The organism is Kitasatospora sp. NPDC048715, from assembly GCF_043198905.1.
GTDB classification, from domain to species: domain Bacteria; phylum Actinomycetota; class Actinomycetes; order Streptomycetales; family Streptomycetaceae; genus Kitasatospora; species Kitasatospora lactacystinica.
In genome coordinates, this window is the sequence record NZ_JBICVH010000021.1 from 165026 (window position 1) to 220012 (window position 54987).

The 54987-nt window shown below is 74.3% G+C and carries 53 protein-coding genes, 4 tRNA genes, 1 pseudogene and 1 riboswitch (2 of these 59 only partly in view); of the genes and pseudogenes, 32 read left to right on the plus strand and 26 right to left on the minus strand.

What is annotated here, in order from left to right; all coding sequences use genetic code 11:
* Both ACGFSC_RS34385 and ACGFSC_RS34390 read left to right on the plus strand, forming a co-directional pair.
* Positions 1–328, plus strand: partial view of a type II toxin-antitoxin system VapC family toxin gene (locus ACGFSC_RS34385; RefSeq protein ID WP_359897960.1) — the 3' portion only. It extends 77 nt beyond the left edge of the window; the window shows 328 of its 405 coding nt (coding positions 78–405); its start codon lies beyond the left edge, outside the window; the stop codon is at positions 326–328.
* A gap of 307 nt (positions 329–635) precedes the next feature.
* Positions 636–1604 (plus strand): HNH endonuclease signature motif containing protein, encoded by a 969-nt coding sequence (locus ACGFSC_RS34390; RefSeq protein ID WP_359897959.1) that lies wholly within the window; start codon positions 636–638, stop codon positions 1602–1604.
* 160 nt (positions 1605–1764) lie between these two features.
* Here the strand turns inward: ACGFSC_RS34390 and ACGFSC_RS34395 are convergent.
* The 4 genes from ACGFSC_RS34395 to ACGFSC_RS34410 form a co-directional block, all read right to left on the minus strand.
* A tRNA-Phe gene (locus ACGFSC_RS34395) sits at positions 1765–1838 on the minus strand.
* A gap of 27 nt (positions 1839–1865) precedes the next feature.
* Positions 1866–1939: transfer RNA gene (locus ACGFSC_RS34400), tRNA-Asp, on the minus strand.
* A gap of 63 nt (positions 1940–2002) precedes the next feature.
* Positions 2003–2075: transfer RNA gene (locus ACGFSC_RS34405), tRNA-Glu, on the minus strand.
* Positions 2076–2200: 125 nt separating this feature from the next.
* Positions 2201–2542 carry a metallopeptidase family protein gene (locus ACGFSC_RS34410; RefSeq protein ID WP_359897958.1) on the minus strand — a complete coding sequence of 114 codons (342 nt, stop codon included), beginning with the start codon at positions 2540–2542 and terminating at the stop codon, positions 2201–2203.
* 70 nt (positions 2543–2612) lie between these two features.
* Here ACGFSC_RS34410 and crcB (ACGFSC_RS34415) point away from each other — a divergent pair, with 70 nt between their 5' ends.
* The 5 genes from crcB (ACGFSC_RS34415) (at position 2613) to ACGFSC_RS34435 (ending at position 8371) form a co-directional block, all read left to right on the plus strand.
* The gene (gene crcB / locus ACGFSC_RS34415; protein WP_359897957.1) at positions 2613–3164 is read left to right on the plus strand and encodes a fluoride efflux transporter CrcB; all 552 of its coding nucleotides are present in this window, start codon (positions 2613–2615) and stop codon (positions 3162–3164) included.
* Positions 3161–3559: a DUF190 domain-containing protein gene (locus ACGFSC_RS34420; RefSeq protein ID WP_359897955.1), complete on the plus strand. Its 399-nt coding sequence runs from the start codon at positions 3161–3163 to the stop codon at positions 3557–3559. Before crcB (ACGFSC_RS34415) ends, ACGFSC_RS34420 begins: the two co-directional genes overlap by 4 nt.
* Positions 3556–3930 carry a fluoride efflux transporter CrcB gene (gene crcB / locus ACGFSC_RS34425; RefSeq protein ID WP_359897953.1) on the plus strand — a complete coding sequence of 125 codons (375 nt, stop codon included), beginning with the start codon at positions 3556–3558 and terminating at the stop codon, positions 3928–3930. Before ACGFSC_RS34420 ends, crcB (ACGFSC_RS34425) begins: the two co-directional genes overlap by 4 nt.
* 1159 nt (positions 3931–5089) lie before the next feature.
* Complete coding sequence (locus ACGFSC_RS34430; protein WP_359897951.1) at positions 5090–7354, plus strand: DEAD/DEAH box helicase; 2265 nt, start codon at positions 5090–5092, stop codon at positions 7352–7354.
* Positions 7355–7543: 189 nt separating this feature from the next.
* Positions 7544–8371: a TIGR02452 family protein gene (locus tag ACGFSC_RS34435; RefSeq protein WP_359897949.1), complete on the plus strand. Its 828-nt coding sequence runs from the start codon at positions 7544–7546 to the stop codon at positions 8369–8371.
* A 15-nt stretch (positions 8372–8386) separates the two neighbouring features.
* Here the strand turns inward: ACGFSC_RS34435 and ACGFSC_RS34440 are convergent, their stop codons facing one another.
* Both ACGFSC_RS34440 and ACGFSC_RS34445 read right to left on the minus strand, forming a co-directional pair.
* The gene (locus ACGFSC_RS34440; protein WP_359897948.1) at positions 8387–8722 is read right to left on the minus strand and encodes a hypothetical protein; all 336 of its coding nucleotides are present in this window, start codon (positions 8720–8722) and stop codon (positions 8387–8389) included.
* Between the two features lie 130 nt (positions 8723–8852).
* The gene (locus tag ACGFSC_RS34445) at positions 8853–9947 is read right to left on the minus strand and encodes a hypothetical protein (protein WP_359897946.1); all 1095 of its coding nucleotides are present in this window, start codon (positions 9945–9947) and stop codon (positions 8853–8855) included.
* Positions 9948–10048: 101 nt separating this feature from the next.
* On the opposite strand from ACGFSC_RS34445, the pseudogene ACGFSC_RS34450 reads away from it, so the two are divergent.
* Positions 10049–10507: pseudogene (locus tag ACGFSC_RS34450) on the plus strand (RICIN domain-containing protein); the annotation flags it as partial.
* A 7-nt stretch (positions 10508–10514) separates the two neighbouring features.
* On the opposite strand, the gene ACGFSC_RS34455 reads toward ACGFSC_RS34450, so the two are convergent.
* Together ACGFSC_RS34455 and ACGFSC_RS34460 are read right to left on the minus strand one after the other, a co-directional pair.
* On the minus strand, positions 10515–11210 hold the full coding sequence (locus tag ACGFSC_RS34455) for a tyrosine-protein phosphatase (protein WP_359897945.1): 696 nt from the start codon (positions 11208–11210) through the stop codon (positions 10515–10517).
* A 111-nt stretch (positions 11211–11321) separates the two neighbouring features.
* A complete protein-coding gene (locus tag ACGFSC_RS34460) occupies positions 11322–12083 on the minus strand; it encodes an SDR family oxidoreductase (RefSeq protein ID WP_359897944.1) in 762 nt (253 codons plus the stop codon).
* A 125-nt stretch (positions 12084–12208) separates the two neighbouring features.
* On the opposite strand from ACGFSC_RS34460, the gene ACGFSC_RS34465 reads away from it, so the two are divergent.
* The 7 genes from ACGFSC_RS34465 to ACGFSC_RS34495 all read left to right on the plus strand — a co-directional run bounded on the left by ACGFSC_RS34465 (position 12209) and on the right by ACGFSC_RS34495 (position 19655).
* The gene (locus tag ACGFSC_RS34465) at positions 12209–13006 is read left to right on the plus strand and encodes a DNA polymerase beta superfamily protein (RefSeq protein ID WP_359897943.1); all 798 of its coding nucleotides are present in this window, start codon (positions 12209–12211) and stop codon (positions 13004–13006) included.
* 47 nt (positions 13007–13053) lie between these two features.
* A tRNA-Lys gene (locus tag ACGFSC_RS34470) sits at positions 13054–13126 on the plus strand.
* A gap of 836 nt (positions 13127–13962) precedes the next feature.
* Positions 13963–15321 carry a DUF6002 family protein gene (locus ACGFSC_RS34475; RefSeq protein ID WP_359897942.1) on the plus strand — a complete coding sequence of 453 codons (1359 nt, stop codon included), beginning with the start codon at positions 13963–13965 and terminating at the stop codon, positions 15319–15321.
* Positions 15322–15429: 108 nt separating this feature from the next.
* Positions 15430–16611, plus strand: a complete 1182-nt coding sequence (locus ACGFSC_RS34480) for a hypothetical protein (protein ID WP_359897941.1) — start codon at positions 15430–15432, stop codon at positions 16609–16611.
* Positions 16608–17942 (plus strand): hypothetical protein, encoded by a 1335-nt coding sequence (locus ACGFSC_RS34485; RefSeq protein WP_359897939.1) that lies wholly within the window; start codon positions 16608–16610, stop codon positions 17940–17942. The genes ACGFSC_RS34480 and ACGFSC_RS34485 overlap by 4 nt, the downstream gene beginning before the upstream one ends.
* Before the next feature lie 28 nt (positions 17943–17970).
* Positions 17971–18618, plus strand: coding sequence for a methyltransferase (locus ACGFSC_RS34490; protein WP_359897937.1), 648 nt, complete (start codon positions 17971–17973; stop codon positions 18616–18618).
* A gap of 65 nt (positions 18619–18683) precedes the next feature.
* On the plus strand, positions 18684–19655 hold the full coding sequence (locus tag ACGFSC_RS34495) for a hypothetical protein (protein WP_359897936.1): 972 nt from the start codon (positions 18684–18686) through the stop codon (positions 19653–19655).
* Positions 19656–19739: 84 nt separating this feature from the next.
* Here ACGFSC_RS34495 and ACGFSC_RS34500 read toward each other — a convergent pair whose 3' ends face one another.
* Positions 19740–20984: an MFS transporter gene (locus ACGFSC_RS34500; RefSeq protein WP_359897935.1), complete on the minus strand. Its 1245-nt coding sequence runs from the start codon at positions 20982–20984 to the stop codon at positions 19740–19742.
* An 810-nt stretch (positions 20985–21794) separates the two neighbouring features.
* Here ACGFSC_RS34500 and ACGFSC_RS34505 point away from each other — a divergent pair.
* The 8 genes from ACGFSC_RS34505 (at position 21795) to ACGFSC_RS34540 (ending at position 31417) form a co-directional block, all read left to right on the plus strand.
* A complete protein-coding gene (locus ACGFSC_RS34505) occupies positions 21795–23522 on the plus strand; it encodes an LCP family protein (protein WP_359897934.1) in 1728 nt (575 codons plus the stop codon).
* Between the two features lie 154 nt (positions 23523–23676).
* Positions 23677–24228 carry an SRPBCC domain-containing protein gene (locus ACGFSC_RS34510; protein ID WP_359897933.1) on the plus strand — a complete coding sequence of 184 codons (552 nt, stop codon included), beginning with the start codon at positions 23677–23679 and terminating at the stop codon, positions 24226–24228.
* 216 nt (positions 24229–24444) lie between these two features.
* Positions 24445–25245, plus strand: a complete 801-nt coding sequence (locus tag ACGFSC_RS34515) for a VOC family protein (protein WP_359897932.1) — start codon at positions 24445–24447, stop codon at positions 25243–25245.
* Positions 25246–25349: 104 nt separating this feature from the next.
* Positions 25350–26099 (plus strand): beta-phosphoglucomutase family hydrolase, encoded by a 750-nt coding sequence (locus tag ACGFSC_RS34520; protein ID WP_359897931.1) that lies wholly within the window; start codon positions 25350–25352, stop codon positions 26097–26099.
* 141 nt (positions 26100–26240) lie between these two features.
* A complete protein-coding gene (locus tag ACGFSC_RS34525) occupies positions 26241–28646 on the plus strand; it encodes a glycosyl hydrolase family 65 protein (protein ID WP_359897930.1) in 2406 nt (801 codons plus the stop codon).
* Positions 28647–28764: 118 nt separating this feature from the next.
* Positions 28765–30477, plus strand: coding sequence for a pyruvate dehydrogenase (locus ACGFSC_RS34530; RefSeq protein WP_380635197.1), 1713 nt, complete (start codon positions 28765–28767; stop codon positions 30475–30477).
* Between the two features lie 83 nt (positions 30478–30560).
* A complete protein-coding gene (locus ACGFSC_RS34535) occupies positions 30561–31196 on the plus strand; it encodes an XRE family transcriptional regulator (protein ID WP_359897928.1) in 636 nt (211 codons plus the stop codon).
* A gap of 32 nt (positions 31197–31228) precedes the next feature.
* On the plus strand, positions 31229–31417 hold the full coding sequence (locus ACGFSC_RS34540; protein ID WP_359897927.1) for a DUF6126 family protein: 189 nt from the start codon (positions 31229–31231) through the stop codon (positions 31415–31417).
* A 137-nt stretch (positions 31418–31554) separates the two neighbouring features.
* Here the strand turns inward: ACGFSC_RS34540 and ACGFSC_RS34545 are convergent, their stop codons facing one another.
* Positions 31555–32997 (minus strand): PLP-dependent aminotransferase family protein, encoded by a 1443-nt coding sequence (locus ACGFSC_RS34545; RefSeq protein WP_359897926.1) that lies wholly within the window; start codon positions 32995–32997, stop codon positions 31555–31557.
* Positions 32998–33221: 224 nt separating this feature from the next.
* On the opposite strand from ACGFSC_RS34545, the gene ACGFSC_RS34550 reads away from it, so the two are divergent.
* Positions 33222–34097, plus strand: coding sequence for a sigma-70 family RNA polymerase sigma factor (locus tag ACGFSC_RS34550; RefSeq protein ID WP_359898091.1), 876 nt, complete (start codon positions 33222–33224; stop codon positions 34095–34097).
* A 45-nt stretch (positions 34098–34142) separates the two neighbouring features.
* Here ACGFSC_RS34550 and ACGFSC_RS34555 read toward each other — a convergent pair whose 3' ends face one another.
* Positions 34143–34907, minus strand: coding sequence for a glucose 1-dehydrogenase (locus ACGFSC_RS34555; protein ID WP_359897925.1), 765 nt, complete (start codon positions 34905–34907; stop codon positions 34143–34145).
* A gap of 69 nt (positions 34908–34976) precedes the next feature.
* On the opposite strand from ACGFSC_RS34555, the gene ACGFSC_RS34560 reads away from it, so the two are divergent.
* On the plus strand, positions 34977–35687 hold the full coding sequence (locus ACGFSC_RS34560) for an alpha/beta hydrolase (protein ID WP_359897923.1): 711 nt from the start codon (positions 34977–34979) through the stop codon (positions 35685–35687).
* Here the strand turns inward: ACGFSC_RS34560 and ACGFSC_RS34565 are convergent.
* From ACGFSC_RS34565 to ACGFSC_RS34575, 3 genes are all read right to left on the minus strand, one after another.
* Positions 35672–36595 (minus strand): undecaprenyl-diphosphate phosphatase, encoded by a 924-nt coding sequence (locus ACGFSC_RS34565; RefSeq protein ID WP_359897922.1) that lies wholly within the window; start codon positions 36593–36595, stop codon positions 35672–35674. The genes ACGFSC_RS34560 and ACGFSC_RS34565 overlap by 16 nt on opposite strands.
* A gap of 98 nt (positions 36596–36693) precedes the next feature.
* Positions 36694–36912, minus strand: coding sequence for a hypothetical protein (locus ACGFSC_RS34570; protein WP_359897921.1), 219 nt, complete (start codon positions 36910–36912; stop codon positions 36694–36696).
* A 120-nt stretch (positions 36913–37032) separates the two neighbouring features.
* Positions 37033–37815, minus strand: coding sequence for an NRDE family protein (locus ACGFSC_RS34575; protein ID WP_359897920.1), 783 nt, complete (start codon positions 37813–37815; stop codon positions 37033–37035).
* Positions 37816–38004: 189 nt separating this feature from the next.
* On the opposite strand from ACGFSC_RS34575, the gene ACGFSC_RS34580 reads away from it, so the two are divergent.
* Together ACGFSC_RS34580 and ACGFSC_RS34585 are read left to right on the plus strand one after the other, a co-directional pair.
* Entirely contained in the window at positions 38005–38505 is a 501-nt protein-coding gene (locus tag ACGFSC_RS34580; protein WP_359897919.1) for a carboxymuconolactone decarboxylase family protein, read from the plus strand.
* Positions 38502–39326, plus strand: a complete 825-nt coding sequence (locus ACGFSC_RS34585) for an isocitrate lyase/phosphoenolpyruvate mutase family protein (RefSeq protein ID WP_359897918.1) — start codon at positions 38502–38504, stop codon at positions 39324–39326. Before ACGFSC_RS34580 ends, ACGFSC_RS34585 begins: the two co-directional genes overlap by 4 nt.
* A 153-nt stretch (positions 39327–39479) precedes the next feature.
* Here ACGFSC_RS34585 and ACGFSC_RS34590 read toward each other — a convergent pair whose 3' ends face one another.
* From ACGFSC_RS34590 to ACGFSC_RS34635, 10 genes are all read right to left on the minus strand, one after another.
* Positions 39480–39740 (minus strand): hypothetical protein, encoded by a 261-nt coding sequence (locus ACGFSC_RS34590; protein ID WP_359897917.1) that lies wholly within the window; start codon positions 39738–39740, stop codon positions 39480–39482.
* Positions 39741–39783: 43 nt separating this feature from the next.
* Positions 39784–41019 (minus strand): cytochrome P450, encoded by a 1236-nt coding sequence (locus ACGFSC_RS34595; RefSeq protein ID WP_359897916.1) that lies wholly within the window; start codon positions 41017–41019, stop codon positions 39784–39786.
* Positions 41020–42328: 1309 nt separating this feature from the next.
* Positions 42329–42982, minus strand: coding sequence for an ATP/GTP-binding protein (locus tag ACGFSC_RS34600; RefSeq protein ID WP_380354874.1), 654 nt, complete (start codon positions 42980–42982; stop codon positions 42329–42331).
* On the minus strand, positions 42960–43307 hold the full coding sequence (locus ACGFSC_RS34605; protein WP_359897915.1) for a DUF742 domain-containing protein: 348 nt from the start codon (positions 43305–43307) through the stop codon (positions 42960–42962). Before ACGFSC_RS34605 ends, ACGFSC_RS34600 begins: the two co-directional genes overlap by 23 nt.
* On the minus strand, positions 43304–43717 hold the full coding sequence (locus ACGFSC_RS34610) for a roadblock/LC7 domain-containing protein (protein WP_359897914.1): 414 nt from the start codon (positions 43715–43717) through the stop codon (positions 43304–43306). Before ACGFSC_RS34610 ends, ACGFSC_RS34605 begins: the two co-directional genes overlap by 4 nt.
* Entirely contained in the window at positions 43701–44966 is a 1266-nt protein-coding gene (locus tag ACGFSC_RS34615; RefSeq protein ID WP_359898088.1) for an ATP-binding protein, read from the minus strand. Before ACGFSC_RS34615 ends, ACGFSC_RS34610 begins: the two co-directional genes overlap by 17 nt.
* A gap of 232 nt (positions 44967–45198) precedes the next feature.
* A complete protein-coding gene (locus ACGFSC_RS34620; RefSeq protein WP_359897912.1) occupies positions 45199–47418 on the minus strand; it encodes a SpoIIE family protein phosphatase in 2220 nt (739 codons plus the stop codon).
* A 119-nt stretch (positions 47419–47537) separates the two neighbouring features.
* On the minus strand, positions 47538–48104 hold the full coding sequence (locus ACGFSC_RS34625) for a WHG domain-containing protein (protein WP_359897910.1): 567 nt from the start codon (positions 48102–48104) through the stop codon (positions 47538–47540).
* 80 nt (positions 48105–48184) lie between these two features.
* Positions 48185–49012: an alpha/beta hydrolase gene (locus tag ACGFSC_RS34630; RefSeq protein WP_359897909.1), complete on the minus strand. Its 828-nt coding sequence runs from the start codon at positions 49010–49012 to the stop codon at positions 48185–48187.
* A gap of 141 nt (positions 49013–49153) precedes the next feature.
* Positions 49154–49444: a YiaA/YiaB family inner membrane protein gene (locus ACGFSC_RS34635; protein ID WP_359897908.1), complete on the minus strand. Its 291-nt coding sequence runs from the start codon at positions 49442–49444 to the stop codon at positions 49154–49156.
* 209 nt (positions 49445–49653) lie between these two features.
* A riboswitch (cyclic di-AMP (ydaO/yuaA leader) is annotated at positions 49654–49812 on the plus strand.
* 12 nt (positions 49813–49824) lie between these two features.
* Here ACGFSC_RS34635 and ACGFSC_RS34640 point away from each other — a divergent pair.
* A complete protein-coding gene (locus ACGFSC_RS34640; RefSeq protein WP_359897907.1) occupies positions 49825–50673 on the plus strand; it encodes a M23 family metallopeptidase in 849 nt (282 codons plus the stop codon).
* A 143-nt stretch (positions 50674–50816) separates the two neighbouring features.
* Here the strand turns inward: ACGFSC_RS34640 and ACGFSC_RS34645 are convergent, their stop codons facing one another.
* A complete protein-coding gene (locus tag ACGFSC_RS34645; protein WP_359913968.1) occupies positions 50817–51692 on the minus strand; it encodes a hypothetical protein in 876 nt (291 codons plus the stop codon).
* Between the two features lie 42 nt (positions 51693–51734).
* Here ACGFSC_RS34645 and ACGFSC_RS34650 point away from each other — a divergent pair, with 42 nt between their 5' ends.
* The 4 genes from ACGFSC_RS34650 to ACGFSC_RS34665 all read left to right on the plus strand — a co-directional run bounded on the left by ACGFSC_RS34650 (position 51735) and on the right by ACGFSC_RS34665 (position 54597).
* Positions 51735–52325: a GNAT family protein gene (locus ACGFSC_RS34650; RefSeq protein WP_359913971.1), complete on the plus strand. Its 591-nt coding sequence runs from the start codon at positions 51735–51737 to the stop codon at positions 52323–52325.
* 189 nt (positions 52326–52514) lie between these two features.
* Entirely contained in the window at positions 52515–53255 is a 741-nt protein-coding gene (locus ACGFSC_RS34655) for a sensor domain-containing protein (RefSeq protein ID WP_359913974.1), read from the plus strand.
* Positions 53256–53349: 94 nt separating this feature from the next.
* The gene (locus tag ACGFSC_RS34660; RefSeq protein ID WP_359913977.1) at positions 53350–54099 is read left to right on the plus strand and encodes a hypothetical protein; all 750 of its coding nucleotides are present in this window, start codon (positions 53350–53352) and stop codon (positions 54097–54099) included.
* A 36-nt stretch (positions 54100–54135) separates the two neighbouring features.
* Positions 54136–54597, plus strand: coding sequence for a GNAT family N-acetyltransferase (locus ACGFSC_RS34665; protein WP_359913980.1), 462 nt, complete (start codon positions 54136–54138; stop codon positions 54595–54597).
* On the opposite strand, the gene ACGFSC_RS34670 is transcribed toward ACGFSC_RS34665, so the two are convergent.
* A protein-coding gene (locus tag ACGFSC_RS34670) for a hypothetical protein (protein ID WP_359913982.1) crosses the window boundary here: on the minus strand, positions 54587–54987 show its 3' end. It continues 769 nt past the right edge of the window; the window shows 401 of its 1170 coding nt (coding positions 770–1170); the start codon falls outside the window, past its right edge; the stop codon is at positions 54587–54589. The genes ACGFSC_RS34665 and ACGFSC_RS34670 overlap by 11 nt on opposite strands.

Below are 54987 nucleotides of genomic sequence, written 5' to 3' on the forward strand. Positions count from 1 at the left end.
ACGCGCCCGGCTCCGCGAACTGGACGCGCTCGCGGCCCCGGGTCTGCTCGACTACGAGATCGTCTCGGCCCTGTTCGGAATGGTTCGGGGAGGGAAGCTCACCGGGAAGGAGGCGGAGAAGGCGATCGCCGACTACCGCTCGCTCGCCGTCACCAAGCACGAGACGCTGATCCTCTGGCAGCGGGTTCGGGAGCTCAACCACAACATCAGCGCCTATGACGCCCAGTACGTGGCACTCGCCGAGACCCTCGGTGTGCCGCTGGTCACCAGTGACGCCCGCATCCGGCGCAGCGGCGCGGCCAGGTGCGAGATCGAGGTCTTCGTGTAGTCCGCCGGCGCGGCGGCGGAACGACCCCTGGAAACCGCCCGATCTCGCCGGGGCCTTCTCTGCCTTCACAGGCCGTTGAGGCCGGGTCCGGCCCGCTGCCGGCATCGCCCTCGGCGCCGTCTCCGTGATTGAGGTCGCCCGCCCGGGGCCGTCGCCGTGATTGAGGTCGCCCGCCCGGGGCCGTCGCCGGCCTCCTGCGCTGACATCCGCTCACCCCGGAACAGCGGCGGCTTCGTTGGCTGTCGTCAAGAAACGGTGTCGGTGCGCCGTGCGAACCTGTGAGCATCGGCGGGGAGGGAGCACGGCGTTGCCGAAGAGCAGGGTTCGCAGGAAGGCCGGGCAGAAGACTCCGCCCAAGGTCAAACCGGTGGTGGTGTACCACGACATGGCTGTGTACGAGAACTTCGAACGCTGCGCGCCGCGCATATTCGAGGTCCTCCACAAGGCGCAGCAGACCACGCCGGGGGCGCCCCGGATGCTGTTCTTCGACGTGCAGGGCCATCGGAACAGCGAGGGCGGCTACGACCACGACGCCTGGGAGATGCTCAAGGACTTCCTGCCCGAAAAGGTGCTCCCCTACCTGACCGAACTCCACACCCCGCTGTACGTGGCGAAGAACCCGCGTCGGCAGAACGATGCGGTCCCGGAGCAACTGCTCGTGGGTTACCCGGAAGGGGAGGAGAAGTCGTTCTGGTACGACATCGACTCCCTGCCGCTGCGCACCCGGGAGACCGAGGAGAGCAGCCGCAGGACCTACCCGTCCAAGCAGTCGATCATGGAGTACCTCGGGATCGCCGAGGAGTGCCTGATCTGCTGGGGCTCACCAGTCGAGCGGGCGCACGTGGTTCCCGCTTCCCTGGGCGGCTCGATGGACGTCCGGAACTTCGCCCTGCTCTGCGTGGAGCACCACCGGCAGGCGCCGGACATCGCCGACGCCGAGGCCTTCTGGGCCTGGGTCGACTATGCCGAACTGCGCGACTCGGGCAGCAAGTGGCAGCGGGCGCCCGAGGAGGTGAAGCGCTGGGTGGAGGCCGGCGGTGGCCGGGTCGAGCCCGTGGACCGCAGCGAGATGGCTTTCCTGGCCGCTGTGGAGTTCGAGCTCCGGCACCTCTACAGGTGGTCCGACGAGGACTTCGCCAAGGTGTCCTGGGCCTTCCTGGAGGAGTACCACCACGTGCTGGACCGTGCGACCGGGCGGCATTTCGGTGTCGACCGGAAGGTTGCCACCCACGCCTGGGCCTACCACGTGGCCATGCTGAGGCTCTCCCGCTCCTGACCCCGATGCGCCGCAACCGAACCGGACAACCCCCGGCGGAGCCGGTACCCGCTCGGTGGTCGGCTCTCCTGAGCCGTTGGCGTACCGGTTGGCGTAAGGGACATGAAAACGGCCCCGGAGAGTGATCTCTCCGGGGCCGTTCTGCCTTTTCAGGCAGTTGTGGCCAGGGCCGGGGTCGAACCGGCGACCTTCCGCTTTTCAGGCGGACGCTCGTACCAACTGAGCTACCTGGCCGTACTGCACCGTCTCTTGCGAGACGAGCGATCCCGACGGGACTTGAACCCGCGACCTCCACCTTGACAGGGTGGCGAGCTAACCAACTGCTCCACGGGACCTAGAAGTGGCGAACCACTCAGGGTCTTGCGGTCTTGCGCACTGCACTTTACTACGGTACTGCGTGCCCCCAACGGGATTCGAACCCGTGCTACCGCCTTGAAAGGGCGGCGTCCTGGGCCACTAGACGATGAGGGCTTGCGGCCTGTCCCGCTGTTTCCAGCGTTCGGGGACGTCGAGAAGCATATGGGATGCAGGGCGGATCGCCAAAACGGGTTTCGCCCGGGTGGGGGTGCGGGGTGGGTGGGGCCGGTGGCCGGGGGTCAGGACCAGCCGAGTTCGTCGAGTTCGTGGTCGTCGAAACCGAAGTGGTGGGCGACCTCGTGGATGACGGTGGTGCGGACCTCCTCGACCACCTGCTCGCGGGTCTCGCAGTGGCGCAGGGTGGGGCCGCGGTAGATCAGGATGCGGTCGGGCAGGACGCCCGCGTACCACTCGCCGCGCTCGGTGAGCGGGGTGCCCTCGTAGAGCCCGAGGAGCTCCGGGTCGCTCGGGTCGGGCTCGTCCTCGACGAAGACCGCGACGTTGTCCATCATGGCCGCGAGGTGCGGGGGGATCTGGTCGAGGGCGTCGCCGACCAGCGTCTCGAACTCTTCCCGGGTCATCTCCACCGGATCATTGTCCGGTGTCGGATGACGGTGTGCCAGGTGGCGGAGCCCGGTGTTTGATGGGGCTATGACGACCTCGGAGGGCGCCGTGGACGACGCCGCGGGCGGCACCGCGGGCGGCACCGTGGACGGCGCCGCGGCGCGGGCCCGCCGGCCCGGCCGGCCGCCGGTGCTGCGCGGGCAGGGGCGGGCGGTGGCGGTGGTCGCGGCGGGCGGGGCGATCGGCGCGTCCGCGCGGTACGCGGCCGGGCTCCGCTGGCAGACCGGCCCGACGGCCTTCCCCTGGACGACGTTGCTGGTCAACGTGGTCGGCTGCGCGGTGATCGGGGTGTTCCTGGTGGTGATCACCGAGGGGCGCCAGGCGCATCCGCTGGTGCGGCCGTTCTTCGGCACCGGCGTGCTGGGCGGGTTCACCACCTTCTCGACGTACGCGGTGGACATCCGCCGGCTGCTGGAGGGCGGCCGGACCGGGCCCGCCCTCGCGTACCTGGGGCTGACCCTGGTGGGCGCGCTGCTCGCGGTCTGGGCGGCGGCCGGGCTGACCCGGCGTCTGATCCACCGGGTCGTCCGCCGCGGGGCCGGGCGGGGCGCCGCGGAGCGGGCCGGGGGTGCGCGATGAGCCGACTGAGCGGGCCGGCGCTGCGGCTGACCGTGCTGATCGGGGAGAGCGACCGCTGGCACCACCGGCCGCTGTACAGCGAGATCGTGCACCGGGCCCGGGAGGCCGGGCTGGCCGGGGCGAGCGTGTTCCGGGGCATCGAGGGGTTCGGGGCCTCGTCGCTGGTGCACACCACGCGGCTGCTGTCGCTGAGCGAGGACCTGCCGGTGGCGGTGGTGATCGTGGACGAGGAGGAGCGGGTGCGGGCGTTCCTGCCGCAGCTGGACGGGATGGTGGCGGAGGGGCTGGTGCTGCTGGACCGCTGCGAGGTGGTCACCTACGCGGGGCGCGGGGCGGAGGCGGGTTCGGGCCGTGGGCCGGGCCGGGAAGCGGGCCCGGGGGAGGCGGCGGAGTGAACTGGCTGCTGGTGGTGGCGGGCGCGGTGGTCGGCGCGCCGCTGCGGTACCTGACCGACCGGGCGGTGCAGTCCCGGCACGACTCGGTGTTCCCGTGGGGGACGTTCACGGTGAACGTGGTCGGCTGCCTGGTCCTCGGGCTGGTGACCGGCGCGGTGGCGGTGGGCGCGGCCTCCTCGAAGGTCCAGCTGCTGCTGGGGACGGGGCTCTGCGGGGCGCTGACCACCTATTCGACCTTCTCGTACGAGACCCTGCGGCTGACCGAGACCGGCGCCGGGCGGTACGCGCTGGCCAACGTGGCCGGCAGCGTGCTGGCCGGGCTGGCCGCGGTCTACGGGGGCGCGGAGCTGGCCTCGGCGCTCTGGGGCTGAGCCGCGGACACCGGAGGGGCGCCGGTGGGTGCCGAGGGGCGCCGGACGGGCCCTGAGCGGCCCCTGGACGGCCCTGGACGGCCCCGGGGCGGGCCCCTGAGCGCCGGCCCCGCCGGGCGAGCTTGCGCGCTGCCCGTGTCCCGCCGGGCCGGGCGCGCGTTGGGCACCGAAAGCGGCCGCGCGCGAGTGGGCGGCCCGGGTGGGGCGGTAGAGAGGGACCTCAGTGGCTTCGGTGCGGGCGGCGCGGACGGTGCGGGCGGTACGGGCGGTGCGGGTGCGGCTGGCCGCGGCGCGTCCGGCTCCGGGGCGGGTGGCGGCGGTCCCGCGCTCGCGCGCGGTGCGGGCGGCGGCGCTGCTGACGGTGGCCGGGCTCGGGCTGACCGGGTGCATGTCGGTGGGGCCGGCGGCGGAGGAGAAGCACGGCGTGGCGCCGGTCGGGCAGGCCGGGCCGGCGGTCCGGCCGGGGGCGACGGGCGGGCCCTCGGCCCCGCCGGGCTCGGGGCACCCGGGCGGGGCCTCGGGGCACCCCGAGCGGTCGGGGGGCCTCCAGGGCGACGGCGGGTCGAACGGGTCCTCGGCGGCGGCGCCCGGCGAGGCGGCCCCGGGGGCGAACGGCGTGGTGGCCGGGGTGGTCCCGGTGCCGGGGGCGGGCGCTCCCGACGGTGGTCCGGGTGGTGGTTCGGCGGGCGGTGTGAACACAAGTCCCGTTCCGCACCCGGGCGGTGGAGCGGGCGGATCCGGCGGTGCGGCGGGCTCCGGCGGTACCGGCGGGGCGGGCGGCACCGGGGAGGGCCGGTCCGGCGGCGGCTCGGCCGGGGGGCCCACGACCACCCCGAGCAGCCACCCGTCCGGCACGCCCGCGCCGGAGCACAGCTCGCCCGCCGCGACCGTCCCGCCGGCCCCGGACCCGTCTTCCGGCAGCTCCGGTTCCTCGGCACCGAGCCCGCGCGCGGCCGGGCATTAGCGGATTGAGCAGGGCATTTGCCTCCGATCCCCAGGCTCGTCTATGGTGGTAGATCGTTCGTTTGATCCATTTGACTGGCGCCCTATTCCCATCTGGCGCCCTTGGCGCGTTCCGGCGATCCGTGGCTGACCGCATAGAGGCGGTTGTGAAACAGAACCCCGGACTTTGGCGCGTGCCACTTCCGGAAGGTTTTGCATGTCTCTCGTTGACGACGCCCGCTTCGCCATGCCCGCGAACGAGGCCGCCGCCGATGTCACCGACTCCGACGACACCATCGACACCACCGCGGACGAGGTGATCGCCGAGGCCGAGGAGGCCACCGAGGAGGCGGCCGCCGAGCCCACCATCACCTTCGGCGACCTGGGCCTGCACGACGACGTCGTGCGCGCCCTCGCCAAGCGCGGTGTCACCACCCCGTTCCCGATCCAGGCCGCGACCATCCCGGACGCCCTGGCCGGCAAGGACGTGCTGGGCCGTGGCCGCACCGGCTCCGGCAAGACCCTGAGCTTCGGCCTGCCGCTGCTGACCCGCCTCGCCGACGGCGAGCGCACCAAGCCCAAGCACCCGCGCGGCCTGATCCTCGTCCCGACCCGCGAGCTGGCCATGCAGGTCGCCGACGCCCTGGAGCCGTTCGGCTCGGTGCTCGGCCTCAAGCTCAAGGTCGTCTGCGGCGGCACCTCGATGTCGAACCAGATCTACGCGCTGGAGCGCGGTGTCGACGTCCTGGTCGCCACCCCCGGCCGTCTGCGCGACCTGCTGAACCGTGGCAGCGCCAAGCTGGCCGACGTCCGGACCGTCGTGCTCGACGAGGCCGACCAGATGGCCGACATGGGCTTCCTGCCCGAGGTCACCGAGATCCTCGACCAGGTGCCGAGCGGCGGCCAGCGCCTGCTGTTCTCCGCCACCCTGGAGAACGAGATCGACACGCTGGTCAAGCGCTACCTGAAGAACCCGGTCACCCACGAGGTCGACCCGTCGGCCGGCGCGGTCACCACCATGACCCACCACATCCTCGTGGTGAAGCCCAAGGACAAGGCGCCGATCACCAACGCGATCGCCGCCCGCAAGGGCCGCACGATCATCTTCGTCCGCACCCAGATGGGCGCCGACCGCGTCGCCGAGCAGCTCATCGAGGCCGGCGTGAAGGCCGACGCGCTGCACGGCGGCATGACCCAGGGCGCCCGCACCCGCGTCCTCGGCGACTTCAAGGACGGCTACACCAACGTCGTCGTCGCCACCGACGTCGCCGCCCGCGGCATCCACGTCGACGGCATCGACCTGGTCCTCAACGTGGACCCGGCCGGCGACCACAAGGACTACCTGCACCGCTCCGGCCGCACCGCGCGGGCCGGCCGCTCCGGCGCCGTCGTCACCCTGGTGCTGCCGCACCAGCGCCGCGGCGTCTTCCGCCTGATGGAGGACGCGGGCGTGGACGCCTCGCGCCACATCCTCGACCACGCCTTCGACGCGGAGGTCGCCAAGATCACCGGCGCCCGTTCGCTGACCGAGGTCCAGGCCGAGAGCGCCGCCAACATCGCCGGTGCCGCCGAGCGCGAGCTCGCCGACATGACCCGCCAGCTGGAGCGCGCGCAGCGCCGCACCACCGAGCTGCGCGAGGAGGCCGACCGCCTCGCCGCCCGTGCGGCGCGCGAGCGGGCCGAGCTGGGCATCGAGGACGAGGAGCCGGCCGCCGAGGCCGAGTCCGGCGAGGCTTCGGAGACCGTCGTCGAGACCGCCGCCCCGGTGGCCGAGGAGCGCACCCCGGCCTACCGCGAGGCGCGCAACGAGCGTCCGGCGTTCGGTCGTGACCGTGACGACCGCGGCGGCCGTTCCGGTGGCTTCAACCGTGACCGTGACGACCGCGGTGGCCGTTCCTTCGGTGACCGTGACAACCGTGGCGGCGGCTTCAACCGTGACCGCGACGACCGCGGTGCCCGTTCCGGCGGCTTCAACCGTGACGACCGCGGTGGCCGTTCCGGTGGCTTCGGTGACCGTGACAACCGTGGCGGCGGCTTCAACCGTGACCGTGACGACCGCGGCGGCCGTTCCGGCGGCTTCAACCGTGACGACCGTGGCGGCCGTTCCTTCGGTGACCGTGACAACCGTGGCGGCGGCTTCAACCGTGACCGCGACGACCGCGGTGGCCGTTCCTTCGGTGACCGTGACAACCGTGGCGGCGGCTTCAACCGTGACCGCGACGACCGCGGCGGCCGCTCCTTCGGCGACCGTCCGGCCCGTTCCTTCGGCGACCGTCCGGCCTTCGGCCGTGACCGCGACGAGCGCGGCGGCAGCAGCCGTCCGTTCGCGCGCCGCGACGACCACCGCTCCGGCGGCCGTCCGCAGTCCGACCGCGGTGGCTTCAACCGTGACCGCGGCGGCTTCGGTGCCGGCCGTGACCGCGAGGACCGTCGCCCGGGCGGTTTCGACCGCGACGACCGCAAGCCGCGCTGGAAGAACTGACGCCGCACCGGCGGTAGTCGACCGCCGGCCCGGCTGAACGTACGAAGGGCCCGCTCCGTCCCCCCGGAGCGGGCCCTTCGCGTTTCCCCGGCAGCCTCGCGTTTCCCCGCGCCGGCCCCCCGGGGCGTTGTTCTGGGAGTGAGAATAACCTGTGGCGCGCGGGCGCCGCGGTCCCGTAGCGTCGCGGCCATGAGCAGCAGACTGCACGATGTGGCGCGAGTGAACGAGGAGATCGCCGAGCGGGGGAGCTACCGGACGGCCGGGGGCGAACTCGTGCAGGTGGGGGAGGAGTTGGGGGCGGCGCGGGCCGGCACGGTGTCCTACGCGCCGGAGGGGCTGGACGCGCTGCTGGCGGCGGGCGACCGCGGGCCGGGGCCGGCGGCCGGACGGATCGAGGTGACGGCCGAGGGCAGCATCCAGGCCGCCCGCCGACTGGTCGGGGCCGGGGCGGGGCCGGTCGGGGTGCTGAACTTCGCCTCCGCGCGCAACCCCGGCGGCGGCTACCTGCGCGGCGCCCGCGCCCAGGAGGAGGACCTGTGCCGCAGCGCGCTGCTGTACAGCTGCCTGCGGGAGGCGCCGGACTACTACGAGGCGCACCGGGCCTCCACCGACCTCCGGTACAGCCACCGGGTGATCGTCTCGCCGGCGGTGCCGGTGATCCGGGACGGGCGCGGAGAACTGCTGGCGCAGCCGTACCCCGTCACCTTCCTGACCTCGCCCGCGCCCAACGCCGGGCAGCTGGAACGGCGGTCGGCCGGTGCGGACGTCCGGGGCGTGCTCGCCGAGCGGGCCGTGCGGGTGCTCGCGGCGGCCGCCCGGCACGAGGTGCGCGCGCTGGTGCTCGGGGCCTGGGGCTGCGGGGTGTTCCGCAACGACCCGGCGCAGGTCGCCGAGGCCTTCGAGGGGGCGCTGGCCCGGTACGGGGCCGCCTTCGATCAGGTGGTGTTCGCGGTCTGGGACCGCTCGCCGGTCTCGGCGAACCGGGCCGCCTTCGAGGCCCGGTTCACCGCGGGGTGACCGTCCGGCAGCCGGCTACTTCCGGCGGGCGGCGAGCGCCGTGGCGGCCGTGGAGGCCGCCGCGACCACGCCGGTGACGGCGAAGACGGACGGCCAGGCGCCGATCCGCTTCGCCAGCGGGTGCGAGCCGCCGAAGGCCGCCACGTACAGGCCGGTCAGCGCCGCCGCGGTGCCCGCGCCCGCGCTGCGGCGCCACTGCGCGGCGGCCCCGGCACCGGCCACCGCCAGCACCGCGCCGCCCAGTTCGCGCCGACCGCTCCACCGGGCGACGCCGTAACCGCCGACCAGACCGCTCGCCGCGGTCAGCGCGGCGGGCGCGGCGGCCGTGAACACGTTCGGGACCTTCGCCATCGTCGACTCCACTCGTGGGGGCTGTGTCGTTTTCCGACCATAACCCGGTGAACGAACGGGGCCGCCGGGGCCTCCCGCCGGAGCGCGGGCAGCGCCGACAGCGCCGTCCGCCGGAGCGCCGCCGGGCCTCCTACCGGAACGCCTCCGCGGGCGTCTGCCCCGGCACCGTGGCGGCCAGCCGGCGGGCGGCCTCCGCCGGGTCGAGCACCCGCTCCAGCCGCAGGTCGCCCGGGACCTCCTGGATGAACCGCCCGGCCGACCAGCTCCGCTCGTACGGCAGCGGCTCCAGGACCAGGGTGCGCACGCCGTCCACCACCGGGATGTCGCTCGGCGTCCCCTCGTTCCACACCCAGGAGCCGTCCGGCGCGACCAGGTTGAAGGCGCCGGTGGCGACCACCCGGCGGCCGTCCAGGAACGCCGTCCGGGCCAGTGCCACCACCTCCCGGTCCTGCGGGGTGCCGGGCAGGTGGCCGCCGCCGATCAGCACGTCGGCGAGCAGGGTGTGCAGCTGGAAGGTGTCGCTCAGGCCGCTCATCCGCAGCAGGTAGCCGGTGCCGGTGGGGCGGTCGAGCACCAGCAGCGGCTCGTCGTCCAGCATCAGCGCCAGGTGGACCAGGCCCTTGAAGTCGTGCTGCTCGCCCTGGTAGCGGTCGAACAGCTCCAGGATCACCTCGGTCACGCCCGAGGCGCGGGCCTCGGCCCGGACCTCCGGGTGCGCGTACACCGCCCAGGCCGCCTGCTGCCACAGGTGCAGCGTCCACCAGGCGACCACGGCCAGGTGGGCGTGCCACTCGTCCAGGTGCGCCGGGTCGGCGATCCGCTCGTGCGCCTCGGCCGGATCGTCCTCCTCCGCGCCGGGCAGCGGGCCGCCGCCGGTGGAGACCCAGCGCCGCACCAGCAGCTGCGCGCCGGTCAGCGCCCCGCGCAGTCCGGCCAGCACCGGGCCGGAGCAGGCGACCGGGTCGGCGCCGTGCTCCACGCAGGCGCCCACCACCATGGCCAGGTGCGCCCGGGGGAACGGCGGGGCGTCCGGCAGCAGGGCGGCCAGCCGGGGCCCGGCCGCTGCCTGCTCCGCCGGGTCGGCCGTGCCGAACAGCCCGCCGACCAGCCCGAGGGCGGGCCCGAACTGCTCGTCGTCCCCGGCCGCGACCACGGCCTCCAGGGCGGCCACGGCTTCGGAGAAGGTGGGCTGTTGACGGTGCGACGGTATCTGCTCGGTGGACATTCGCCGCAGCATAGGGGGCGGAGCCGGTCCGGCGGAAACTCCTCCGCGCCCCGGCCCGCCCGGGCCGTACGCGGGCCCCTGTCGGTGCCCGGTGGCAGACTTCGACCGTGACGGACTCCGAGATCACCGACGGCAGCTACCTGGTCCGCAACGTCGGGAGCGGCCTGCTGCTTCAGGTCGCCGAAGCCTCCCGGCGCAGCGGTGCCCGGATCGTCCTCGGCGCGGACGACGGCAGTGAGGCCCAGCTCTGGCGCCTCGCCGCCGTCCACCCGGGCGGCGCGCTGTTCCACATCGAGAACGCCGGCAGCGGCAAGCGCCTGGACGTCACCGGCGCCTCGACGGACGACGGCGTCCGGATCCAGCAGTGGTCGGCCAACGCCTTCGGTGCCCAGGAGTGGCTGCTGGAGGCCCACGTGGACGCCCCGGGCACCTACACGGTCACCAGCTTCATCAGCGGCAAGCCCCTGACGGCGGGCGACACCCCGGAGGCCGACGTCCACCAGAGCGAGGACGTCGACGCCCCGGCCCAGTGGTGGCGCTTCGAGCGCCGGGAGGGCTGAAGGCCCGTCAGTCCGCGAGGTTGGCGCGGGCGGCGTCGAGTTCGGCGTCCGTCGTGCCGTGGTGGCGGAGGTAGCCGGGGATCGTGCCGTGGTGGTCGTGGATCCAGGCCAGGGAGGAGACCAGGAGCTCGGCGTCGACCGGGCGGGAGAGGCGCTCGGTGCCGGTCTCGTCGAGGTACGGGGTGGGGCCCTTGTCGAGGCCGAGGCCGATGTTGGAGAGCAGGAAGTCGGCGGTGATCTCGGCCTCGGAGGCGCCCAGCAGGGACTGGAGGACGGCGATGGTGAGCCCGGTGCGGTCCTTGCCGACGGCGCAGTGGACGACGGCGGCCAGCGCGTCCGGAGCGGCGAGGCGGCGGACGACGGCGGCGAGCGAGGGGCCGGCCGTCGAGGCCATGAAGGGGTAGAGGGCGGCCTGGTCCTCGGGCCAGGGCCGGTCGGCGTCCTCGGGGTGCGGGGGAAGGGTCGGCAGACCGAGGGTCTCGTGGTCGAGGCAGTGCCGCTGGTCCGGCCAGGCCTCCAGCTCGTACGCGCTGCGCAGGTCGAAGACCGTCCGCAGGCCGAGGGCCTTGAGCCGCCGGGCGCCCTCCTCGGTGAGGGTGTGGAAGGACCCGGAGCGGTACAGCACGCCCCGGCGGAGGGCGCCGATCCCGCCCGCGTCACGGAAGTTGCGCACACCGGGGATGTCGATGAAGGCGTCGGTCATGGCCACCACGGTACGGGCGGGCGCGGGCGGGAGGAAGGAGGAGTGCGACGTCGGCGGCCCGGCGGGAGGACACCGTCCGAAACCGGCCCCCGCCGGTGGGCGACCGGCTGCTCAGCGCCCGCCCGAGACCTCCAGGAACGCCCCGGTGGTGTACGAGGCCGCCGGGGAGAGCAGGAAGAGGATCGCCTCGGCGACCTCCTCCGGCTGCCCGCCGCGCCCCATCGGCAGGCCGGGCGCGACCCGGTCGACCCGGCCGGGCTCGCCGCCGAGCGCGTGGATGTCGGTGTGGATCAGCCCCGGCCGCACCGCGTTGACCCGGATGCCCTCGGCGGCGACCTCCAGGGCGAGGCCGCGGGTCATCGAGTCCACCGCGCCCTTGGCGGCCGCGTAGTCGACGTACTCGTTCGGCGAGCCGATCCGGGAGGCGGCCGAGCCGACGTTGACGATGGCGCCGCCCCGCCCGCCGTGCCGGGTGGACATCCGGCGGACGGCCTGGGCCGCGCACAGGAACGGGCCGGTGATGTTGGCGGCCCAGATCCGGGTCAGCCGGTCCTCGTCGATCTCCTCCAGCCGGCACTGCTTCTCCAGCGTGCCGGCGTTGTTCACCAGCCCGGTGAGCGGGCCGAGCTCGTCGTCCACGGTGGTGAACAGCCGCTCCACCTCGGCGGTGCGGGTGACGTCGGCGCGGACCGCGAGGGCGGTGCCGCCGTCGGCCCGGATGGCGTCCACCACGGCGGTCGCCGAGGCCTCGTCCGTACGGTAGTTGACGCAGACCCGGTAGCCGCGGCGGGCGGCCAGCAGGGCGGTGGCGGCTCCGATGCCGCGGCCGGCGCCGGTGACGATCAGGACCTCGTCGGTGGGAGTGGTCGACATGGACCGTACGCTACCCGGCGGCCGGGCGGCCCGGACCGGAATTCGCTCGCCCGGCGGGGCCCGTTCGGCGAGGATGCCCGGACGAGGATGCGGTGCCAGCCCGTCCGTCCGAGAGGAGTCCGCCGATGTCCACCACGACCGCTGTTCCCGGCGTCGCCTCCGTTCCCGGTGTCGCCTCCGTTCCCGGCACGGTGCTGCTCTCGGGCATCGTCGGCTCCACCGCGTACGGCTTCGCCCACGCCGGCTCCGACCTCGACCGGCTGGGCCTGTTCGCCACCCCCACCGAGGAGTTGCACGGCCTGCACCGCCCGGCCGAGTCCCAGGTCACCACCGCGCCCGACGTCACCCTGCACGAGGCCGCCAAGTGGTGCCGGCTGGCGCTGGGTTGCAACCCGACCGCCTCCGAACTGGTCTGGCTGCCGGACGAGCTGTACGAGGTCCGCACCCCGCTCGGCGACGAACTGGTCGGCCTGCGCGCGGCCTTCCTCAGCGCGCCGGCCGTGCGGAAGGCCTACCTCGGCTACGCCGACCAGCAGTTCCGCAAGCTGCTGACCCGCGACACCGCCGACCCGGCCGCCCGCCGCCGGGCCGCCAAGCACGCCCGGCACCTGGTCCGGCTGGTCGAGCAGGCCGTCCGCCTGCACGAGACCGGCCGCAACCTGATCCGGCTGCCCGACCCCGAACGCATCCGCGAACTCGGCGAACGCATCGCCGACCGCCCCGCCCTCGCGGAGGGCCTGCTCGCCGACGCCGCCGACCGGCTGGCCGGCCGAGGTGTCCTTCCCACCGCCCCCGACCAGCGCCCCGTCGAGGCCTGGCTCCGCCGGGTCCGCGCCGTTCACTACACCCCGCCTCAAGTCCCGCTCCACGAGCCCGGCACGCCCGCGCAATCCACTGGCGGAGCCCTGGGCCCCACCGGGTAGGATCGCCGTGGTCCTTCCGCCCGGGCATCCGGGCGCGCCGGGACCGCGGGCCACTAGCTCAATTGGCAGAGCTGCGGACTTTTAATCCGTAGGTTCAGGGTTCGAGCCCCTGGTGGCCCACCTGGTCGAGGCGAGTCCGGGCGTCCTCCCTTCGGGGAGGGCGCCCTTCGTCGTGATCGGCGCGGTACCGGCGCGGCGCAGGGCGGGGCGCGGCGGGCGACGTGTCATCCGGCGGGGCCGCGGCGGGAGTTCCGCCGTTCGGCGACCCGGCGGAGGCGGCGCTCGGCGGCTCCGCCGGCCGGGTCCCGAAGGGCCGGGCCGGATCATCGGCGAGGTCGTCGCGGAAAGAGTCCACAGGACAGTTCGTGTCCAGGTGGACCGTGAATTCTCGGACATCCGGACGAACAGCCCCCAAAGGGCGGCAATTTCACCCGGGCTGCTCCGGCTCCCCTGAATCCCGTACGCCAGGTGCGGTTCGGATCCGACGAAATTGCTCCACAGATGGGCGTTTGTCCCGCAAGAGGGGTGAACGGGGGGCAATGTCATAGCGAAATGGACGCGGTGTAACCCGCGTCACACCGAAGGGTCGTTGACCGGGGACGGTCAATGAATCAATACTCTCGACAAGCAGCTGCCGTATCACCCGTCCGCACAAAATTTCACCGAATCATCCGGGGTTGAGAGGTTTCGCGGACGCGAAGGCTCAACGGGTGGGGTCGAGCCGACGGAAGAGTCCGACCCGCTTTCGGTCCTGGAATTCGCCGGGTTCCACGCGGTGCCCGGGGGGCCGCGATCGGCGCGGTGTGTCGATGTTGTGTGCACTGGGTTTGCCTTTCGTCATGACCAGGGTCGCGGCCCACTTTCTCGGTTTCCCTGACGGCCGTCACCGACCTGCGCGAGCACGACCGTGCAGGCGCGCGGGCGGATTCGATCTCCGGTGGAAAGAGGCAGGAAAAGTGATTCTCGACAATGCTCTCGTCCGGTACTACGAAGAGATCCGTTCAGTCCTGCGGGACCTCCTGGGCGGCCCGGAGAAGGCCGACGCCGAAGGTTTCACGCCGGGCGTCGAACTGCCCGAACTCACCGAGGCCATGCGCAAGTACCTCGCGGTCTCCGGCCTCGGCCACGCGGCCATGCCGTCGTACCGGGGCCGGAACCTCGCGCTGCTCGACCTCACGCGCAACCCGGCCACCATGACGACCAAGACCTTCGCCTCGCTGGTCATCGTGGCCAGGGCGGTCCGCTTCGTCCAGGACACCGGCCGGCGGGTCACCATCGTCACGCCGTCCTCCGCCAACAAGGCCATCGCCATGCGCGACGCGGTGCTCCGGGCCGTCCGGACCGGCCTGGTGGACGCCGACCGGCTCAACGTCATCACGGTGGTCCCCGAGGGGGCGGTGGCCAAGCTGCGCAGCTCCGAGCTGTTCACCGACCCCGGGCTGCGGGCGCGCAACCCGATCGCGGTGTACGGGGGCGAGGAACCCGGCACCGTGAAGGCCATCGCCCTCGGGCTGGTCGACGAACACCGGAGCGCTCTGGAGAAGGAGTGCGAGACCAACCTCTGGTACACCCTCCAGCTGGAGAACTACCTGGCGGCGGACGTGGTCAGGGCGCTGGCCGAGGCCGACCTGTTCCCCTCGGCGCCCGGCGAGGCCCGGCTGCACGTGCACTCGGTCTCCAGCGCCTACGGGCTGCTCGGCCACGCCCACGGCCGCAGCCGGCTCCCCGCGGACGTCCGCTCCCGGACCCTGCCGCCGCACTACTTCCTGGTGCAGCACCTGGGCGCTCCCGACATGGTGCTCAGCCTGTACAACGAGGGCTCCACCGACACCGGGAACCTCCCGGCGTACTCCTACGACGCGGAGACGGGACTGTTCACGCAGAGCGCCGACCCGCGGTACCCCGCGCAGACCTTCGATCCGGGGGAGACCCTCGACCCGACCTTCTACACCCGCAACCCGCCCACCTCGCCCCGGATGAACGAACTCATCCGCACCCAGGGCGGCGGCGGCATCGTCGTCTCGCTCGCGGAGTGCCTCGGCCGCTACGGGCAGGTGCGCTCGCTGCTCGGGGAAGCCGGCGTGCGGCTGCCCGCGAACCCCACCGCGCTGCGCGAGTGGTCCCTGGTGATGGCGATGACGGGCCTGCTCAACGCCGTCGACCGGGGGCTGGTGCCCGAGACCGACATCCTCGTGCACGGCTCCGGCAGCTACTCGGCGACGGACTACGGCCACCTCACCGTCCGGGACCTGCACCCGGTGGCCACCGCCGAGGACCTGCGGCGCGTCGTGCTGGACGCCACGCCCTCCGCCTGACCGCTCGGGCGGGGCCCCGCCCGCCCGTGCCGGGGCCCCGCTCCGCCGCCGTCCTGCTCGCCACAGACGACCCGCTCGCCACCGACGACCCGCCGAGGTGATAGCCCCGTGGTCCCTGCCGTCCCGCCCCCGCGCGCCACGCCGCACCAGCGGCTGCGCATGCACACCGGTTACCACTGGCGCAACAGCGGCAACCGGGTCCTGACCACCGCACGGACCGCCTGGGACACCCGGGACGGGGCCGGCTTCCCGGCCGTCCGCTCGGAGGCCGGGGGACTGTCGGTGAGCTACGCGGGCCTCGCCGAAGGCCTCGCGTACACCCTGGAGTTCACCGAGCTCCGACGCGACGCCGACGTCCACGGCGTCCGGCGCCGGACCGGCCGGCTCACCGGAGCGGCCCTCCGGGACCCCGCCCGGCTGCCCGACGCGGACATCGTCATCGTCGGTACGAGCGCCGAGCGCGCCCGCGCGCTGCCGCGCGAGGCCTCCCTCATCGTGCCGATGCGGGTGCACTTCGTGATCGACTTCGACGCGGACCCCGACACCGTCCGGCAGCGCATCTCCAAGCGCGAGCGCCAGCAGTTCAAGCACGACCTGCGCGACCACGCCTGGACCTGGGGGCTCAGCCGCGACCCGGCTTGGTTCGACCACTTCTACGACCGGCTCTACCGCCCCACCATGTTCCAGCGCCACGGGGACCGGGAGCGCACCGAGACCAAGGACGTCTCCTACGAGTGCCTCTTCCGCGGCGGCCGGATGTTCGTCCTGCGGCAGGACGGCGAACCGATCGGCGGAGCGCTCTGCCACTGGGACCGGGCATCGGGGACGATGACCCTGCGCCTGCTGGGCGTGGTCGACGGCGCGCGGGAGCACTACGACAGCGGCGCCTTCAAGGCGATCTACCACTTCCTCATCGACTGGTGCGCCCGCCACGGCGTGCGCCGCCTCGACTTCCAGGGCACCGAACCCTTCGTCAGCAAGGGCACCTACCAGTGGAAGCGGCGGTTCGGAACCAGCGTGCTGCCGCCGCCCAACCACTTCGGCGCCAAGCGGCTGTGGCTGCAGGTCCGCGCCGACACGCCGGAGGTGCGGGACTACCTGGTCGCCAATCCGGTCCTGGCCGAGCGGACGGACGGGACCCTGGAGGCGGTCTACTTCCGCGACGCGCGGCGTGCCCCCCGGCTCGACTACTCCGCCAAGTCCCCGGGAGTGGCGGGGGTGCGCGAGGTGGACCTCGACGCATTCCTCGCCGGCGCGGCGCGCGGGCCCGCCGGAAGGGCCCGCAGATGACCGCCCCGTGGTACGGCACCGCGCCGCCGCCGCTCGACAACCGGCTCGAACTGCCCGCCGTCCAAAGGGAACTGGCCCGGGTGGAGGACGGCGAGTACGCCCGGGTGGTGCCGGTCGCGTCGTCCCTGCGGCCCGTCATGCTGCCGCGTTCCTCCTACGACGAGCTGTTCACCGCCACCGCCGACCTGCTGGCGCTGCTGCGCCGCACGCTGCTGGAGCGCGCTCCGACGGCGGCCGGCCGGATCGCCGCGCTCGGTGCCGACGAGCGGATGTACCCCCTCGTCATGGACGGCCCGGCCGAGGAGGACTACGCCACCTGCATCGCCCGGCCCGACGTCATGGTGGGCGCCTCCGGCCCCAAATTCCTGGAGTTCAACATCGGCTCCGGCATCGGCGGGGTGGTGGACACGGCACTGCACACCGCCGCGTGGGTGGCGGCGTTCGGCGGCCCGGAGCGGATGCCCTTCGACGCGGTCGATCCGCTCGCGGTGCGCGACGAGCTCTTCGTGCGCGCCGTCCGGGCCCTGGGCGTCGAGCCCGCGGTCGCGATCGTCGGCACGCTCCGGGACTTCGGCGGTCCCCCCAGCCGCTACTTCGAGATCCAGGAGGAGTCGCTGCGCCGCCGCGGCCTGGCGGCCGAGACGTTCGAGCCGGAGGACCTGCTCGACGGACTCGGCCTGCCGGGAGAACCCCGCTACCGGCTCGGGCTGCGCCACTTCACGATCCTCGAATGGCTCGGCCACGGCATCGACCTCGGGCCGGTGCGGACGGCCCTGGACGCCGGCGTGCGGTTGATCGCGAGCCAGACCGCGTACCTGATCGCCAACAAGAAGGTGCTCGGCTGGGTGTCCGAGGGACGGCCGTGGATGACGGACCGGGACCGGCGGACCGTCGAGCGCTACCTGCCGTGGACCCGCGTGGTCGGGGACCGGCCCGTCGAGCGGCACGGCCGGACCGTGCCGCTCCCGGAACTGCTCCTGGAGCGCCAGGAGGAGTTCGTGCTGAAGCCCGCCATCGGGATGAGCGGGCAGCAGGTCCTGGTGGGCCGCTCGTGCCCGCCGCAGGCCTGGCGGGCGGCGGTGACCGCGGCCGCCGCGGCGCGGGACCACATCGTCCAGGAGTGGGTGGAACCCGTGCCGTACCGGATGGAGTTCGCCGGTCCGGACGGATCCGGCAGCCACCAGGCCGAGGTGGTGCCGGTCTTCAGCCCCTTCCTGTTCGACGGGCGGGCCGCCGGCTGCATGGTGCGCTACCTCCCGCCCGACCGGGACGGCGTGGTCAGCATCCACGGCCACGGAGCCCTGTCGAACGTGGCGTTCGCACTCCGCTGACCCCCGCGACTCTCCCCAGGAGGACGACATGACGACCTACTCGCGTGCCGACTACGGCCCGGTGTCCGTGTCCTACACGGCCGAACTCGACGGCGGCGGCAACACCTTCGGCCGGGCGTACGAGCCGTTCGTCCGGTCCCGGTTCGGCCGGGTCGGATCGGTCTTCGAGTGGTGCGCCGGCCCCGGGTTCATCGGCTTCTCCCTGCTGGCGGCCGGCCTGTGCGATTCGGTCGACCTGGGCGACGTGAACCCCGCCGCCGGGGACGCGGTCGAGCGGACCATCGCCGAGAACGGTCTGCGCGGCCGCGCCCGCTTCCACCTCTCCGACGGCTTCGACGACGTGCCGGCGGACCTCCGCTGGGACCTGATGGTCGGCAACCCGCCGCACGTCAACCAGGACGCGGCCGCCTCGGACTACCAGCGTTCCCACTCGCCGCTGATCTGGAAGGACACCGACTGGGCCATCCACGGTGCCTTCTACGACGCGGCGGCCGAGCGGCTGCGGCCCGGCGGCTCGGTCCTCATCCAGGAGAACCACCGGTTCTCCGCCCCGGAGGACTTCACGGAGATGGTCGGGAAGGCCGGCCTGGAGGTCGTCGGCGCCTTCGGATGCGGCGAGGGCCGCGAGGACTACTACTTCCTCTGGTCCCGGCTGCCCGGGTCCCGGACGTCCTGAGGCCCCCGCTCCGGGCACCCGTTCGACGCCGACCACCGGACACCACAGCGCGAGGAGAGCGCATCATGCCGCGTCCCACGACGAATCCCGTGATCACCTGGATCTACCAGTCCGAGGACCTCGACCCCGCGGGGGTCGAGGCGTTCGAACGGGGCATCACCCGGCGCTACTCGGCGCTCTCCCGGCCCCGCGGCCTCGACTTCCGGGTGATCAGCGCCACCGAACTGGTGCCGTCCTGCGTGGGTGGCAGGCCGGTCCTGCGCCACGGCGACGAGGACCTGCTGGAGCGGCGGCAGTGCTTCATCGTCGAGGACATGGCCACCGACCCGCAGGGCCTCCAGGCGCTGCGGGCCGTCTACCGCACCATCGAGGCGAGCGACTCCGTCCTGCTCAACCGCTCGTACACCGGCCCCGACTACCTGGAGCGCGACAAGCTCGCGCAGCTCCAGCACGCCGCCGGCCTGGGCATCCGGACCGCGGACACCGTCGCCGTGCCGCCCGGCAGGTACGCCCGGCGGGTGCTCGGGGAGGTGCGGCGCGGGCTCGGCGACGGCCCCTACATCGTCAAGCCCCGTGAACTGACCGGCGGTTACGGCGTGCTGCGGGTCGACTCCGAGCAGCAGCTCGGCGCGGTGGTCGACCTCGTCGCCCAGGCCGTCGGCGGGTACCTGGTGCAGCCGCTGATCCCGCACTCCGGCGACATGCGCGTCTTCATGGCCGACGGCGAGGTCGTCTCCTCGCTGACCCGCCGCCCCCGCCCCGGCGGCTACCTGGCGAGCGTCAGCCAGGGCGGGTCCGTGGAGGTGAACCGGGACCACGACCAGGTCGCGGACCAGTGCGCCCGCATCGCCCGGGACCTGCGGGCCGAGTGGATCTGCGTGGACTGGCTGATGACGGACTCCGGTCCGGTCCTCAACGAGTGGAGCACCGCTCACGGCGGCTTCACGGTGATGCCCGAGCCGGAACTCGGCAGGGTCGCCGACGCCTTCTTCGGCTGGATAGGCCGACGCTTCGAGGGGAAGCCGCCCGGCCGCTGAGCCCGGGACGGTCCGCGGGCCCGTGCCGCACCCGCCCGACAGAGCGGGCGCGGCCCGGGCCCTGCCCGTCGTCCGGACCGGGTCTCAGGCCCCGGCGGCCGGGCCGAACGCCCGGCGCAGCCGGACCGTCCAGACGATCACGGCCGCGAGCGCGATCGAGGCCACCGCCGTGGCCATCCCGGCCTGGATGCCGACGGAGACGGTGATGCTGCTGGCCACCAGCGCGCCGAGCGGGACGCCCAGGCCCGAGGACAGCATCCGGCGGGTGGTGTTGACGCGGCCCTGGAGCTCGGGCGGCGTCACCTCCTGGGAGTAGGTCATCGTGTTCACCAGGACGACGAGGTACGCCGTTCCCCACACGGCCAGGGCCACCAGCGCGACCAGCCAGTTCGAGGTGAGGACGACGACGAGGCCGAGCAGCGCCCCGACCGGCAGCACGCCGAGGAGCAGCGGGAAGGCCTCGAAGCGCCGCCGCAGCCGGGGCAGCAGCAGGGAGCCGCCGATGCCGCCGGCGCTCCAGGCCATGTAGAGCAGGCCGATCCGTCCGTCGGAGCCGTGGATGCCCAGCGCGCGGTCGGCGAAGACGACCAACTGGCCGACGATGGCGCCGCCGGAGAACGACTGGAGGGTGCCGACCACGGTCATGATCCGCAGCGTGGGGTGGCCCGCCAGGAACCGCAGCCCCTGGCCTATGGACTCCTTGAAGCCCGGTCGCTCGGTGCCCGGGGCGGCGGTCCGCGGCGCGACGTTGACGACCGCCCTGATGAACAGCGCCGACACGGCGAAGCTCAGGGCGTCGAGGGCGAGCGTGCCGGCCGGGCGGAACAGCGCGATGAGGCCGCCCGCCACGGCGTTGCCGACGATGCGGACTACGGTCTCCGCCCCGTAGAGGGCGCTGTTGGCCTGGGTCAGGCCCTCCTTCCCGACGATGTCGGGGACGAAGCCGTAGACGCCCGCGTCGAAGAACAGGGCGAGGCCGGCGGACAGGAACGCCACCAGCATGACGTGCCATGCCGTCAGCGCCCCCAGGGCCCAGGCCAGGGGCACGGTGGCGAGGCAGAGGGCGTTGAGCCAGTCGGTGGCGATCATCAGGGTGCGGCGGTCCACGCGGTCCGCGACGGCGCCCGCGATCAGGCCGAAGGCCAGGTAGGGCAGCGTTCCGGCGGCCGCGACCAGGGAGACCAGCAGCGGCGACCCGCTCTCCTGGAAGACCAGGACGGGGAGCGCCACGGTGGTGATGGCGGACCCGAGGCCGGAAACGGCGCGGGAGAGCCAGAAGTTGCGGAACCCCTCGATGCGGCGGAGGGGGATCGCCTGCGCGGTTGACATCTCGTGATCGGTTTCCGTTCCTTCGGTGACGGTGACGGTGACGGTGAGTGGTGCTGGCGGCGGCGCGGCGCGGCCCGGGCGGCGGGTGATCTCCTCGCGCCGGGGCGAATTCTGACGGCCCGACATTTCGCGCCGGGCGTCGCCGGTCCGGTGTGCCGCGGTGCCGCCGCGGTGGGGCGGGCGGCCGAAAGAAACGGTCGACACCCGGACCCGGGCCGGTGGCCGGGTGGGTGTCGACCGGAGCCGAGGGGGGTCTTCGCGGGGCCCGGGAGGGCGGGTTGTGCTTGCCGGGCCGCTCGTTGTCGGCGGACACGGGGGGTGCCGGCGTTCGGGCGGGCCGACGGTGACGTCTCCACAGCGCGGTGTCTCGGGCGGCCGGTTCGGAAATCACGAAACATTCGGCACTGTAACAGTTCGTTGCGCTCATGACACCCGTGTGCGGCGCATCGCGGATCTCCACGCGGCGCGGGCCGCGGGGGAGTGCGGCGAGCTCCGGAGCGGTCGGGGGGCGGGACGTCGCACAGTGGCGTGAGTCACGCTGGAATCGGGCGATTTCGGCTGTTCTGTCTGGATGTTGTCCGTTGATTGGTGGGATTGCCTCCGGGCCGGAGGTCGGTGATCGTGTCGGGCCTAAATATGATCGGAAGCCACGATCGTCGGTTAGTGGTGACGGTCGTATGTGCAACCTGGGAACGGTCCGGACCGTCTCTCTGTGTGCGGTGCGCCGGATCGTCAGGGGCGTCGCTTCCGTCGGTGAAAGGTACGCGCATGTCAGGTCGGAGGGGCGAGAGCCCGGCTCGGGGCGAAGGCGTGCCCGCGACGGAAGACGCCGCGGGCTCCGTGCCCTCCCCGCGTGCCGGCGGCCGGGCGGAGGCCCGTCGCGCCGCCCAGGGCAAGGGCGGACGCGGCGGTGGCGGCGGCGGGAAGGCGGAGGCCGCGTCGGCGGGTGGTGGCCGGGCCGCCGCCCGCAAGAGCGCCAAGCCCAAGAAGAACGTGAAGAAGATCGTCGCCTGGTCGACGGCGGGCGTGCTGGTGGTCATCGCCGGCGTCGGCGGCGCGATCTACCTCAAGCTGAACGCCAACATCAAGTCCTTCGACGCCGACGCGATAGCCCGCAACCGCCCTCCGGAGGCGAAGGCCGACGCGGACGGCAACAAGCCGGTCAACATCCTGCTGATCGGTTCGGACAGCCGCGGCAAGAACAACGCGGACCTCGGCGGCGGCGAGGACGGCGGCGCCCGTTCGGACACCACGATCCTGTTGCACGTCTACGCCGATCACAAGCACGCCGTGGGGATCTCGATACCGCGCAACGCCAAGGTCGAGCTGCCGTCCTGCAAGCTGCCCAACGGCAAGTGGACCAAGGGCGGCAACACCGATCTGTTCAACGCCGCGTTCTCGATGGGCGGCAGCGACGACGGCAACCCGGCCTGCACCCAGAACACGGTGGAGAAGCTCACCGGCATCCGCGTCGACCACACCCTCGTGGTCGACTTCAACGGCTTCGCCTCGATGACCTCGGCCGTCAACGGCGTGGACATCTGCCTGCCGAAGCCGATCTACGAGGGTGACATCAACCCCAAGCTGAAGAAGAAGGGCGACCTCGTCCTTCCGCAGGGCAAGCAGACCGTGGAGGGCCAGAAGGCGCTCGACTACGTCCGGCTGCGGCACGGCATCGGCGACGGCTCGGACATCGGCCGGATGAAGCGCCAGCAGGCGTTCCTCGGTTCGCTCGCCAGCAAGATCAAGAAGGATGGGATGAACCCCACCACCCTTCTGCCGCTGGCCGACGCGGCGACCAAGTCCCTGGTCGTCGACCCCGGCCTGGACTCCGCCGACAAGCTGCTCTCCTTCGGCCTGTCGCTGAAGAACATCGACATGCACGACCTCAAGTTCGTGACGGTCCCGTGGCGTTACCGCACCCAGGACCAGGACCTCGACCTGGTCCAGGCGGACGCCGGCAAGCTCTGGGAGACCCTCAAGGCCGACCAGACCATCGACGGCCAGAACGCCACCGGTCAGCAGCCGGACGCCCCGGCCGACGGCACCAGCCCGGCCCCGCAGCAGCCCGCGCCGCCCACCACCCCGGCCGCCCCGGCCGCGGACACCGCCAACTCGGCGATCAGGGTGGCGGTCTACAACGGAACGAGCGTCAACGGCCTGGCCGGCAAGGCGACCGAGCAGTTGAAGGGCGCCAAGTTCGCCGCCAGCACGGCGGGCCAGGCGGCGAGCACCAAGTACAAGACCACCACGATCGAGTACGGATCCGGGCAGAAGGCGAACGCCGAGAAGGTCGCCGCGCTGTTCCCGGGCGCCGGCCTGGAGCCCAGCAGCGCCCGGGGCATCTCGGTGATCGCCGGCCAGGACTTCGCCGCCGCGATGGGGATGGCCACCGGCGCCCCGGCCGGCGGCGGCGCGACGGCCGCCACCCCGGGCATCCCGGCGCCCCCGCAGCCGCTGCCGACCACCATCACCAACGACGCCCGTTCCGCGGACGACGACATCTGCGCGAACACCAGCTACGGCAGCGGCGGCTGACCGAACCCACCGGGTACCACGGGGACGACCCCCGGGCCGGCGTCCTCCGGGGCGCGCGGGCCCGGGGGTCGTGCCATGGTGGGCCTGGGGCCGTACGTCCCGGGGCCGAACGCCCCCGGGCGGGGACCCAGCGGTCACCGCGAAAGGCGGACCCATGCCCGAGATCGCCCTCCAGTTCGACATCGCCGCGCCCCGGGCCGTGGTGCTCGCCGCGCTCACCACGCACGACGGGCTGACCTCCTGGTGGACCACCGGCGTGGACCGGGACGGCGACGTCCTGCTGTTCGACTTCCCCGACGTCCCCGAGCCGTTCCGGCTGCGGGTGGAGCGGGCCGACCCGGACCGGGTGGTGTGGACCAACGCCGGTTCCTTCCCGCCGCACTGGGCCGGCACCTGGATCAGCTGGGACCTGGCCGAGCCGCCCGCGGTCCCCGGCGTCCACGCGGCCCCCGGTGTCCCGTCGGCGGCCCCCGACCGGTCGGCGGCCCCTGAGGCCCCCGAGGCCCCCGCCGCCCCGGACCGGCCCGCCGCGTCCGGGCGCACCCGGCTGCTGTTCCGGCACGGCGGCTGGCAGCCGGGCAGCGAGGAGGGCGTCCCGGCGGTGGCCGGCACCTGGGCCGAACTGCTGGTCCGGCTCAAGGACTACGCGCAGAGCGGCAAGGTGCAGCCCTACTTCGTCACCGCCCACCGCCACGACGCCCCGTGAGCACTCCGTGAGCACCCCGTGGGCGCCCGGTGACGGCCCGGCGGCCGGTCGCCCGCCAGGGCGCCGTCCGGTGGCGGGATCGCGGCGGCGGGCCGATGGTGGCGGTGTACCGCCGTCGTCCGGGCCGGGCCGAACCCCAGCCCGGCCCGGCCCGGACGACGGCCCGACCGTCCCGACCACCACAGCCGGCCACCACCGCCTCCGGGAGGCCCAGCAATGCCCGTAGTCACCGATCCGTACACGCCCGGCACCCCGTGCTGGGTCGACCTGATGGCGAGCGACCAGCAGGCCGCGCTCGACTTCTACCGCGACCTGTTCGGCTGGCAGGGCGAGGTCGGCCCGGCCGAATTCGGCGGCTACGCCGTGTGCCTGCTCAACGGCCGGCCGGTCGCCGGGATCATGGCGCAGATGGCGCCCGAGGGGCAGCCGGTGCCGCCCGTCGCCTGGACCACCTACCTCGCCTCGGACGACGCCGACGCGGCCCGGACCTCCATCACGGAGGCCGGCGGCACCGTCCTGTACGACCCGATGGACGTCGGCACGATCGGGCGGATGCTGGTCGCCGCCGACCCGACCGGCGCGGTGTTCGGGGTCTGGCAGGCGATGGACTTCATCGGCGCCGGCGTGGTCAACGAGCCCGGCGCGCTGGTCTGGAACGAGCTCAACACCGCCGACACCGGGACGGCCGGCAGCTTCTACCAGCCGGCCCTCGGGCTGCGCCCGGCCACCATCCAGGGCATGGACGGCTACTTCTCGCTCAACGTCGGCGACCGCACGGTGGGCGGCATGCAGGCGATCCCCGGCTACCTGGCGCCCGGCACGCCCTCGCACTGGATGACCTACTTCTCGGTGGACAGCGCCGACTCCACGGTGGACGCCCTGGTCAAGGCCGGCGGCTCGGTGATCCAGCCGGCCTTCGACATGCAGTCCGGCCGGATGGCGGTGGTCCAGGACCCGCAGGGCGCGGTCTTCGCGGTCGTCGAGCCGCCCGAGGCGCAGATGCCCGACTCGCCGTAACCCCGTCCGGTCCCGTCCCGGCCGGGCCTCCGGAAGCCGCCCTTCCCGCGACGCGCCGCCGGGAAATGGGCGGCTTCCCCCCGTTCCCGGGTAAGACTGCACCCATGCTGGGGCTACCGGACGACATCCGTGCTTTCCTCTTCGACCTCGACGGGGTGCTCACCCAGACCGCGAAGGTGCACGCCGCGGCCTGGAAGGACACCTTCGACGCCTTCCTGCGCGCCGAAGCCGCCCGCACCGGCGGGCAGTTCGTCCCCTTCGACGCCGTCATCGACTACGACACCTACGTGGACGGGCGCCCGCGCCTGGACGGTACCCGCGCGTTCCTGCTCGGCCGGGGCATCGAACTGCCCGAGGGCACCCCGGAGGACCCGCCCAACTCCCGTACCGTGCAAGGGATCAGCCGGGCCAAGAACGACACCGTGCTGCGGCTGATCCGTGAGCGGGGCGTCCAGCCGTACCGGGGTTCGGTGGACTACGTGCACCGGCTGCGCGCGGCCGGGCTGCCCAGCGCCGTGGTCTCCTCCAGCGCCAACTGCCGCGACGTGCTGCGGGCGGCCGGGATCGAGGAGCTGTTCGAGGTGATCGTGGACGGCAACGTCGCCAAGGCCGAGGGCCTGCCCGGCAAGCCCGCCCCCGACACCTACCTGTACGCCGCCCGCGTCCTCGGCGTCGAACCCGCCCGCGCCGCGGTCTTCGAGGACGCGCTCGCCGGGGTCGCCTCCGGCCGGGCCGGCGGCTTCGGCGCGGTGGTCGGGGTGGACCGCACCGGCCAGGCCGCCGAACTGCGCCGGGACGGCGCGACCGTGGTGGTCCAGGACCTCTCCGAGCTCCTGGGGGAGGGGGGAGCGTGAGCGGGCGAATCATCGAGAGGCGCGTGTGGGCGAATGCCCCTGCCGAGCGCGGCGAGGTGGGTGCATGAGCGAGCGCAGCGAGCGAATCATGGAAAGGCGCGTGTGGGCGAATGCCCCTGCCGAGCGCGGCGAGGTGGGTGCATGAGTCCCGGGGACAACTTCGCGATCGACCCCTGGCAGATCACCGAACAGGGCCTCGACCTGGCCTCGATGGCCCGCGCCGAGTCCGTCTTCGCGCTGTCCAACGGGCACATCGGCCTGCGCGCCAACCTGGACGAGGGCGAGCCGCACGGCCTGCCCGGCACCTACCTCAACGGTGTCTTCGAACTGCGCCCGCTGCCGTACGGCGAGGGCGGCTACGGCTACCCGGAGTCCAGCCAGAGCGTCATCAACGTGACCAACGGCAAGATCATCCGGCTGCTGGTGGACGACGAGCCCTTCGATCTGCGCTACGGCGAACTCGTCAGCCACAAGCGCTGGTTGGACTTCCGCGAGGGCCTGCTGCACCGCGAGGCCGAGTGGACCTCCCCGGCCGGGCGGACGATCAAGGTGCGCTCCTCCCGGCTGGTCTCGCTCACCCAGCGCGCGATCGCCGCCGTCGAGTACAGCGTCGAGGCGGTGGACGGCCCGGTGCGGATCGTGCTCCAGTCCGAGCTGGTCGCCAACGAGCAGCTGCCCGGCGGCCCCGAGGGCGACCCGCGGGCCGCCGCCGTGATGGAGGCTCCGCTGCAGCCCGAGGCGCACCACGCCAGCGCCACCAAGGCCGTCCTGGTGCACCGCACCCGCTACAGCGGCATCCGGGTCGCGGCCGGGATGGACCACATCATCGAGGGCCCGGAGAAGTCCGACACCGTCGCCGAGTCCGAGGCCGACCACTGCCGGATCAGCGCCACCACCGTGCTCAAGGCCGGCCAGCGGCTGCGGCTGACCAAGTTCATCGCCTACGGCTGGTCCGGCACCCGCTCGCTGCCCGCCGTCCGGGACCAGGTGGAGGCCGCGCTGACCGCCGCCCGCTACACCGGCTGGGACGGGCTGGTCGCCGAACAGGCCGCGTTCCTCAAGGAGTTCTGGGAGACCAGCGACATCGCGATCGAGGGCGACGTCGAGCTCCAGCAGGCCGTCCGGTTCGCCGTCTTCCACGTCCTGCAGGCGGGCGCCCGCAGCGAGGAGCGGGCCATCCCCGCCAAGGGCCTGACCGGGCCCGGCTACGACGGGCACAGCTTCTGGGACACCGAGACCTTCGTCCTGCCGGTGCTCACCTACTGCCTGCCCGCCGCCGTCAACCAGGCCCTGCGCTGGCGGCACACCACCCTGCCGCTGGCCCGCGAGCGGGCCGTCCAACTCGGCCTGTCCGGCGCGGTGTTCCCGTGGCGGACGATCCGCGGCGAGGAGTGCTCCGGGTACTGGCCGGCCGGTACCGCGGCCTTCCACATCGGCGCCGACATCGCCGCCGCCGTCGCCCGCTACGTCCGGGCCACCGGCGACGCCGAGTTCGAGCGCGAGTACGGGCTCGAACTGCTCGTCGAGACCGCCCGGATGTGGCGCTCGCTCGGCCACCACGACGTGTCCGGGAAGTTCCGCATCGAGGGCGTCACCGGCCCCGACGAGTACAGCGCCGTCGCGGACAACAACGTCTTCACCAACCTGATGGCGCAGAGCAACCTGCGGGCCGCCGCCGAGGCCGCCGTCCGCCACCCGCACGAGGCCTCGCTGCTCGGCGTGGACACCGAGGAGACCGCCGCCTGGCGCGACGCGGCCGCCGCGATGTACATCCCGTACGACGAGGACCTCGGCGTCCACCCGCAGGCCGACGGCTTCACCCACCACCAGGTCTGGGACTTCGAGCGGACCCCGCCGGAGAAGTACCCGCTGCTGCTGCACTTCCCGTACTTCGACCTGTACCGCAAGCAGGTGGTCAAGCAGGCCGACCTGGTGCTCGCCATGCAGGTCCGCGGCGACGCCTTCACCGACGAGCAGAAGGCCCGCAACTTCGCCTACTACGAGCGGCTGACCGTCCGGGACTCCTCGCTCTCCGCCTGCACCCAGGCGGTCATCGCCGCCGAGGTCGGCCAGCTCGACCTCGCCTACGACTACACGGCCGAGGCGGCGCTGATGGACCTGCACGACCTCGGCGGCAACACCCGGGACGGCCTGCACATGGCCTCGCTCGCCGGGGCCTGCATCGCCCTGGTGGCCGGCTTCGGCGGGCTGCGCGACCACAGCGAGACGCTCTCGTTCCGGCCGCGGCTGCCGTCCGGGCTGATGCGGCTGAGCTTCTCGCTGCTGGTGCGCGGGCACCTGCTCGGCGTCGAGATCACCCATGAGCGCACGACGTACACGCTGCGCCGCGGCAAGGTCCTCCACCTGCGGCACGACGGCGAGGCGGTGCGGGTCGAGTCCGGTTCCCCGGTCACCCTGGCGACCACCGTCCCGCCCGCGCAGGAGCGGGTCGCCCAGCCCCCGGGCCGCGAACCCGGCCGCCGCCAGCCCCAGGCCGGCCTCGCGGCCGGCAAGCTCGGTCAGCAGGACCACCTGGCGGCCGAGTAGCCCGTACCCCGCTCACTCCTTCGGCCCGCCCCGGCTGCGCCCGCCACCTCCCCGGCGGAGGGTGCAGGTGTCCCGTGGCGACCGAAGGAGCACAGCCGTGGTGAGCGTGGCCGAACAGATGGTGGAAGTGCTCCGGCAGGCCGGGGTGGAACGGGTCTACGGCGTCGTCGGCGACAGCCTCAACCCCGTGGTGGACGCGATCCGCCGGGCCGACGGCATCAGCTGGGTGCACGTGCGCAACGAGGAGGCCGGCGCCTTCGCGGCCGCCGCCGAGGCCGAACTCTCCGGCCGGCTCGCGGTCTGCGCCGGGTCCTGCGGCCCCGGCAACACCCACCTGATCCAGGGCCTGTACGACGCCCAGCGCAGCGGCCTGCCCGTGCTCGCGCTCGCCTCCCACATCCCGTCCGGGCAGATCGGCACCGGCTTCTTCCAGGAGACCCACCCCGAGCGGGTGTTCACCGACTGCAGCAACTGGTGCGAGATGCTCTCCACCCCGGCCCAGCTGCCCCGCCTGCTGCGGGTCGCCGTCCAGCACGCGCTCGGCTCGCACGGCGTCTCGGTGCTCGCCTTCCCCGGGGACGTCGCCGCGCTGACCGCCGCCGCACCCACCGGCACCAGCCACTTCCTCACCGAGGAGGCCGTCGCCGCGCCGCCCTGGTCCCAGGTGCAGGAGCTGGCCCGGCTGCTCAACGCGGCCCGCAAGGTGGTCCTGTTCTGCGGTGCCGGGGTGCGCGCGGCGCACGCCGAGGTGATGGCGGCCGCGCAGGCCCTGAACGCGCCGATCGGCCACTCCCTGCGCGGCAAGGAATGGATCCAGTTCGACAACCCGTACGACGTCGGCATGAGCGGACTGCTCGGCTACGGCGCCTGCCACGAGGCGCTGCACTCCGCCGACCTGGTGCTGCTGCTCGGCACCGACTTCCCGTACGACTCCTTCCTGCCGCAGGCGCACACCGTCCAGGTCGACCACGACGCCACCCGGCTCGGCCGCCGCACCCCGCTCGACCTGGCCGTCCACGGCGACGTGGCCGCCACCCTGCGGGCCGTGCTGCCGCTGCTGGACGCCACCCGGGACCGCGCCTTCCTGGACGGGATGCTGCGCAAGCACTGCCGGGCGCTGGAGGACGTGATCGGCGCGTACACCCGGGACATCGAGAAGCACCTGCCGATCCACCCCGAGTACGTCGCCTCGGTGCTGGACGAGGTGGCCGCCGAGGACGCGGTGTTCACCGTGGACACCGGCATGAACAACGTCTGGGCCGCCCGCTACCTCCGGCCCAACGGCCGCCGCCGGGTGATCGGCTCCTTCCTGCACGGCTCGATGGCCAACGCCCTCCCGCACGCGATCGGCGCCCAGCTCGCCTGCCCGGGGCGGCAGGTGGTCGCGATGGCGGGCGACGGCGGGATCGGCATGCTGCTCGGCGAGCTGCTCACGGTGGCCAAGCACCGGCTGCCGGTGAAGACGGTGGTCTTCAACAACGGCGCACTGGGCATGATCAAGCTGGAGATGCTGGTCTCCGGCTACCCGGAGTCCGAGATCGACAACGGGGACGTGGACTACGCCGGGATCGCCCGGGCGATGGGCATCCAGGCCAAGCGGGTCACCGAGCCGGCCCGGGTCCGGGAGGTGCTGGCGGAGGCGCTGGAGCGGCCGGGTCCGGCCCTGGTGGACGTGGTCACCGACCCCAACGCGCTGTCCGTCCCGCCGCACATCACCGCCGCCCAGCTGAAGGGCTTCGCCCTGGCGGCGGGCCGGACGGTGCTCTCGGGCGGCGTCGGGCGCATGATCGACCTGGCCCGGAGCAACCTGCGGAACATCCCGCGGCCGTGAGCGCCGGGGGCGGGATCCTCCGGGGCCCTTGCCTCTGAGGCAAATTTCTTGCCCCTGCGGCACGCCGGGTGTCCACTGGACACATGACCAGCAGCTCCACCGGTGCCGCCACGACCGGCGAACAGCTCGACGACCAGGAGGTCGCCGGCCTCGCCGCCCGCCTCCGTGAGCACCGGCTCAGCAGTCGCCTCACGCTGGAGGTGGCCGCCGGACGGGTCGGACTCTCCCCAGCCTATCTGTCCCGACTGGAGACCGGCCGACGGCAGCCCTCGCTGCCCGTCCTGCTCGGCCTCGCCCGCGCGTACGGGACCTCGGTCTCCGGCCTGCTCGGCGAGACCCTCGCCGAGCCGGACCCGATCGTCCGCGGCGGCGCCATCGAGCCCGGCCGGGCCGGCGGCTGGGGCTACCGGCGGGCCGGCGCCCCCGGCCGCGCCATGCAGGCCCTGCGGGTGCACGTCCCGCCGGGCGTGCAGGACTCGGTGGTCCGGGTCCACCCGGGCGAGGAGTGGCTGTACGTCCTGAAGGGCGCGCTCCGGGTCACCCTCGGCGACCGCGTCCACCAGCTCGGGGTGGGCGACTCCGCCCACTACGACTCGCTCACGCCGCACTGCATCGCCGCGGAGTCGGACAGCGGCGTCGAACTGCTCTTCGTCCACACCCTGCTGCAGAGCCCCGGCGGCGAACTCTGCCTCGGCGGCGGCCCCGCCGCCGTTCACTGACCAGCCGTCAGAACACCCCGGAGGAGATCACCATGGCCGATCCCACCACCACCGCCACCCCGGCCGGTGCCGCCGACACCGCCGCGGGTCCGAAGACCATGGACGCCGGCAAGTGGGCCAACAAGCGCGTCTACCACCGCCTGGTGATCTACACGGCCGGCATCCACATCTTCGCCGGCTTCATCATCCTCCTGTTCGAACTGGGCAGCCGCAACAAGTAGTTCGAACCCCTGACCGTCCGCCCGCCCCCACCCCCGAGGGAGGCGGGCGGACCACCTCCCCGAACCGGCCCCGCCGGCCGACCCCGGCGGCGGGGCCCCGGCTTCACCGGCCCGGCCCGGCCTACCGCCCGCCCCGCTCACGCCCCGCGCAGCAGCTCGCACAGGGCCCGGACGGCCCCGGCGAAGGCGTGCTCCGGCGGGGTGGCGTAGCCGATGACCAGGGCGGGCGGGGCTTCGGCGGTGGCCGGGGCGACGCGGTGCCGGGTGAGGCCGCCGAGGGAGAGGCCGGCCTGCTGGGCACGGGCGACGAGTTCGGCCTCCGGGGTGGAGCCGGGCGGCAGCTGGAGCACGGCGTGCAGGCCGGCCGCGATGCCGGTGACCCGGACGTGCGGGGCGTGTCCGGCGAGCGCCGAGACCAGGTGGTCGCGCCGGCGCCGGTAGTGCAGGCGGCAGCGCCGCACGTGGCGGTCGTAGGTGCCGGAGGTGATCAGTTCCGCCAGCGTCAGCTGGTCCAGCACCGGGGACATCGTGTCGGCCAGCGACTTGAGCCGGGCGACCGGCTCGACCAGCGCGTCCGGCAGGGCCAGCCAGGCCAGCCGCAGGCCCGGTGCGAGGCTCTTGGCGGCCGTTCCGGCGTACACCACCCGCTCCGGGTCCAGCGCCTGCATGGCGCCGAGCGGCTGCCGGTCGTAGCGGAACTCGCCGTCGTAGTCGTCCTCGACGACGTACCGGTCGTGCTCCCGCGCCCACCGCACCGCCGCCGCCCGCCGGTCGGCGGAGAGCGCCGCGCCGGTGGGGTACTGGTGGGCCGGGGTGAGCAGGACGGCGCCCGCCCGGCTGTCGAGCCGGTCCACCAGTGCGCCGTCCGCGTCCAGCGGCACCGGGGCGGTGGCGAGCCCGGCGGCCCGGGCGACCGCGTGCTGCGGCGGCAGCCCGTACTCCTCGACGGCCAGAGCGCGGGCGCCGCGTTCCCGCAGGGCGGCGCAGAGCAGGCCGAGGCCCTGGGTGACGCCGGTGCAGACGAGCAGGTGGTCGGGGTCGGTGCGGACGCCGCGGACCCGGGCCAGGTAGTGGGTGAGCGCCTGCCGCAGTTCGATCCGGCCGAGTGGGCTGCCGTAGTCGAGGGCCTCGTGCGGTGCGGTGGCGAGGGCGCGGCGGGCGGCGGCGAGCCAGGCGGTGCGGGGGAAGAGCGAGAGGTCGGGCCGTCCGGACATCAGGTCGTACCGGGCGGTCGGGCGCCCCGGCGACGGTCGGGGGGCCGGCCGCCGGCCCTGGGGCGGCTCCGGCGCGGCCCGTCGGGCGACGGTGGTTCCGGAGCCCTGCCGGGAGCTGAGCCAGCCTTCCGCGGTGAGCTGGCCGTACGCCTCGACCACGGTGTTGCGGGCGATCCCGAGGTCCTCGCCGAGCGCCCGGGAGGACGGCAGCCGGGTGCCGGGGGCGAGCCGCCCGTCCTGGACGGCCTCGCGCAGCGCGTCCTCCAGGGCGGCCCGCAGTCCGGCGCCGGCGGCCCGCCGCTCGGTGAGGTCCAGGTGCAGGTCGCCGCCGAAGGTGGTCCAGGAGGTGGTCCGGGAGGTGCTCACGAGCCCCATTCTCGCGCGGCGGGGCGGCGGGGTGCCGGGGGCCACCAGGTGGTGCCGGCGGGCTCCTCGATGGTGGTGGCGGTCATCGTGTCCTCCCGGTCGGTTAGCGTCCGTCACTGGACCGACGGATCCCGATGCGAGGATGTGACAGGGTGAGCGAGGAAATCCCCCCGGCCGAGCCGGCCGAACCCGCCGAACCGGCCGAGCCGGCCGAGCCCGCCGAACTGGCCGAACTGGCCCGGCGTTTCGAGGCGGAGCGCCCCCAACTGCGGGCGGTGGCCTACCGGATGCTCGGGTCGATCGCCGAGGCCGAGGACGCCGTCCAGGAGGCCTGGCTGAAGCTGGGCCGCAGTGACGCGGGCGGGGTGCGCAACCTCGGGGCCTGGCTCACCACGGTCGTCGGCCGGGTCTGCCTGGACCAGTTGCGCTCCCGCGCCTCCCGCCGGGAGGACCCGATGCCCGAGCAGGAGGACCGGGTGCGGCTGCCGGACCCGGTGGTCGGCGGGCTGTCGGCGCTGGACCCGGTGCACGAGGTCCTGGTCGCGGACTCGGTCGGGATCGCGCTGATGGTGGTGCTGGAGACGCTCTCCCCGGCGGAGCGGGTGGCCTTCGTGCTGCACGACATGTTCGAGGTGCCCTTCGACGGGATCGCCGAGGTGCTGGGCCGCACCTCCGCCTCCACCCGGCAGCTGGCCAGCCGCGCCCGCCGCCGGGTCCAGGGCGCGACCCCTGCCGCGGACTCCGACAACGCCCGCAAGCGCACGGTGGTGGAGGCCTTCCTGAGCGCCGCCCGGGGCGGCGACTTCGACGCCCTGTTGACCGTGCTCGACCCGGACGTGGTGGCCCGGTCGGACGGCGGCACGCTGGTCCCGAGCGCGCTGCGCCGTGGTGCGGCGGACGTCGCCTCGCGGGCGATCACGTTCGCCCGCTTCGCCGCCGAGGGCCGGATCGTGCTGGTCAACGGCTCGCCCGGGGTGGTGTCCTTCGCCGAGGGCCGTCCGCTGTCGGTCATGTCGTTCACCGTCCGCGGGGGCCGCATCACCGCGCTGGACATCCTCACCGATCCCGTCCGCCTGGCCGCCCTGGGCCTCACGGCGTGACCGGTCGGGCCGCCCGGCCGGCTGCCGGGCGGCCCGGGCCGGGGATCAGGCCAGCCCGCCCGCGGCCCGGAGGTTCTGCCCGGTGAGCCAGCGCCCTTCGGGCCCGGCCAGGAAGGCGACGACGTCGGCGATGTCCTCGGGCCGGCCGAGGCGGCGCAGCGGGGTGAGGCCGGCCACGCGGTCGAGGGCCTCGGGCGGGTTGGTGCCGCGCAGCAGGTCGGTGTCGGTGGCGCCGGGCGAGACGGTGTTGACGGTGATCCCGCGCGGACCCAGTTCGACGGCGGCCACGGCGGTGAGCTGCTCGACGGCGCCCTTGCTGGCGGCGTACGCGGCGATGCCGGGGACGGGCCGGACGGTGTTCACCGTCGAGATGTTGACGATCCGTCCGCCGTCGCGCATCCGGCGGGCGGCGTAGCGGACGGTGGTGAAGGCGGCGCGGGTGTTGACCGTGAACACGGTGTCGAGGTCCGCGTCGTCCAGCTCGGCCAGCGGGGTCGGGGTGAAGGAGCCGGCGGCGTTGTTCACCAGGACGTCCAGTCCGCCGAGCCGCTCCTCGGCCTCGGCCATCAGCCGCTCGGCGGCACCGGCCTCGCCGAGGTCGGCCCGCAGCGCCCAGGCGCGGCCGCCCTCGGCCTCCACGGCGCGGACCACTTCGGCGGCGGCCCGCTCGTCGTGGGCGTAGCCGAGGACGACCTGCGCGCCGTCGCGGGCCAGCCGCCGGACGACGGCCCGCCCGATGCCCCGCGAGCCGCCCGTGACGACCGCCGTCTTCCCCGTGAGCGGGGCCGGCCCGCCCTGTTCCTCAACCACGTTTCCTCCACGTCCTGTTCGCCGTCGTTTCCCGGGCCACTGTCGCACGCGCGCGCTACGGTGCCGCCCATGGCGAACTTTGTACTGGTGGCGGGCGCCTGGCTCGGGGCGTGGGCGTGGGACGAGGTGGCGGCGCAGCTGCGCGAGGCCGGTCACGGGGCGTTCCCGCTGACCCTCTCCGGGCTCGCGGAGAAGCACGGTGCGCCGGCCGGGCAGCAGGCGCACGTGGCGGACGTCGTCGCCGAGGTGGAGCGGCTGGACCTGCACGAGGTGGTGCTGGTCGGGCACAGCTACTCGGGCATTCCGGTGGGCCAGGCCGCCGAGCGGATCGGCGGACGGCTGGCCGGGCTGGTCCTGGTGGACGCCAACGTGCCGGTGGCGGGGGAGTCCTTCGCGGACCGGATGCCGGAGCCGGCCGCGCTGCGGGCGGACCTCGCGGCGCACGGGGGCTGGTGGCCGCCGCTGCCGCCGGCCGAGTTCGCCGAGCAGGGGCTGACGGTCGGGCAGATCGCCCGGATCGTCGCGGGGGCGACTGCGCACCCGGGCCTCTCGCTGACCGAACCCGCCGTCCTGCGGGGCCCGTTGAGCGCGCTCCCGACGGTGTACGTGAAGTGCCTGCTGGACTGGCCGGAGCCGCCGCCGGTGGTCGCCGGGCTGGTCGCGGACGGCCACTGGCGGCTGGTGGAGCTGGACACCGGGCACTGGCCGATGTTCTCCCGGCCGGCCGAGCTCGCGCAGGTCCTGGCCGGGGCGGTCCGGACGGCTCAGAGCGACAGGTAGACCGCGCTGCCGGCGCCGGCCAGGAAGCAGTAGATCGCGAACGGCGTCAGGCTGCGGGTCTCGAAGTACCTGGTGAGGAAGCGCACCGAGACGTACCCGGCCACGAAGGCGGCGAGGCTGCCCGCGAGGACCGGGCCGAGCACGCCGGAGTTCTCCGGCTTGAACAGCTCCGGCACCTTCAGCACCGAGGCGGCCAGGATGACCGGGGTGGCGAGCAGGAAGGAGAACCGGGCCGCGTCCTCGTGGTGCAGTCCGCGCAGGATGCCGGCGCTCATGGTGACGCCGGAGCGGCTGATGCCGGGGAACAGCGCGAGGATCTGCGCGGCGCCGATCCAGGCGCCCTGCCCGTAGCCGAGCCGGGTCAGCCGGTGGTCGGAGGCGATCGCCGGGTCCGTGCCCGGCTCGTCGTCGGCGGCGGCGGTGACGCGTCCGGCCCGGCGGCGGCCGGTGCCGCCGCGCTTGAGCCGCTCGGCGCCGAGCAGTACGAGGCCGTTGAGGGCGAGGAAGACCGCGGCCGGGACGGGCTTGCCGAGCGCGTTGCGCAGGGCCTTCTCCAGCACCAGGCCGGCCACGCCGACCGGGATGGTGGAGAGGACGAGCAGCCAGGCGAGCCGCTCGTTGCGGGTCTCCACCCGGCGGTGCCGGATCGAGCCGAACAGCCCGTCGACCACCCGGACCCAGTCCTTGCGGAAGTAGACCACCAGCGCGAGCGCGGTGGCCAGGTGCAGGGCGACCAGGGCGGCGAGGTACGAGGAGCCCTCGGCGGTCATGTCGAGGTCGTGCTGGATCCTTCCGCCGACCAGGGCGGGCAGCAGGATGCTGTGGCCGAGGCTGGAGACCGGGAAGAGTTCCGTCACGCCCTGGAGCAGGCCGACGCCTATCGCTTCCGGGTAGGTCAGGGTCGACATCGCGCACCTTCGCTCGGGGGTCGGTGGCCGCCCGGATCCGGGGCCGTCGCGAAGCTACTACGGGCATGTAGACGTTCGCCAACCCCGCCGTCGGAAGTTCACCGACCGTACGGCTGCGCGACACCGGGGCCGAAATGACCGATCACCGCCGCCGCCACGGAGGCCAGGACGGTGGCGGACGGGACGGTCCGGTGCGCGGCGTCGCCGAACAGCACGAGGGCGGTCACCGCGGCCGGTGTGCCCGCCAGCGGCAGGGCGACGGTCAGCGCGGCGAGCAGCCGGGGGCGGGGGCGGGGCGAGGGGTCCGGGTGGGTCACGGCGGTCTCCTTCGGGCTCGACCCGCGCCACGATGCCGCCTCCCGCAGCGTCAGGTGCAAGTCCTTTTCCGCCGCCGCCGACGTGGGGCCGGCTGCCGTCGGCCCTCCGTCAGCCTGCCGTCAGGCCGCCGCCACCCGCCGCCACCCCGGCCCGCCCGCGGCCACCGGCGCGGGCGCGAAGTCGTAGCGCAGCAGGTCCGGTCCGAGTGCGAGCAGCGAGATCGAGGAGGAGCCCCAGATCCGTCCGTCGCCGAAGTCCCGCCGCTGGACCAGCGCGGCGTCCGCGTCCGGGGCGAGCCCGTCCCCGGCGACGATCGGCAGCCACCCGCCCCAGGCCGCCTCGGCCGGTCCGTCGGCGGTCGGCCCGGGCCGGGGCACGGCGGTGAAGCGGGACCGGAAGTGGGCGGCCCGCGCGGCCATCAGGGCGCGGATCCGCTCGGAGGCGGTCCGGCCGGCCGCCAGGCCCTCCAGCCCGTCGTTGAGCACCACGCTCAGGCCGGACGGCAGTTCGCGCTCCTCCAGCCGCCCGCCGCCCCAGCTGAACACCCGGGCGCCGTCGGCGCGGGCCAGGACGAGGTGGAACGGGTCGTACGGGGTGAGGTCGAGGTGGCCGATCCCGCCCTCCCGGAGGGCGGTGAGCGGCAGCCGGCCGCGGGTGCGCCGGGCGTCGGCGGGGGCGAGCGGGCCGAAGCCGTTCAGCAGGCAGGCGGCGGTGCGCCGGCCGGGGTCGACGGCCAGCCAGGTGCCGCCGGCCGCGAGGTCCAGTCCGCCGAGCAGTTCCGGACGGTCCGGCCAGTGGTGGTCGGGCGGCAGCCAGGCGCGGCCCAGGTACTCGTCCCGGACGGACAGCAGCAGCACCGGGACGGCCGCTCCGGGCTCGATGCTGACGAACGCCGTGCACACGACCGTGCCCCCTGACCTCGACCTTCGGCGACCTCCTGCCGACGATCCCCTGCCAGCGATCCTCGCACGGTCGTTCGTACGCCGGAAGCGCCCGGGACGTGCCCCGGGACGTGCCCCGGGAAGTGGCCCAAGGAACGGGTGGCCGAACGCACCAGGACGCCAGGCCACCGCGCTCCTAGGCTGGCGGCCATGACGACGAACGAGACGACGGCCGCGACGACCGGCACGGACGGGACCCCGGTGCCCGCCCCCGAGCAGCGCCTGCTGATGCACAAGCTCGCCCCCGCCTACTACCAGGCGATGATCGCCGTGGACCGGGCCTCCCGGGAGGGCCTCGACCCGGTGATCGCCGAGCTGGTCAAGGTGCACGCCTCGATGATCAACGGCTGCGCCTTCTGCATCGACATGCACTCCACCGACGCCCGCAAGCACGGCGAGCAGGACCACCGCCTGGTCTCCCTCCCGGCCTGGCGCGAGACCCCGTGGTTCACCGCCCGCGAGCGCGCCGCCCTGGCCCTCACCGAGTCGGTCACCCTGCTGACCCGGGGCCACGTGCCGGACGCCGTGTACGCGGAGGCCGCCGAGCGGTTCGACGAGACCGAGCTGGCCCAGCTGATCGCGCTGATCGCCACCATCAACGCCTGGAACCGGATCGGCGTGTCCACCCGCATGAGCCCGGCCGCGAAGTGAGCGCCGCGGACCCCGCCGTCCGGCGGGAGAGGGCCCGGCTGCTGCGCGAGCTGCACCGCCCGGGCGAGCCGCTGGTGCTGGCGAACGCCTGGGACGTGCCGAGCGCCCGGCTGGTGGCCGCCGCCGGGGCGCGGGCGGTGGCGACGGCCAGCGCGAGCGTGTCCTGGTCGCTGGGCAGCGCGGACGGCGGCGGCGCCGACCCCGAGCAGGTGCTGGCCCGGACCGCCCAGGTGGTCCGCGCGGTCGACCTGCCGGTCACCGCGGATCTGGAGGGCGGCTACGCGGACACCGCCGCCGGCGTCGGCGGGACGGTCGCCGCGCTGATCGCCACCGGCGCCGTCGGGGTGAACCTGGAGGACGAGGGCCGTCCCCCGGAGGAGGCCGCCGAGCGGATCGCGGCCGCCCGGGCCGCGGCGGACGCGGCCGGCGTGCCGCTCTTCGTCAACGCCCGCACCGATGTCTTCCTGCACGGGATCGGCGCCCCGGAGGGCCGGTTGGACGACGCGGTGCACCGGCTGCGGGCGTACGTCGCGGCGGGCGCGGACGGGGTGTTCGTCCCCGGGGTGGCCGACCCGGAGACCATCGCGGCCCTGGTCGCGGCCGTCCCGGCGCCGCTGAACGTGCTGGCCGGTCCCGGCTCCCCGGCGGTCGCCGAACTCGCGAAGCTCGGCGTGGCCCGGATCAGCCTGGGTCCGGGCCTGGCCGAGGTGGCGTACGCGGCGGTCGGCCGGGCCGCCCGGGAGGTGTACGGGAGCGGCACGTTCGGCGCGTTCGCCGAAGGGCTGAGCTACCCGGAGCTCAACCGGCTGTCCGCGGGCTGAGCCCCGCGGCCCGGGTGCCGTGCGTCGGGTGCCGCGCGTCGGGTGCCGTGGGCGGCCGACCGTTCGGGGGTCGGCCGGCCGCCCACGGGCCGGTCGCCGGGCGGGTGCGCCACCGGGCCGTCCGGCCACCCGGCCACCCGATCGGCGGATCAATCAGTTGAGGACGTGCCCGCTGAGCCCCGGGTGGTCCAGCTGGTTGGTCCCGATCGCCTCGATCTCGTTGGCCGGCTTGCCGACCAGCGGGAGCGTGCCCACGGTCCTCAGGGCGAGGTCGGCGGGAGAGACTTCGAGCCCGTCGGTGAGCCCGCCGGTGACGTCCGGCGAGGAGGCGGTCTGGGTGGTGGCGGAGGCCGCCGGGGCGGCGAGGGCGAGGCCCGCCATGGTGAGGGCGGCCAGGGTGGCGAGTTTCTTCATGCCCTGGCGAACGACCCGGACCGCCCTCAGGTAACCGGCCGGCTCAGACCGTCACCCACAGGGTGCGCACGCTGTTGCTGACGAACGAGGCGATCGGCTCGTTCGTCCGCCCCTGCGCCGGGGCCAGCCCGGGGAAGCGGGTGAACAGGTGCCGCAGCGCCGTCTCGGCCTCCAGCCGGGCGAGCCCGGAGCCGAGGCAGAAGTGCGGGCCGTGGCCGAGCGACAGGTGCTTGGCGGGCTGCCGGGTGAGGTCGAAGCGGTCCGCGTCCGGGTGGTGCCCGGAGTCCCGCCCGGCCGCCGCGTACGAGGCCAGCAGCGCCTCGCCGCGCCGGATCACCACGTCGCCGACCGCGATGTCCTCGGACGCGTAGCGCAGCGGGAACTGCCCGACCGGGGAGTCGTAGCGCAGGGTCTCCTCGACCACCGCCGACCACGGCTGTTCCCCGTCCAGGACGAGCCGCAGCTGCTCCGGGTGCGCGAGCAGGGCGCGGACGGCGTTGGTGATCAGGTTGAGCGTGGTCTCGTGCCCGGCGACCAGCATCAGCAGCAGGGTGCCGACCAGCTCGGCCTCGCTGAGCCGCTGCCGGTCGAGCGGGTGGCCGGCCTCGCGGACGGCGATCAGGTCGCTGGTCAGGTCGTTGCCGGGCTCGGCCCGCTTGGCCGCCACCACCGAGGCCAGCAGCGCGTTCAGGCCCCGCTGCGCGGCCAGCGCCGCCGCCGGGGTGGCCGAGCTGGAGACCATGGTGTCGGAGAGCTCGTGCAGTTCGTCCTGCTGCTCCAGCGCGAGGCCGAGCAGTTCGCCGATCACCTGCATCGGCAGCGGGTAGGCGAAGTGCCGCCGCAGGTCGAACGGGCCCTCCAGCTTCGCGACCTCGTCGAGCAGCGCGATCGTCCGGGCCTCGACGGCGGGGGCCAGGTCGGCGATCCGGCGCGGGGTGAAGGCCTGCGAGACCAGCCCGCGCAGCCGCCGGTGGTCCTCGCCGTCGGCGGTGACCATGCCGGGGACGGCGATGAAGTTGAGCAGCGGCCAGCCCTCCGGCAGCCGTCCCTCCCGGAAGGTGTTCCAGAGCCGGGCGTCCTTGCCGACCCGGGGGTCGGCCAGCAGCGACTGGAGGGTGTCGTGGTGGGTTACCGCCCAGACCACCACCCCGCCAGGGAGTTCCACCAGGACCGCGGGGCCGGCCGCGCGGAGTCGGGCGTTCTCGGCGTGCTGGTCGCGGCCGAAGGGGTCGAGTCGGACGGGCTCGGCGCGGGTTCCGGCGTCGGTGGTGGTGTCCATGCGGGCCTCTCGGGAGCTGGCGGGCGGGGCGGGGTGAAGGCGCTGTAGAGCACCGGGAGGGCGGTCAGGGCCCGGGACCACGGGGACGGGCGCCAGGTCAGCTCTCCTGCCGGTACGGCCAGTTGGAGGTCGGGGAGGCGGTGCAGCAGGGTCTCGACGGCGGTCTCGACGATGATCCTGGCGGGGTGCTGGGCCGGGCAGACGTGCCGGCCCGCGCCCCACGCCAGGTGCGCCCGGTTGCCGCCGAGCGAGCCCTGGGCGGCGGCGGACACGCCCTGCGCGGCCGGGTCGGCGTTGGCCGCGGCCAGGCCGAGGACGAGCATGTCGCCGGCGCTGATGTACTGGCCGCCGAGCACGGTGTCGCCGGTGGCCCAGCGGCCGGGGAAGTTCTGCGTCGGCGGGTCGCGCCAGAGCACCTCCTCCAGCGCGTCGGAGACGGTCAGCCGCCCGCCGGTGAGGGTGGCCCGGAAGCGCCGGTCGGTGAGCAGCAGCCGCAGGGTGTTCCCGGTCCAGCAGATGGTGGTCTCGTTCCCGGCGACCATCATCACCACCAGGTGGTGCACCGCCTCCTCGTCGGTCAGCGCGGCCGGGTGGGCCAGCAGCCAGGAGGTGAGGTCGGCGCTGGGCGTGGCCCGGCGGCGCCGCACCAGGTCGACCAGGACCGCCTGGAACTCCTGGTTGGCGCGCACCGATTCGGCGCCGCTGTCGGCGATGTGGTTGATCAGCCGGATGAGGTGCGGGCCGGCGTCGGCGGGCAGGCCGAGCAGCTGGGTGAAGACCAGCAGCGGCAGCCGGCGCGCGTACTGGGCGACCAGGTCGGCGGTGCCGTCCGGGCCCCAGCCGTCGATCAGCCCGTTGGCGGCGGCCTCGGTGGTGCCGCGCAGCTGGCGGTGGTCGATCTGGGCGAGGGTGTCCGAGACGGCGCAGCGCAGCCGCTGGTGCTCAGCGCCGTCCAGGTTGAGCAGGGTGGGCCGCCAGGAGGTCATCGGCAGCAGCCGGGAGTCGGCCGCCAGCCGGCCCTCGGCGGGCACCCGCCAGCGGCGCGAGTCCTTGGAGAACAGCGCCTCGTTGCGGGTGAGTTCGAGCAGCTCGGCGTAGCCGAGGACGAGCCAGGCCTCGACCCCGGGCTCCAGCTCGATGGGGGCGACCGGCCCGTAGCGTTCGCGCAGCCGGGCGTACAGGCCGTGCGGGTCCTCGGCGACGGCCGGGCCGTACAGCGGGGTCAGCGGGACGCCCACCGGCAGCCCGCCGGGCAGGCCGGTGCCGTGGGCGACCGGGCACCCGGCGGCGCCGGGGGGTTCGGGGGTGGTCATCCCTGGAGCTCCAGGATCGAGCTGCGGTGCAGGTGGTCGACGAAGTCGATCAGCAGGTCGTAGGACTGCCGGCGGTCGCGTGCGTCGCAGTGCAGGATCGGCACCTCCGGCAGCAGGTCCAGCGCCGAGCGCAGCTCCTCCTCCGGGTAACCCGGCGTGTCCGGGAAGGTGTTGACCGCGACCGCGAACGGGATGCGCTGCTCCTCCAGCCGGCCGAGCACGTCGAAGCTCTCGTCGGGGCGGCGCAGGTCGACCATGGCGATGGCGCCGAGCGCGCCGCGCGACAGGTCGTCCCAGAGCGGCCAGAACCGCTGCTGCCCGGGCGTGCCGAACAGGTACAGCGCGAGCCGCGAGTTGAGCGTGATCCGGCCGAAGTCCAGCGCGACCGTGGTGGTGGTCTTGCCGGGGCGCCCGGTGAGGTCGTCGATGCCCGCGCTGGCGGCGGTCATGGTCTCCTCGGTGCGCAGCGGGGTGATCTCGCTCAGCGAGCCGACCAGGGTGGTCTTGCCCACCCCGAACGGACCGGTGACCAGGATCTTGACCGCGCCCTGCACCGAGGAGGGCAGGTACTGCGGTCCGTCGGCGGCACCGGCCGCGTCGGTTGCGTCCGGGGCGTCGGGGACGGCTTCAGCGGAGTTGGCGGAGGCCAACGAGCACCTCCTCCAGGAGGGTTGCGGGCAGGCGTTCGGCCTGCGGGACGGGCGGGAGCACCTGCACGGCGCCGAGGTCCCACAGGTCTCCGACCAGCACCTTGACGACGCCGAGCGGCAGCCCCAGGTGGGCCGCCACCTCGGCGATGGACAGCAGGCTGTGGCAGAGGTCGAGGATGCGCCGGTGCTCGCGGTTCAGCAGCGGGTGCTCGGGCAGGTCCGGCGGGTCGGGTAACGCGCTGACCAGGCTCTCCAGGGCCAGCTCGGCCCGGGTGGAGCGGCTGCGCCCACCGGTGATGACGTACGGCCGGACCGGGCCGCTCACCGGTGGCCCCCCGCCGCGTGGTCGACGCGCGGCGGGCTGGTGAGGTGGGTGCCGATCCGCTCGACCAGGACCTGCATCTGGTAGGCGACCAGGCCGGCGTCGACCGCCTCGCTCGTCACCACGGCCAGGTGCGCGCCGGCCCCGGCGGCGACGACGAAGAGGTAGCCGCCGCCGTACTCGATGATGATCTGGCGGGTGGCGCTGCCCGGCCCGCCGAAGCCCGTCGCGACGCCGCGGGCCAGCGACTGCAGTCCGGAGCAGGCGGCGGCGAGCCGTTCGGCGTCGTCGCGGGCGATGCCGGCGCTGCGGCCGATCTCCAGGCCGTCGTTGGAGACGACGACGGCGTGCTGGACCTGCGGGACGGCGATGATGTCGGCGAGCAGCCAGCCGAGATCAGGGGTGGTGGTCATGGAACTCTCCGGAGCGCTGGGGAAGTCGGGGGGAAGCGGGAAGGGAAGGGTCGGACTGGGCCTGGGCCCGGGCGGCGGTACGGCCGCTGGCCGTCCCGGCCTGGAACATCGCCATGAACGCCTGCGCGTCCCGGGCCGAGCGGTAGGGCGGCGCGGGCTGCGGTGGGGGAGCGGCGTGCTGGGCGGGGCGGCCCGTGCGGCCGCGCCGGTGGCTCCGGCGGGGCAGCGGGGGCGGGGTGTCGCCGGTGGCGGCGTGCCGGCCGGACGGCGGGGTCTCCAGCAGGGGGTGACCGACGGGGGAGGCCGGTCGGGGGCCGGGGTTGAACGCCCGGTCGTCCGGCCCGAGGCCGGGGACGGTGGGCGGCAGCGGCTCGGTGAGCAGCGCGTTGGGCAGCAGCAGCACCACGCGCACGCCGCCGTACGGCGAGGGCGCCGAGCTGAGCGTGACCCGGAAGCCGTACTGCTCGGCGAGCCGGCCGACCGCGGCCAGGCCCAGTTGCGGGACCTCGCCCAGCCGGGAGACCTCCAGGGTGCTGCCGCCGGCCAGCGCGGCTGCGGCCTTGACGACGGCCTGTTCCGGCATGCCGACGCCGCCGTCGTCGATCTCGATGACGGCGCCGTTGTGCACCGGCATCAGGGTGACGAACACCTGGGTGCTGGGCGGGGAGTAGCGGGTGGCGTTGTCCAGCAGTTCGGCGATCGCGTGGATCAGCGCCTCGGCGGCGGCGCCGACCACCGCGGTCTCGGTCCGGCTGCGCACCACCACGCGCTGGAACGGCAGGATGCGCGACTGGGCGCCGCGGACGACGTCCTCCAGGGGGACCGGTTCCGGCCAGTGCCGGCCGGCCCGCGCGCCGCACAGCACGGCCAGGGTCTGGGCCAGCCGGGCCTGTTGGGCGGCGGCGTGGTCGGCCTTGAGCAGGCCCTCCAGCAGGGCCGGGTCGTCGTGGGTGCGCTCCATCTCGTCCAGCAGCGCCTGCTGGTCGTGGGCCATCACCAGGATCCGGCGGGCGACGCTGAGGAAGGCCCGCTGGGTGGAGGCGGTGTGCTCCTGCTCCTGCTGGACCGCGGCGAGGTCCTCGCCGCGGCGGGAGAGTTCGGCGGCCAGTTGCTCCTGGAGGGCGGCGAGTTCGCCGTGCAGCCGGTCGGCGCGGCGGCGCTGGGTGACGGACACGGCGCGGTACCGCGCGGCGGCCACGAGGGCGAGGACGGCGAGTACGCCGGTTGCCGTTACGGACCACTGAGTCATCGTCACGCCGCGAATTCTAGGGTGATGATCCTACGAAGGTGTGAACGGATCTCGCCAAGTGACCGGATCTCGTCAATATCGAGTCAATTCGGCGCCAATCGGCACTCGTTCGACCCCGATCCCTGCGCCTGACGAGCCGGGGGAGCAGCCTGACCGGCACCGGTGGGAACGCCGGAATCGAGCCCGACGGCCGGATCGCGTTCCGCGATGTGTGGGGCCCGTGTGCACGGTGTTACGGAAGGGGCGTCGTCCGGTGCAGGAGCAGCAGCGCCACGTCGTCCGGCCGGGACCGCCGCTCGGTCACGTTCAGGGTGAGCAGATCGGCCAGCCGCTCCAGCGCCGGTGCCGGGCCGATCCGCCCCGGACCGGTCTGCCGCGCCCACAGTTCGAGCCCGCCGAGCATCCGCTGCACCGACTCGTCGTAGTCCTCCTCGCGGTCCTCGACCAGCCCGTCGGTGTACGCCAGCAGCGTCTCCCCGACCGCCAGCCGCTCCACCGCCAGCGGGTACGGCTGCTCCGGGTCCACCCCCAGCGGCGGCCCGCCCGGCAGCTCCAGCTCGACGGCCGCGGCGTCGGCGGTGATCCGCACCGGCGCCGGGTGCCCGGCCCGGGCGGCGGTCAGCGCGCCGTCGGCCGGATCCAGGGTCAGGTAGAGGCAGGTCGCGAACAGCTCGGTGTCCAGCTCGGCCAGCAGCCGGCTGGTGCGGGTCAGGGTGGCGGCCGGGTCGTGCCCGTCCGTCGCGTACGCCCGCAGCCCGCTGCGCAGTTGGCCCATCACCGCGGTGGCCTCGGCGTTGTGGCCCTGGACGTCGCCGATCACCAGCCCGATCCGGCCCTCCGGCAGCCGCAGCAGGTCGTACCAGTCGCCGCCGATCTGCATGCCCTCGGTGCTCGGCAGGTAGCGGGCGGCACTGGCGATCCCGGACAGCCGGGGCAGGGTGCGCGGGAGCATCGCCCGCTGCAGCTCGGAGGCCCGGTGGTGGTGGGTGTCGTACAGCCGGGCCCGCTCCAGGGACTGCGCCAGGATGCCGGCGAAGGCCGAGTACAGGGTCCGGTCCTCGCGGCTGAACACCCGCTCGGCGGCGAAGGTGATCAGGCAGGAGCCCACCTGCTGCCCGGAGGCGACCAGCGGCAGCACCGCCCAGGCGGCCGGGGCGAGCGGATCGCGCCGGGAACGGGCCGCCGAGGGCTCGCTGAACAGCGGGGCGGAACGGGCCAGCGACCGCTGCATCACGCCCTCGGACAGATCCGCCAGACGGGTGAGTTCGGTGCGGCGCGGGCCCCCGTACACGGTGTGCGAGACGGGCAGCAGCCGGCCCGCGTCCACCAGGTCCAGGACGATGCCGGCGGCGCCGAGCGCCGGACGGGCGACGTCGGTGACGGCCGTGGTGACGTCCCGGACGGTCACCGCCCGGGACAGCGCCCGGGTGAGCGTCAGCAGCAGCGCCGTCCGGGCGGCGTCCGGGGAGTTCCGCTCCTCGGCCGGCGGCTGCTCCCGGTGCCCGGCCTCGGCCAGCAGCCCGGCGATCCGCACCGGCCGCCCGTGCACGTCCAGCATCACCTCGCCGGACTCCTCGACCCGGGCGGGCCGGCCGCCGGGCCGCAGCACCCGGTAGCCGATCCGGTAGCGGCCGCCGGTGGCCAGCGCCTCGGCGAGCGCGGCCTGCACGTCCGGCAGGTCCTCCGGGTGGACCAGCCGGTCCAGCTCGGGGGCGGCGCCGTCCGGGGCGGCCGGGCGGCCGGCCACCCGGAACGCCTCGGCGTCCCAGTAGCTCTCGCCGGTGACCAGGTCGCGCTCGAAGGCGCCGTGCCCGGCGGCCCGCACCGCCAGCGACAGCAGCGGGTGGGCCGGCCCGGCCGGGCGGCCGTCCGCCGCCCGCGGACCCTCGGGCAACCGGACGCCGTAGGGTGCGCGGGTGCCGTGCGGCAGATGGGCGTCGGCATGGTCCAGCAGGTGCGAGAGCCGGTGGGCGCAGGCCTCGGCGACGGTCTCCAGGACGTCCAGGTCGCGGCGCGGGACGGTGCCCCGGTGGGCCAGCGCGAGGGCGAGCACTCCGATCGGCCGCTCGTCCACGACCATCGGCAGGGCGATCACGGCGACCATCCCGGTGCCCAGTCCGGCGTTCGCGTTCGGGTAGTCGACGCTGGTGTGCTCGGGGCTGAGCAGGTACGGGCGCCGCAGCCGCAGGGCCATCGCGGCGGGCAGCTCCCCGGCCGGATCGACCACGCCGTAGCGCTCGTGCGCCCAGTCCGGCAGCCCGTGCGAGGCGGTCAGCCGGAGCATCCCGGCGGAGTCCAGCAGGTACAGCGCGGACCCCTCGCCGGTGATCCAGCTCGGGCCCTCGGCCAGTACGGTGCCGAGCAGCTCGGCGGCGCTGGTGCAGCCGAGCAGCAGGCGCACGCAGCGCATCGCACTGCGCGCGGTCGGACTGTCGGCGGGCTCCAGGGGCACTGACCCTTAATACCCCATTTCCCCAAGCGGTGAATGGTTCCTCAAGAGGTGAACGGGGACCGGGCCGTCGCACCGGCACCGGCACCGGCACCGGAGAGGTGGCCGTCCGTGCCGGCCTCCTACGCGGGCCAGGCGCGGAGGCCGGTGGTGAGGGTGGCGATGAGGCGGTCGTGGGTGGTGGCGAGGTCCTCGGCCAGCCGGAAGCCGCCGGCGGTGGTGAGGGAGGCGAAGCCGTGGGCGAGGGAGCGGACGGTGCGGGCGGCGTGGATCGCCTCGGAACCTTCGAGGCCGTACTCCCGCAGGACGGCGATGATCACGCCGACGAGCCGGGCGCCCGCGCGGGCCAGGTCGTCGTCGGGCTGCGGGGCCTGGGGGAGGGCGTTGTAGCGGTGCGGGTGCGCGGTGGCGTACGCGTGGTAGGCACGCAGCACGGCGGCGACGGCGTCGTCCCCGCTGCGCCCGACGGCCGCCTCGGCCAGCCGGTCGGCCAGGTCCCCGGTGACCCGTACGGCGATCAGCAGCCGCAGTTCGGCGAGGCCGCCGCTGACGTGCTTGTACAGCGAGGGGGTGGCGACCCCGGCCCGGGCGGCGACGGAGGCCAGCGTGAGGGCCTCGGCGCCCTGCTCGTCGATGAGGGCGAGGGCGTGGTCGACGACCTGGTCGGGGGTCAGTCCTACGCGGGGCATGGGTTCGGGCTCTCCGTACGGATGACGTCGGGTGGATCGGGCGGGGTCGGGCAGGAACGGGCGGCGGGGCCGGGCGGGGCTCAGCCGAGCTCGGCGAGGAACGGCAGCAGGGCGTAGGCGGTGGCCGCCGGGTTGTCGGCCATCGGGTAGTGCCCGGACCCCTCGATCATCACCTTGCGCGCGCCGAGCGCGGCGGCCTGCCGGTCGGCGACGAGCTCCGGCTTCGGGAAGTCGGGGTCCTTGCTGCCCATGACCACCAGCGCCGGGCACCGCACCGCGGCCGTCCAGCCGACCGGCGCCGAGTCGCCGTGGACGTACCCGCGGGTGGCGGTCTTGCGCCCCGGGGTGCGCAGCGCGGCGACCAGTCCGTCCACGTACGCGTCGAAGTCGGCGGGCTTGGCGCCCGGGAAGGCCATCCGGCGCAGGTAGAAGCCCCAGGAGGCCGGCCAGTGGACGAGGGCGGCGCCCATCAGGCCCATGACGCCGCGCATCAGGGCGCCCGGCGGCGGGTTCTCGACGAAGGCGTTGAGCAGGACGATCCCGGCGACCCGCTCGGGCGCGTCCCCGGCGGCCCTGACGACGGTCGCCCCGGTGTAGGAGTTCCCGGCGAGGACGGCGCGCTCGATGCCGAGGTGGTCGAGCAGGGCGAGGACGTCGCCGGCGATCGCGGCCGGGCCGTAGTCGTCCCACTCGACGGAGGACTCGCCGAAGCCCCGCAGGTCCACGGTGACGACGCGGTGGCCGGCGGCGACGAGCAGCGGGCGCAGGTGCCGGTAGGCGGCCCGGCTGTCGAGCATGCCCGGGAGCAGGACGACGGGGGTGCCGTCGCCCCGCCGGGTGTCGTCGAAGGCGATCCGGCCGCCGGGAACGGTCAGGTACTGGGTGCTCGGGGTGATGGTGCCGTTCATGGGGTCCTCCTCGGGCCGCCGGTGCGGGACATCGGCGTGCGGGCCGATAGCCATAAAGCTAAGGCTAATAGCCTTAGCTGTCAAGCGAACGGCCGGGTGAGGGGTGGAGCGGGAGGAGCGGGTGGAGAGAGGAAGGGGCGATCAGACTCCCTCCACCTTGAACGGGTCGTGCTCGCTGAGCAGCTTCTCCAGCCTGGCCTGGTCCACCCGGGTGACCATCTCGTTGGACTCCTGCCGGTCCCGGATCACCTTCGCCAGGGTGAACGCCGAGGTGACGGTGTAGAGGAGGCCGATCCCGAGGAAGGCCCTGGTCCACCCGCCGACCGGCAGGTAGGCGATCCCGACGGCGAGGGCGACGCCCGACAGGGCGAAGGAGAGGACGGCCTGGATGTGGTACGCGGCCGTGGTGCGGGTCTGCATCGATGTGCTCATGGCGCCAGGATGTGGCCGCCCGGCCGGGGCGCACATGAGTAGGAGTACTCAGATGGGGCCGTGCGCGAGGGGGGTGTTCGCCGGTGTCGTTCGTTGACGTCCGATCACTTTGCCCTAGGCTGCTCCGAACGGATGGCTTGGAATCAGAGCCTCCTAGGATTAACGTTTGATAACGCAGCGCGGTTGTCAACGCCGTACCCAGACGGCACCGTGCGCCGTCGCCTAATCCCGCCGACCCGCCTCCGGGCAGGTCAGGGAGCCGGGGAACCATGTTCCTTGGGGTGAATCGGCGGGGCTCCGGCCCAGCCGTAGGAGACCTTCCTGCTCCGAACCCGTCAGCTAACCCGGTAGGCGCGAAGGAAGGAAAGGAGCGCGCCTCCGTGGCGTCGACGCACACCCCGGCACACCCGGCCGGCTTCGCAGCCGGTACCCAGCTCCTCGACCACCCCGGCACGGACGGCCCCGAGGCCTTCGGCCCGGAGGACTTCCCCGCGGAGGTCGAGACCAACCGCCACCGGATGCCGCGTCAGACCCGCGGAGCCTCCCCACTGCTCGGCGTCACCGCCGTCGCCGCCACCCTGGGCGCCACCGGCTTCGCCTCGGCGACCCCGGCCGCCGCCCCCGCCGTCGAGGCCCCGGACGAGACCCCGGTCGCCCTCTCCGCCGACCCCGGCCTCGCGCTCGCCGCCCGCATCCAGCACCAGGCCGACAGCCAGCGCACCGCCGCCGAGGAGACCGCCCGGCTCCAGGCCGCGCAGGAGGCGGAGGCCAAGGCCGTCGCCAAGGAGGCCGAGGCCAAGCGCGCCGCCGAGGAGGCCGAGCGGGTCAAGGCCGCCGCCCTCACCCTCCCGGTGAAGGACTACCGGCTCTCCGCCCACTACGGCCAGAGCGCCCGCTACTGGGCCAACCTGCACACCGGCCTGGACTTCGCCGCCGACACCGGCACCCCGGTCTACGCGCTCGGCCAGGGCACCATCACCTCGGCCGGCTGGGCCGGCTCGTACGGCTACCGGATCGTCGAGACCCTGCCCGACGGCACCGAGATCTGGTACTGCCACCTCTCCTCGATCACCAAGGGCTCCGGCAAGGTCGCCCCCGGCCAGCAGATCGGCAAGGTCGGCGCGACCGGCAACGTCACCGGGCCGCACCTGCACATGGAGGTCCGCCCCGGCGGCGGCGCCCCGGTCGACCCGGAGCCCTGGCTCCAGCAGCGCGGCCTCAACCCCTGACCCGCGCGAGAAACCCGACGCACCCGCGAGAAACCCGACGCACCCGCGAGAGGCCCGCGCACCCGCGCGAGAGAACCCGACGCGCACGCGAGAAGGCCCCGGCCCGGAGCAGCCGCTCCGGGCCGGGGCCTTCGTGCGAGGTCTCACTCCTCGGCGGGCAGCTGCGCCAGGTACGCCTCGATCTCCTCCTGGCCCGGCTCCGGCGCCAGCTCCGGGAACTCCGTCACCAGCAGCCGGGGCAGTCCCGGCACCGTCCACCCGCCGAACAGGTCGAGCGCCGCGTCGACCGCCGCCTCCTCGAACTGCCCGAAGTCCCCGGCCAGTTCGTCCGGCATCGGCCGCCCCTGCGCGGTCAGCTCGGCCAGGTTGCGGTAGCTGCGCCGCATCAGGCCCTGCTCCAGCAGCCGCCGGGCGCCGTCGGTGGCCATGCCGACCGACAGCACCCGGCCCGGGCCCCAGCCCTGTTCGTCCGGCTCGTCCAGCCAGCCGGCCGGCACCAGCGCCTCGTACGCGGCCAGCCGGTCCTCCTCCGCGAGCTCCGCGAAGCCGGCCAGCCAGTCCCGCACCGCCGCCCCGTCCGTGACGTCCACCCCGTACGCGTGCAGCAGCACCGCGTACAGCCGGGGCCAGGTCACCAGGTCGGCGCGGCGCAGCAGCCCGGCCGCGACCTCGCCCTGCCACTCGGCCTCCTCGTGCAGCCGCTCCTGGCGCTTGGCGTTCAGCCGCCGGGCCGCCCGCTGGTGGTCGATCAGCAGCCGGACGGCGTCGCCGTAGGCGAGCGGGTCCTCCTCGGGTGCGGGTTGGACGTACAGGTGGAGCCGCTCGTACAGCAGGTGCTCCACCGCGTCGGAGGTCAGTTCCGGCCAGCCGTCGTGCATCCTGCCGTCGCCCAGCTCCAGCAGCGCCAGCACCGCGCGCAGCGGCGCCTCGGCCACCGGCGCGCGGTCCTGCCCGGCCGCCCAGGCGAGCAGGTCGGCGGCCTTGGTGCGGGGGGCGAGCCGCAGGTCTTCGTCGTTCATAGTCCGAACGGTAGCCGCCGGGCGGGGATAGGGTCGGCAGCCATGGTCCCCGTACGACTCACCGGCCCGCGACTGGCCGTCCGCGAGTACCACCTCACCGAGGGCGACGTGGACGCGCTGCACGCGCTGTTCGGCGACCCGGAGGTCACCCGCCACCTGCCCTTCGGGCCGAGCGGCCGGGAGGACTGCGCCGACCAGATCGAGCTCTACCTGGAGGAGGCGATGGCCGAGGAGCGGGACACCTACCGGCTCGCCGTCACCAGGCTCGCCGACGCCGAGGAGCCGGCGGACGCGACGCCGATCGGGCAGGCCTCGCTCACCCTGGACGGGCACCGCGCCGCTCAGCTCGGGTGCGTGCTGGCCCGCGGGTCCTGGGGCCGCGGCTACGCGGGCGAGACCGTCGGCCTGCTCTGCGACTTCGCCTTCGGCGCCCTGGACCTGCACCGGCTGGCCGCCCGGGTCGCCGTGGACAACGCCGCCTCCGTGAAGGTGCTCACCGGGCTGGGCTTCCGGCTGGAGGGCCGGCTGCGGCACGACGCGTTCAAGGACGGCGTCTGGTCCGACTCGTACCTCTATGCGCTGCTCGCCGACGAGTGGCCGGGGGCGGGCACGCGGGGGCGGACGACCGGCTGACCGCCCGGGCCACGGACCACCGCTCGCTCCCACCGGCTCGCCCCCCTCCAGCGGCCACCCGGTGGAGGGGGGTTAACCCCACCCCGGATCCGCCAGGCCTCCGGATCCCGGCCGGCCGGCGCGTCCACCAGACTGGAGCCTGTCAGCGGGACGAACGACCGACAGTACGAGGGGCCGGGGGCCGGGAGCATGAGCAGCAGCCGCAGCATGGAGGACCGGGAGTGGGACGTCCTGGGCGGTCACGGTGACGACCCGCGCCCGGCCCGGGTCCGCCGGACCGAGCGGCGGCCGGCCGTGTGGCGGGCGCCGTTCTCCGCGTACTACTACCGCGAGGTCGGTTACGCGCTCAGCGGCCTGCCGGTGGCGATCGTCGGCTTCGTCGTCTCGATCACCCTGTTCTGCCTCGGCGTCGGTACCTTCGTCACCGTCATCGGTCTGCCCGTGCTGGGCGCCCTGACCAGCGTCGCCCGCGGTTTCGGCCGGCTGGAGCGGGCCCGGGTGCGCGGCATGCTGGCCCTGGACGTCCCCGGCCCGGCGCCGGTGCGCCGGGTCCGCCAGGGCAGCTGGGGCGCGGTCACCGCGCGGCTCGCGGACGGGGCCGGCTGGAAGGCCGTGCTGTACCAGGTGGTGATGTTCCCCTGGGCGGTGCTCAGCTTCGTGGTGACGCTGGTGTTCCTGGTGCTCGGCTGGGCGCTGGCGCTCTACCCCGTGTACCACTGGGTCTTCCCGACGTACACCTCCTGGAAGGGGTACCGGTTGTTCGACTTCCACGACAGCCACGGCATCCGGCACGTGTACGACGTCCAGTCGCCCTGGCAGATCGCCGGGCTCTCGCTCCTCGGCGTGCTGCTGATCCTCCTCACCACGCAGCTGGTCCGCGGCCTGACCAACGTCAACCGGGTCGCCGCCCAGGGCCTGCTCGGCCGCTGACCGGCCGGCCCCGGCCGAGGAACCCGCCCGCGCCCCGCCCGCACCCCGGACGCCTCCGGATGCGGGCGGGGCCGTCGCGTGTTCGGATGGCCGGGTGGCCGCCGTCGGCATTCCCGCCGTTCCCCCGGGCGTCCTGGTCACCTCCCGGCCGCTGGACGAGTACTGCGCCCTGTTCGGCCTCACCCGGGCCCGGCTCGCCGCCCTGCCCGGCCCGGTGCTGGACTGCCCCGGCGGCGCGGCCGGCCTGGCCGCCGAGGCGCGCGGGCTGGGCTGCCGGGTGATCGCCGTCGATCCGGCGTACGCGCTGCCGCTGCCGGCGGTCGCGACCGCCGCGGTGGCCGCCCGGGCGGCGATGGCCGCCGCGATGGCCGACCGCCCGCAGCTCTACCCCTCGCCCCGCCCGTACCGCGCCGAGCGCTATCTGCGCAGCTGGGACCGCGCCCGCCTGCTGTTCGCCGCCGACTCGGCCGCCCACCCGCAGCAGTACGTGGCCGCCGCGCTGCCCCGGCTGCCCTTCGCGGACGGCGCCTTCGCCCTCACCCTGAGCGGCTACCTGCTCTTCGCCTACCCCGAACTCTTCGGCCCCGAAAGCCAGTTGGCGGCGTTGACCGAGCTGGTCCGGGTCACTTCCCCGGACGGCGAGGTCCGGGTCCAGCCGCTGCACGACGGGTACGGCCGGCGCTGCGGCCACCTCGGCCCGCTGCGGTACGCGCTCGGCGAGCGCCGGATCGGCAGCGAGGTCCGCCGCTACCCCGGGCCGCTGGGCGGCCGACCCCGGCGGGTCCTGGTGCTGCGGGCCGCCGACCACCGCCGCCGCCGGGCGCTCCGGCCATCCGTCATGTAATAGTCGCTGTCAGGGGTCACTCCTATACTCACCCGCATGACCGACACGACGATCCGGCGCGCCGACGAGACCGACGCCGACCGGCTCACCGAACTGATCCACGCCTCCTCCGCCTACCACGGCGAGTACGCGCCGATGATCGAGGGCTACCGGGTGACGCCCGAGTACCTCGCCCGCCACGAGGTGTTCCTCGCCGCCGACCCGGCCACCGGCCGGCTGCTCGGCTTCTACGGGCTGATCCGCGAACCGGCCGAACTGGACCTGATGTTCGTCGCCGACGAGGCCCAGGGGCTCGGCACCGGCCGCGCGCTGATCGCGCACATGCTGGAACTCGCCCGCGGAACCGGGATCGCCGCCGTGCGGGTCGTCTCCAACCCGCCCGCCGAGCGCTTCTACCTGCGGGTGGGCGCCGAACGCGTCGGCACCTGCCCCGCGCGCGGGAGGATCACCTGGGACCGTCCCGAACTGCGCTTCACCGTCCCGGAGTTCACCGGCTAGAGGTCCCTTCGGCCGACGGTCCGCCCGGTCCGTCCGGTCCGCCCGGCTGGGCCGGCACCACCGGGGCGGCCTGCGGCCCGGCCGGCGCCGGCCGCTCCGGCACGAGGGCCGGCGCCGGGAGCCGGGAGAGGATCTTCTCCGCCAGCCAACTGCGGTCCGACCCGTACGGAATGCCCCGCGGGTCGACCAGCTGCGTCGCCACCGCGTCCCGCAGCCGCTGCTCCCCGGCGGCGGGCAGCCGGGAGAGCAGCCCCCGGGCGGCCAGCAGCGCGTGGTACTGCTCGAAGCCCGAGCGCGGGCGCTCGATCGCGTCCAGCACGCTCGGCAGGTCCGCCAGCGCCGGATCGCCCTGCATCAGCGCGAGCGCCTGGATCCGCCGCCCCTCGGAGC

Coding starts and splice junctions, on each gene's coding strand:
- ACGFSC_RS34455 (WP_359897945.1), bottom strand. CDS start 11,210: ATGACCGACGCCTTCATCGACATCCCCGGTGTGCGCAACTTCCGTGAC.
- ACGFSC_RS34655 (WP_359913974.1), top strand. CDS start 52,515: ATGAGCAGCAGCCGCAGCATGGAGGACCGGGAGTGGGACGTCCTGGGC.
- ACGFSC_RS34420 (WP_359897955.1), top strand. CDS start 3,161: ATGAGCCGACTGAGCGGGCCGGCGCTGCGGCTGACCGTGCTGATCGGG.
- ACGFSC_RS34510 (WP_359897933.1), top strand. CDS start 23,677: ATGCCCGAGATCGCCCTCCAGTTCGACATCGCCGCGCCCCGGGCCGTG.
- ACGFSC_RS34595 (WP_359897916.1), bottom strand. CDS start 41,019: ATGGACACCACCACCGACGCCGGAACCCGCGCCGAGCCCGTCCGACTC.
- ACGFSC_RS34580 (WP_359897919.1), top strand. CDS start 38,005: ATGACGACGAACGAGACGACGGCCGCGACGACCGGCACGGACGGGACC.
- ACGFSC_RS34465 (WP_359897943.1), top strand. CDS start 12,209: ATGTCCACCACGACCGCTGTTCCCGGCGTCGCCTCCGTTCCCGGTGTC.
- ACGFSC_RS34445 (WP_359897946.1), bottom strand. CDS start 9,947: ATGTCCACCGAGCAGATACCGTCGCACCGTCAACAGCCCACCTTCTCC.
- ACGFSC_RS34485 (WP_359897939.1), top strand. CDS start 16,608: ATGACCGCCCCGTGGTACGGCACCGCGCCGCCGCCGCTCGACAACCGG.
- ACGFSC_RS34615 (WP_359898088.1), bottom strand. CDS start 44,966: ATGACTCAGTGGTCCGTAACGGCAACCGGCGTACTCGCCGTCCTCGCC.
- ACGFSC_RS34535 (WP_359897928.1), top strand. CDS start 30,561: ATGACCAGCAGCTCCACCGGTGCCGCCACGACCGGCGAACAGCTCGAC.
- ACGFSC_RS34520 (WP_359897931.1), top strand. CDS start 25,350: ATGCTGGGGCTACCGGACGACATCCGTGCTTTCCTCTTCGACCTCGAC.
- ACGFSC_RS34525 (WP_359897930.1), top strand. CDS start 26,241: ATGAGTCCCGGGGACAACTTCGCGATCGACCCCTGGCAGATCACCGAA.
- ACGFSC_RS34635 (WP_359897908.1), bottom strand. CDS start 49,444: ATGAGCACATCGATGCAGACCCGCACCACGGCCGCGTACCACATCCAG.
- ACGFSC_RS34630 (WP_359897909.1), bottom strand. CDS start 49,012: ATGAACGGCACCATCACCCCGAGCACCCAGTACCTGACCGTTCCCGGC.
- ACGFSC_RS34560 (WP_359897923.1), top strand. CDS start 34,977: ATGGCGAACTTTGTACTGGTGGCGGGCGCCTGGCTCGGGGCGTGGGCG.
- crcB (WP_359897957.1), top strand. CDS start 2,613: ATGACGACCTCGGAGGGCGCCGTGGACGACGCCGCGGGCGGCACCGCG.
- ACGFSC_RS34435 (WP_359897949.1), top strand. CDS start 7,544: ATGAGCAGCAGACTGCACGATGTGGCGCGAGTGAACGAGGAGATCGCC.
- ACGFSC_RS34665 (WP_359913980.1), top strand. CDS start 54,136: ATGACCGACACGACGATCCGGCGCGCCGACGAGACCGACGCCGACCGG.
- ACGFSC_RS34610 (WP_359897914.1), bottom strand. CDS start 43,717: ATGACCACCACCCCTGATCTCGGCTGGCTGCTCGCCGACATCATCGCC.
- ACGFSC_RS34625 (WP_359897910.1), bottom strand. CDS start 48,104: ATGCCCCGCGTAGGACTGACCCCCGACCAGGTCGTCGACCACGCCCTC.
- ACGFSC_RS34430 (WP_359897951.1), top strand. CDS start 5,090: ATGTCTCTCGTTGACGACGCCCGCTTCGCCATGCCCGCGAACGAGGCC.
- ACGFSC_RS34645 (WP_359913968.1), bottom strand. CDS start 51,692: ATGAACGACGAAGACCTGCGGCTCGCCCCCCGCACCAAGGCCGCCGAC.
- ACGFSC_RS34410 (WP_359897958.1), bottom strand. CDS start 2,542: ATGACCCGGGAAGAGTTCGAGACGCTGGTCGGCGACGCCCTCGACCAG.
- ACGFSC_RS34440 (WP_359897948.1), bottom strand. CDS start 8,722: ATGGCGAAGGTCCCGAACGTGTTCACGGCCGCCGCGCCCGCCGCGCTG.
- ACGFSC_RS34490 (WP_359897937.1), top strand. CDS start 17,971: ATGACGACCTACTCGCGTGCCGACTACGGCCCGGTGTCCGTGTCCTAC.
- ACGFSC_RS34565 (WP_359897922.1), bottom strand. CDS start 36,595: ATGTCGACCCTGACCTACCCGGAAGCGATAGGCGTCGGCCTGCTCCAG.
- ACGFSC_RS34500 (WP_359897935.1), bottom strand. CDS start 20,984: ATGTCAACCGCGCAGGCGATCCCCCTCCGCCGCATCGAGGGGTTCCGC.
- ACGFSC_RS34495 (WP_359897936.1), top strand. CDS start 18,684: ATGCCGCGTCCCACGACGAATCCCGTGATCACCTGGATCTACCAGTCC.
- ACGFSC_RS34460 (WP_359897944.1), bottom strand. CDS start 12,083: ATGTCGACCACTCCCACCGACGAGGTCCTGATCGTCACCGGCGCCGGC.
- ACGFSC_RS34515 (WP_359897932.1), top strand. CDS start 24,445: ATGCCCGTAGTCACCGATCCGTACACGCCCGGCACCCCGTGCTGGGTC.
- ACGFSC_RS34650 (WP_359913971.1), top strand. CDS start 51,735: ATGGTCCCCGTACGACTCACCGGCCCGCGACTGGCCGTCCGCGAGTAC.
- ACGFSC_RS34540 (WP_359897927.1), top strand. CDS start 31,229: ATGGCCGATCCCACCACCACCGCCACCCCGGCCGGTGCCGCCGACACC.
- ACGFSC_RS34590 (WP_359897917.1), bottom strand. CDS start 39,740: ATGAAGAAACTCGCCACCCTGGCCGCCCTCACCATGGCGGGCCTCGCC.
- ACGFSC_RS34530 (WP_380635197.1), top strand. CDS start 28,765: ATGGTGGAAGTGCTCCGGCAGGCCGGGGTGGAACGGGTCTACGGCGTC.